Origin of the sequence: Sellimonas catena (genome assembly GCF_027924685.1) — a bacterium.
GTDB lineage: Bacteria > Bacillota > Clostridia > Lachnospirales > Lachnospiraceae > Sellimonas > Sellimonas catena.
This window is the reverse complement of the sequence record NZ_BSBO01000027.1, coordinates 1-57,671: the sequence shown is the minus strand read 5'-3', so window position 1 is coordinate 57,671 and position 57,671 is coordinate 1. Positions and strand designations below refer to the sequence as shown.

General features: G+C 45.7%; 55 protein-coding genes, 1 pseudogene and 1 riboswitch (1 of these 57 running past the window's edge). Of the genes and pseudogenes, 5 read left to right on the top strand and 51 right to left on the bottom strand.

Going from position 1 to position 57,671, the window contains the following annotated elements:
• From Selli1_RS12865 to Selli1_RS12765, 21 genes are all read right to left on the bottom strand, one after another.
• On the bottom strand, nucleotides 1–190 hold the beginning of the coding sequence (locus Selli1_RS12865; RefSeq protein ID WP_281873185.1) for an ABC transporter ATP-binding protein. Its footprint begins 602 nt before the window's first position; only the first 190 of its 792 coding nucleotides appear in the window; the start codon lies at nucleotides 188–190; its stop codon lies beyond the left edge, outside the window.
• Nucleotides 180–1,217: a FecCD family ABC transporter permease gene (locus Selli1_RS12860; RefSeq protein ID WP_281873182.1), complete on the bottom strand. Its 1,038-nt coding sequence runs from the start codon at nucleotides 1,215–1,217 to the stop codon at nucleotides 180–182. The genes Selli1_RS12865 and Selli1_RS12860 overlap by 11 nt, the downstream gene beginning before the upstream one ends.
• A 12-nt stretch (nucleotides 1,218–1,229) precedes the next feature.
• On the bottom strand, nucleotides 1,230–2,282 hold the full coding sequence (isdE, locus tag Selli1_RS12855) for a heme ABC transporter substrate-binding protein IsdE (protein WP_281873179.1): 1,053 nt from the start codon (nucleotides 2,280–2,282) through the stop codon (nucleotides 1,230–1,232).
• Entirely contained in the window at nucleotides 2,263–3,303 is a 1,041-nt protein-coding gene (locus Selli1_RS12850) for a heme-binding Shp domain-containing protein (RefSeq protein ID WP_281873176.1), read from the bottom strand. The genes isdE and Selli1_RS12850 overlap by 20 nt, the downstream gene beginning before the upstream one ends.
• Complete coding sequence (locus Selli1_RS12845; protein WP_281873173.1) at nucleotides 3,304–5,556, bottom strand: FMN-binding protein; 2,253 nt, start codon at nucleotides 5,554–5,556, stop codon at nucleotides 3,304–3,306.
• A gap of 94 nt (nucleotides 5,557–5,650) precedes the next feature.
• Nucleotides 5,651–6,601, bottom strand: a complete 951-nt coding sequence (locus Selli1_RS12840) for a hypothetical protein (RefSeq protein WP_281873170.1) — start codon at nucleotides 6,599–6,601, stop codon at nucleotides 5,651–5,653.
• Nucleotides 6,602–6,688: 87 nt separating this feature from the next.
• Nucleotides 6,689–7,162, bottom strand: coding sequence for a hypothetical protein (locus tag Selli1_RS12835; RefSeq protein ID WP_281873167.1), 474 nt, complete (start codon nucleotides 7,160–7,162; stop codon nucleotides 6,689–6,691).
• Nucleotides 7,163–7,333: 171 nt separating this feature from the next.
• Nucleotides 7,334–8,170 (bottom strand): class B sortase, encoded by an 837-nt coding sequence (gene srtB / locus Selli1_RS12830; protein WP_281873165.1) that lies wholly within the window; start codon nucleotides 8,168–8,170, stop codon nucleotides 7,334–7,336.
• Complete coding sequence (locus Selli1_RS12825; protein ID WP_281873163.1) at nucleotides 8,139–8,600, bottom strand: Fur family transcriptional regulator; 462 nt, start codon at nucleotides 8,598–8,600, stop codon at nucleotides 8,139–8,141. The genes srtB and Selli1_RS12825 overlap by 32 nt, the downstream gene beginning before the upstream one ends.
• A 251-nt stretch (nucleotides 8,601–8,851) precedes the next feature.
• Nucleotides 8,852–10,939, bottom strand: coding sequence for a heavy metal translocating P-type ATPase (locus Selli1_RS12820; RefSeq protein WP_281873162.1), 2,088 nt, complete (start codon nucleotides 10,937–10,939; stop codon nucleotides 8,852–8,854).
• Nucleotides 10,940–10,945: 6 nt separating this feature from the next.
• Nucleotides 10,946–11,245, bottom strand: a complete 300-nt coding sequence (locus Selli1_RS12815; RefSeq protein ID WP_087169497.1) for a DUF6110 family protein — start codon at nucleotides 11,243–11,245, stop codon at nucleotides 10,946–10,948.
• Nucleotides 11,246–11,583: 338 nt separating this feature from the next.
• Nucleotides 11,584–12,288 carry a carboxymuconolactone decarboxylase family protein gene (locus Selli1_RS12810; protein ID WP_281873161.1) on the bottom strand — a complete coding sequence of 235 codons (705 nt, stop codon included), beginning with the start codon at nucleotides 12,286–12,288 and terminating at the stop codon, nucleotides 11,584–11,586.
• Nucleotides 12,289–12,403: 115 nt separating this feature from the next.
• Nucleotides 12,404–12,727, bottom strand: a complete 324-nt coding sequence (locus Selli1_RS12805) for an SDR family oxidoreductase (protein WP_191434859.1) — start codon at nucleotides 12,725–12,727, stop codon at nucleotides 12,404–12,406.
• 95 nt (nucleotides 12,728–12,822) lie between these two features.
• A complete protein-coding gene (locus tag Selli1_RS12800) occupies nucleotides 12,823–13,815 on the bottom strand; it encodes a Fic family protein (protein ID WP_087254406.1) in 993 nt (330 codons plus the stop codon).
• Nucleotides 13,816–13,960: 145 nt separating this feature from the next.
• Nucleotides 13,961–14,719 carry an ABC transporter ATP-binding protein gene (locus Selli1_RS12795; protein ID WP_281873160.1) on the bottom strand — a complete coding sequence of 253 codons (759 nt, stop codon included), beginning with the start codon at nucleotides 14,717–14,719 and terminating at the stop codon, nucleotides 13,961–13,963.
• Complete coding sequence (locus Selli1_RS12790) at nucleotides 14,716–15,765, bottom strand: FecCD family ABC transporter permease (protein WP_281873159.1); 1,050 nt, start codon at nucleotides 15,763–15,765, stop codon at nucleotides 14,716–14,718. Before Selli1_RS12790 ends, Selli1_RS12795 begins: the two co-directional genes overlap by 4 nt.
• A 25-nt stretch (nucleotides 15,766–15,790) precedes the next feature.
• Nucleotides 15,791–16,894 (bottom strand): ABC transporter substrate-binding protein, encoded by a 1,104-nt coding sequence (locus Selli1_RS12785; protein ID WP_281873158.1) that lies wholly within the window; start codon nucleotides 16,892–16,894, stop codon nucleotides 15,791–15,793.
• 200 nt (nucleotides 16,895–17,094) lie between these two features.
• Nucleotides 17,095–17,295: riboswitch (cobalamin riboswitch) on the bottom strand.
• A 238-nt stretch (nucleotides 17,296–17,533) separates the two neighbouring features.
• A complete protein-coding gene (locus Selli1_RS12780) occupies nucleotides 17,534–18,601 on the bottom strand; it encodes an FAD:protein FMN transferase (protein WP_281873157.1) in 1,068 nt (355 codons plus the stop codon).
• Nucleotides 18,602–18,647: 46 nt separating this feature from the next.
• On the bottom strand, nucleotides 18,648–22,220 hold the full coding sequence (locus tag Selli1_RS12775) for an ABC transporter ATP-binding protein/permease (RefSeq protein WP_281873156.1): 3,573 nt from the start codon (nucleotides 22,218–22,220) through the stop codon (nucleotides 18,648–18,650).
• Between the two features lie 24 nt (nucleotides 22,221–22,244).
• Nucleotides 22,245–23,234, bottom strand: coding sequence for a 3'-5' exonuclease (locus Selli1_RS12770; protein ID WP_162610214.1), 990 nt, complete (start codon nucleotides 23,232–23,234; stop codon nucleotides 22,245–22,247).
• Between the two features lie 73 nt (nucleotides 23,235–23,307).
• Nucleotides 23,308–24,663, bottom strand: a complete 1,356-nt coding sequence (locus Selli1_RS12765) for a S1C family serine protease (protein ID WP_281844967.1) — start codon at nucleotides 24,661–24,663, stop codon at nucleotides 23,308–23,310.
• 218 nt (nucleotides 24,664–24,881) lie between these two features.
• Here Selli1_RS12765 and Selli1_RS12760 point away from each other — a divergent pair, with 218 nt between their 5' ends.
• On the top strand, nucleotides 24,882–26,930 hold the full coding sequence (locus Selli1_RS12760; protein ID WP_281844968.1) for a penicillin-binding transpeptidase domain-containing protein: 2,049 nt from the start codon (nucleotides 24,882–24,884) through the stop codon (nucleotides 26,928–26,930).
• Between the two features lie 111 nt (nucleotides 26,931–27,041).
• On the opposite strand, the gene Selli1_RS12755 is transcribed toward Selli1_RS12760, so the two are convergent.
• The 6 genes and pseudogenes from Selli1_RS12755 to Selli1_RS12730 form a co-directional block, all read right to left on the bottom strand.
• Nucleotides 27,042–27,839 (bottom strand): PD-(D/E)XK nuclease domain-containing protein, encoded by a 798-nt coding sequence (locus tag Selli1_RS12755; protein WP_281873155.1) that lies wholly within the window; start codon nucleotides 27,837–27,839, stop codon nucleotides 27,042–27,044.
• Between the two features lie 121 nt (nucleotides 27,840–27,960).
• Nucleotides 27,961–28,383: an IS200/IS605 family transposase gene (gene tnpA / locus Selli1_RS12750; protein WP_204864827.1), complete on the bottom strand. Its 423-nt coding sequence runs from the start codon at nucleotides 28,381–28,383 to the stop codon at nucleotides 27,961–27,963.
• A 140-nt stretch (nucleotides 28,384–28,523) separates the two neighbouring features.
• Nucleotides 28,524–29,453: pseudogene (locus tag Selli1_RS12745) on the bottom strand (AAA family ATPase); the annotation flags it as partial.
• A 31-nt stretch (nucleotides 29,454–29,484) separates the two neighbouring features.
• Nucleotides 29,485–31,179, bottom strand: coding sequence for an AAA family ATPase (locus Selli1_RS12740; protein ID WP_281873154.1), 1,695 nt, complete (start codon nucleotides 31,177–31,179; stop codon nucleotides 29,485–29,487).
• Nucleotides 31,180–31,340: 161 nt separating this feature from the next.
• Nucleotides 31,341–31,910, bottom strand: coding sequence for a VanZ family protein (locus tag Selli1_RS12735; protein ID WP_330677582.1), 570 nt, complete (start codon nucleotides 31,908–31,910; stop codon nucleotides 31,341–31,343).
• On the bottom strand, nucleotides 31,907–32,299 hold the full coding sequence (locus Selli1_RS12730; protein ID WP_281844971.1) for a site-specific integrase: 393 nt from the start codon (nucleotides 32,297–32,299) through the stop codon (nucleotides 31,907–31,909). The genes Selli1_RS12735 and Selli1_RS12730 overlap by 4 nt, the downstream gene beginning before the upstream one ends.
• Before the next feature lie 210 nt (nucleotides 32,300–32,509).
• On the opposite strand from Selli1_RS12730, the gene Selli1_RS12725 reads away from it, so the two are divergent.
• Nucleotides 32,510–33,784, top strand: coding sequence for a DUF1576 domain-containing protein (locus tag Selli1_RS12725; RefSeq protein ID WP_330677581.1), 1,275 nt, complete (start codon nucleotides 32,510–32,512; stop codon nucleotides 33,782–33,784).
• A gap of 12 nt (nucleotides 33,785–33,796) precedes the next feature.
• On the opposite strand, the gene Selli1_RS12720 is transcribed toward Selli1_RS12725, so the two are convergent.
• A complete protein-coding gene (locus Selli1_RS12720; RefSeq protein WP_281844972.1) occupies nucleotides 33,797–34,357 on the bottom strand; it encodes a CDP-alcohol phosphatidyltransferase family protein in 561 nt (186 codons plus the stop codon).
• Nucleotides 34,358–34,441: 84 nt separating this feature from the next.
• On the opposite strand from Selli1_RS12720, the gene Selli1_RS12715 reads away from it, so the two are divergent.
• Entirely contained in the window at nucleotides 34,442–35,107 is a 666-nt protein-coding gene (locus tag Selli1_RS12715) for a YkgJ family cysteine cluster protein (RefSeq protein ID WP_281873153.1), read from the top strand.
• A 24-nt stretch (nucleotides 35,108–35,131) separates the two neighbouring features.
• Here the strand turns inward: Selli1_RS12715 and dtd are convergent, their stop codons facing one another.
• A complete protein-coding gene (gene dtd / locus Selli1_RS12710; RefSeq protein ID WP_118637346.1) occupies nucleotides 35,132–35,578 on the bottom strand; it encodes a D-aminoacyl-tRNA deacylase in 447 nt (148 codons plus the stop codon).
• Nucleotides 35,579–35,709: 131 nt separating this feature from the next.
• Between dtd and Selli1_RS12705 the strand changes: the two genes are divergently transcribed.
• A complete protein-coding gene (locus tag Selli1_RS12705; protein WP_087169366.1) occupies nucleotides 35,710–36,459 on the top strand; it encodes a tRNA 2-thiocytidine biosynthesis TtcA family protein in 750 nt (249 codons plus the stop codon).
• Here Selli1_RS12705 and Selli1_RS12700 read toward each other — a convergent pair.
• From Selli1_RS12700 to mnmL, 8 genes are all read right to left on the bottom strand, one after another.
• Nucleotides 36,456–37,100, bottom strand: coding sequence for a cytidylate kinase-like family protein (locus tag Selli1_RS12700; protein WP_087169365.1), 645 nt, complete (start codon nucleotides 37,098–37,100; stop codon nucleotides 36,456–36,458). The genes Selli1_RS12705 and Selli1_RS12700 overlap by 4 nt on opposite strands.
• Nucleotides 37,101–37,194: 94 nt before the next feature.
• The gene (locus Selli1_RS12695; protein WP_087252086.1) at nucleotides 37,195–38,118 is read right to left on the bottom strand and encodes an RluA family pseudouridine synthase; all 924 of its coding nucleotides are present in this window, start codon (nucleotides 38,116–38,118) and stop codon (nucleotides 37,195–37,197) included.
• Nucleotides 38,108–38,638, bottom strand: coding sequence for a signal peptidase II (lspA, locus tag Selli1_RS12690; protein WP_087169364.1), 531 nt, complete (start codon nucleotides 38,636–38,638; stop codon nucleotides 38,108–38,110). Before lspA ends, Selli1_RS12695 begins: the two co-directional genes overlap by 11 nt.
• Before the next feature lie 22 nt (nucleotides 38,639–38,660).
• Complete coding sequence (locus Selli1_RS12685; RefSeq protein ID WP_087169363.1) at nucleotides 38,661–39,416, bottom strand: YlmH/Sll1252 family protein; 756 nt, start codon at nucleotides 39,414–39,416, stop codon at nucleotides 38,661–38,663.
• A 17-nt stretch (nucleotides 39,417–39,433) separates the two neighbouring features.
• Nucleotides 39,434–39,988 (bottom strand): cell division protein SepF, encoded by a 555-nt coding sequence (locus tag Selli1_RS12680; RefSeq protein ID WP_087251932.1) that lies wholly within the window; start codon nucleotides 39,986–39,988, stop codon nucleotides 39,434–39,436.
• A 14-nt stretch (nucleotides 39,989–40,002) separates the two neighbouring features.
• Entirely contained in the window at nucleotides 40,003–40,734 is a 732-nt protein-coding gene (locus tag Selli1_RS12675; protein WP_087252087.1) for a YggS family pyridoxal phosphate-dependent enzyme, read from the bottom strand.
• Between the two features lie 25 nt (nucleotides 40,735–40,759).
• The gene (locus tag Selli1_RS12670; protein WP_281844976.1) at nucleotides 40,760–42,145 is read right to left on the bottom strand and encodes a biotin/lipoyl attachment domain-containing protein; all 1,386 of its coding nucleotides are present in this window, start codon (nucleotides 42,143–42,145) and stop codon (nucleotides 40,760–40,762) included.
• A 12-nt stretch (nucleotides 42,146–42,157) separates the two neighbouring features.
• Nucleotides 42,158–43,102, bottom strand: a complete 945-nt coding sequence (mnmL, locus tag Selli1_RS12665) for a tRNA modification radical SAM protein MnmL/YtqA (protein ID WP_087252088.1) — start codon at nucleotides 43,100–43,102, stop codon at nucleotides 42,158–42,160.
• Nucleotides 43,103–43,186: 84 nt separating this feature from the next.
• On the opposite strand from mnmL, the gene Selli1_RS12660 reads away from it, so the two are divergent.
• Nucleotides 43,187–43,393 carry a DUF378 domain-containing protein gene (locus Selli1_RS12660; protein WP_087169360.1) on the top strand — a complete coding sequence of 69 codons (207 nt, stop codon included), beginning with the start codon at nucleotides 43,187–43,189 and terminating at the stop codon, nucleotides 43,391–43,393.
• Here the strand turns inward: Selli1_RS12660 and Selli1_RS12655 are convergent.
• The 14 genes from Selli1_RS12655 to Selli1_RS12590 all read right to left on the bottom strand — a co-directional run bounded on the left by Selli1_RS12655 (nucleotide 43,390) and on the right by Selli1_RS12590 (nucleotide 57,430).
• Nucleotides 43,390–44,481, bottom strand: coding sequence for a D-alanyl-D-alanine carboxypeptidase family protein (locus tag Selli1_RS12655; protein WP_281844977.1), 1,092 nt, complete (start codon nucleotides 44,479–44,481; stop codon nucleotides 43,390–43,392). The two genes, Selli1_RS12660 and Selli1_RS12655, sit on opposite strands and share 4 nt — an antisense overlap.
• A gap of 39 nt (nucleotides 44,482–44,520) precedes the next feature.
• On the bottom strand, nucleotides 44,521–44,916 hold the full coding sequence (locus tag Selli1_RS12650; protein ID WP_087169359.1) for a methylglyoxal synthase: 396 nt from the start codon (nucleotides 44,914–44,916) through the stop codon (nucleotides 44,521–44,523).
• Nucleotides 44,917–44,928: 12 nt separating this feature from the next.
• Nucleotides 44,929–46,053, bottom strand: a complete 1,125-nt coding sequence (locus tag Selli1_RS12645; protein ID WP_087169358.1) for an FtsW/RodA/SpoVE family cell cycle protein — start codon at nucleotides 46,051–46,053, stop codon at nucleotides 44,929–44,931.
• Nucleotides 46,050–46,280 (bottom strand): cell division topological specificity factor MinE, encoded by a 231-nt coding sequence (locus Selli1_RS12640; protein ID WP_087169357.1) that lies wholly within the window; start codon nucleotides 46,278–46,280, stop codon nucleotides 46,050–46,052. Before Selli1_RS12640 ends, Selli1_RS12645 begins: the two co-directional genes overlap by 4 nt.
• A gap of 14 nt (nucleotides 46,281–46,294) precedes the next feature.
• A complete protein-coding gene (minD, locus tag Selli1_RS12635; protein WP_281844978.1) occupies nucleotides 46,295–47,086 on the bottom strand; it encodes a septum site-determining protein MinD in 792 nt (263 codons plus the stop codon).
• 100 nt (nucleotides 47,087–47,186) lie between these two features.
• A complete protein-coding gene (locus Selli1_RS12630) occupies nucleotides 47,187–50,054 on the bottom strand; it encodes a penicillin-binding transpeptidase domain-containing protein (RefSeq protein WP_281844988.1) in 2,868 nt (955 codons plus the stop codon).
• 1 nt (nucleotide 50,055) lies between these two features.
• Entirely contained in the window at nucleotides 50,056–50,583 is a 528-nt protein-coding gene (gene mreD / locus Selli1_RS12625) for a rod shape-determining protein MreD (RefSeq protein ID WP_281844979.1), read from the bottom strand.
• 14 nt (nucleotides 50,584–50,597) lie between these two features.
• The gene (gene mreC / locus Selli1_RS12620; RefSeq protein WP_087169354.1) at nucleotides 50,598–51,485 is read right to left on the bottom strand and encodes a rod shape-determining protein MreC; all 888 of its coding nucleotides are present in this window, start codon (nucleotides 51,483–51,485) and stop codon (nucleotides 50,598–50,600) included.
• Nucleotide 51,486: 1 nt separating this feature from the next.
• The gene (locus Selli1_RS12615; RefSeq protein ID WP_281844980.1) at nucleotides 51,487–52,512 is read right to left on the bottom strand and encodes a rod shape-determining protein; all 1,026 of its coding nucleotides are present in this window, start codon (nucleotides 52,510–52,512) and stop codon (nucleotides 51,487–51,489) included.
• Nucleotides 52,513–52,536: 24 nt separating this feature from the next.
• Complete coding sequence (gene radC, locus Selli1_RS12610; protein ID WP_087169352.1) at nucleotides 52,537–53,226, bottom strand: RadC family protein; 690 nt, start codon at nucleotides 53,224–53,226, stop codon at nucleotides 52,537–52,539.
• 35 nt (nucleotides 53,227–53,261) lie between these two features.
• Complete coding sequence (locus Selli1_RS12605) at nucleotides 53,262–53,522, bottom strand: DUF4321 domain-containing protein (protein ID WP_281844981.1); 261 nt, start codon at nucleotides 53,520–53,522, stop codon at nucleotides 53,262–53,264.
• 273 nt (nucleotides 53,523–53,795) lie between these two features.
• A complete protein-coding gene (locus Selli1_RS12600) occupies nucleotides 53,796–55,397 on the bottom strand; it encodes an ABC transporter ATP-binding protein (RefSeq protein ID WP_281873152.1) in 1,602 nt (533 codons plus the stop codon).
• Entirely contained in the window at nucleotides 55,394–56,998 is a 1,605-nt protein-coding gene (locus Selli1_RS12595; protein ID WP_087167530.1) for an ABC transporter ATP-binding protein, read from the bottom strand. Before Selli1_RS12595 ends, Selli1_RS12600 begins: the two co-directional genes overlap by 4 nt.
• Before the next feature lie 3 nt (nucleotides 56,999–57,001).
• Nucleotides 57,002–57,430, bottom strand: a complete 429-nt coding sequence (locus Selli1_RS12590; RefSeq protein WP_087167529.1) for a hypothetical protein — start codon at nucleotides 57,428–57,430, stop codon at nucleotides 57,002–57,004.
• Nucleotides 57,431–57,671 lie beyond the last annotated feature (241 nt).

The window sequence follows — 57,671 nt, the reverse complement described above, 5'->3', positions numbered from 1 at the left end:
GCGGATAAAGATTCTTGGTCATCAGATTGAACAGGGTTGATTTTCCGCACCCGTTCGCTCCCATGATGGTTGTGATCTTCCCTTCTTCTATGGTAAAAGACGTGCCCTTTAAGACTTTGTTTTTCCCGTAGGAAAAAAACAGATCACGCACTTCCAAGGCCGGTTTCCTCTGTTTTGTATCAGGCTGCATATTTCTTTGACCTCCTTAACAAAATGATAAAGAACGGACCGCCGATCACGCTCATTATAATGGACGCCGACACTTCGTAAGGTGCTGCCACGGTCCGGCCGATGGTATCCGCAAGCAGAAAGGTAAATGCACCTGCCAGCATGGAAAATGGTACCAGTGCCCGGTGGTCGCTCCCGACAAGCAGCCGCCCGATATGAGGTACGATAAGCCCCAGGAAGCTGACAGCTCCCACGACCGCTGTAGAGATACTAGCCAGAAGCACCGCAACCAGAGAAACCAGAATCCGAATCAGATTTACGTTGACACCAAGACTTCTGGCTGTCTTGTCTTCCAGAGACATCAGGTTGCACATCTTTGTAAACAAAAGTGAAAGGACAAGCCCTGTAATTACATAGGGGAGAAGGGTCTGTACATCTTCCCATGTTTTCTGAGTGATATTCCCTTCCACAATGGATGCCACACCGGAGGAAGTTCCTCCGCTCATTGCATTCAGGGCATCTGAAAGACCGGTGAACATGGCGCTTACCGCAACACCGGTCAGGATGATGCGAAGCGGGCTTAATCCTCCTTTCCACGACAGACTGTATACCAGAAAAAAGGCCAGTACCCCGCCTACGAACGCGAAAAGCGGGGTAAAGAAATAAAGGACCGGCAAGAAGGCCGTGATCAGTACCGCGACAAAACCGGCTCCTCCGGAAATCCCGATAATTCCAGGGTCTGCCAGCGGATTTTTCAGCACTGCCTGGAAAAGGACGCCCGAGACCGCTACTGCCGCCCCTGCAAACAGGGAGATCACGATCCTCGGGAAACGCAGGTCATAAATAGCCGCCACATCATCGATCCTTTTGATGAACAGTCCCCTGAACAACTCTGAAGGAGAAACCTTCAGGCTTCCGATATTGACGGACACAACGATCAGCAGCACGAGCAGGACTCCTGTGACGATAAAGGAGGCTGCCGCCCGGGCTGTTTTTCGTTTTTTCCGGCTTTGGTCCTGCCTGCCGGATTCTTCTCTGTCTTCACTCATAGCTCATCCTCCTTACTTTTCCTGTTTCTCATCCTCTTCATTCTCCGGATAAAGCATCGGCTGGAGTTCCTCCAGTGCTTCCGGATAATTGAAGTTCGCGCTCATACCAAAATATTCATAGGTCAGATCGTATACCCGTCCGTTCTTCACAGCGTCAAAATGCTGCCAGATATCATCAGTGGCAAATTCTTCGTTGAACATCTCCACGATCTGATCCGGGAGCGCATGTGCCGCACGCAGAATCACATCCGGCTCTTTCGTCTTCATATCCTCGGTATTCACCGTAAGGAATTCCTGGTCCGTCCCGGCGTAGACGTTCTCACCCCCTGCCAGTTCCACCAGACTTCCCACATAGGAATTTTCCGTGGCAATGATATAGCTTCCCGGAAGACCCATCAGGATCAGAACTTTCGGAGCATCCTTTCCTTCGTTCTTATTTTTGTAATCCTCATAAAACGCCGTAAACTCGTCCACCATGGTCTGTGCCTGCTCTTCTCTTCCAAAAATTTCGCCCAGTTCCTGAATAGAGCGGTACATCCCCTGAACACTTCTGAGATTTAAAAATGCCCAGTCCGTATTGATGGCTTCGTATTTCGGCTGCAGATCCGACTGAAGGGTGGCAGGACTCAAAATCCAGTCCGGGTCTAAGGAAGCCACAATCTCCATATCAGGAGCCATAGCGGTTCCAACTTCTTTCACTTCGTCATACCGCTTCGGAAGTTCCGAAACAGAGCTTGAACATACGCCGGTCAGGTCGAGCTCCAGCCGGTCACAGATCTCTGCCGTAGAAGGAGATGTGGCAATAATCTTCGGTTTTTCCCCCATTCCCTTTACTTTGGCTTTTGCTGCTTCTACAGCGGCCTTTTCTTCCGGATCTGTGATTTCAAGCATGGTACTGACACTCCCGCTCTGCGTGGAAGCACTGTTGCCCTCAGTAGTTTTATCCGTGTTTCCAGCGCTTTGATCCACACATCCTGTAAACAGGCTACAGGAAAGAACCGCAACGGCTGCAAGTACGGAAATTCTGCTTTTTCCTTTGATCTGGCTATACTTCATCGTCATCATAACCTCCACCCCAGCGTTTCCAGTTCTTTCGGAAGAAAAAGATAATCACTGCCGCTGTACCCATCAGAATCAGACCGGAAACTGTGACTGCCGCTCCGACGGCAAAAGGGCCTCCTACACCGGAACCCGCCGTCTTTTCCGCCTCTTCGGATGCATCCGTTGCTGTGGAAAGACTTAATCCCTGTGCCTCGTCAAGTTCCGTATCCGTAGACGTGGACGGCTGAGCCGCTTCATCTATGGAACTGGACAGTGCCGGTGTCTCCGTACTTCCTTCTCCGGATTCTGTGTCCGTATTTCCGGAGGACGTCAAACCGGAACTGCCTGAAAGTGAGGAACCTGACAGATTGGAACCGCCCCCTGTAATTCCACTTCCGGTATTTGTGCTTCCGGTATCTCCTGTTCCACTTTCCGTACCTGCACTGCCGGAGCTGTCCGCTGTCGATGTTTCTCCGTTTCCGGATGCATCTGTCACCATGGTCGCATTCATATTTGTATTGTTTCCGGCAGCGTAATCACTCGGATACAGGTAAAAGACTACATCTCGTCCCATAGGCGCCACGTACATAGAACAGCGGACTACACAGTTCTCGCCCGGCACCTGTATGCAGATGTCTGCCGTTGTACCATTGTCGTCCGTTCCGTTTCCGGTTACTCCAACTGCCGGTGTTGCCCAGCCGCTGTCGCCTACATTCTGCACCCAGAAACTGTGTCCGGAAGTCTGATCCATCAGGCTGAACCGGACTGTCAGATAGTATTCTCCGCTGTCCGTCAGTTCCAGAATTCCCGTTGTGTACACCACTCCGTCTACCATGCCCTGACCGGTGGCGTAAGATGCCTCGCCGCCGGAATCTTCTATTTCACCGGTAACCGGATGGGCGTAGCATGGATGAACCGTACAGGTATAAACGTTCCCGGATGCCGCCTGTACCGGGAATGCTGTTGTCCACACTCCTGCAAAAACAAAGAGTACAGCGGCCAGAAACCCGATTCCTTTATTTTTAACTTTTTTTCTTATCTTCATCTATTTTTCCCGCCTCTGTTCCCTGTCTTGTTTTCTTTTCCGCCTGCCGGAACGAACAGTTGTCAGTACACCCGCACCCAGACAGATGCATCCTGCAGCCAGTACTGCGATCCACAGACCCGAGTTTGAAGAAGTATCATCTGTCTTTACACCGGATGCAGACTTCAGACTGCTTCCTCCAAGAGAACTTCCGCCAAGGGAACCGCTTTTCAGCGAATTGCCGCCAAGGGAACTGCCCCCAAGGCTGCTTCCACCCGGAAGTGTACTGTTCCCAAGACCACTTCCACCTGTCAATCCTCCCTGGCCGGAACCGTCATCCTTGTCTCCCGTATTATCGTTATTGCTTCCCGGTTCATCGTCATCTGAAAACGACGGATCATCTTCCTCCGCAGCTTTCAAAGTCGCCCAGTCAAGAGCCAGATAGACTGACTGGTCACCCAGACCTTCAGATATCGATTCCATCACCGGCACATAAACTTTGAGAGGGACAAATCCATCATCCAGAGCTTCCGGAATCAGTTTGAACGTAACAAGATCCGGATAGTCCGTACCGTATTCATCACGGATCCGGTCACCGTTTTCATCTGTCTGATAAGAGTCTACCACTGCATCTTCCAGTTCTCCCTGCGGATATCCGTACTGATCTTTCGTATATCCGGTAAGAAAATACTGAAGCCCGCCAAGATACCCGAGTTTCCCGCTGATATTCATCCCTTTCATATCCAATGTGACTGAATAGACGCCATCTTTTACAGTCAGCCTGATCGTATGGTTGATGGCATTATCTGCCATGGAAAGTGTGGACTGGTCCACCTTTACCATCCTGCCCGTCACTGCGTAAGTGCCGTCTTCCAGGTTGTGAATATCCAGTTCTGTGTCTCCCGGATCCTCCGGATCTTTCGAGTCATCCGGTTTCTCTTCCTCATCTGTATTCTCTGTTTTATCGCCATAGGTAATGGTAAAGGTTGCGGTTCCCGTATAATTTCCCGGAGATGCCGCCGCAACATCTTTTCCTTTGATAGTAATATTACCGTTCAGTACAATACCCGTCTCTGTACCGGCCGCTTTTGCCGCTCCGGTACCCGAAGCTGTCTGTGAGCCAAAGTCATTTCCAAAAGGAAGCGTTTTCTGTCCGCTGTAAAGATTTCCGCCCGCCGGTGCACTTACCGTGACCGTCTCGCCCGGTTCAACATCAGATACACGAATCTCATAGGGCTGTACATTATCGACAGTTGTCTCCAGTTTTCCCATGGAAAGGGATTCCGGGATCATGATCATGCCGTCCGGCTTCGATGCCTGATTGGAAACATTGGCAGTAATTTCCATAGACTGCTGTCCGGTTTCTCCGCTGCCGTGTCTTGTCAGTGTATTCCAGTACATGGTAACGATAGTTTTTACGCTGAACCTTCCGTTTTCAAAGTGTATGCCGTTGATTTCGCCGTTTAAGGCGCTCATAGCCGGTACATAAATCTTAGTGTTGTTATAATAATACCGGCTCAGCCCGGTAAGCGGAAATGTGACGTCCGTCACCACTTCATAACCTCCCCGCTGTTCCGTTGTATAAGTTACGTTCTCCATGGAAAGTTCCCCGGCCGGGTTGTTGTCTTTGTAATAGCCGTTAAACCCGAGGATATACATCGGTTCTTGTTCCGTTCCGGAAACCATCGTGTAAGAAAGACTCATCTGTCCGTTTTCACTGACCGTCAGAAGAGCTTTTGCCGTTTCAGTCTGAACAAGGCTGTGATCTACCACATCGCTTCGTACCGCAACGGTCACGTCATAGATACCCGGATCCGGTATTTTCTCCGGAACATCCTCCGCAGATTCCTCAGCAAGGTTCAGACCCAGTGCATCTGCGACTGCCTCCTTAATTCCATTGGAGGAATAGGTCGCACTTGCCACAGCATCCAGATCCCGGATTCCTTCTGCATCGTCATCCGCCAGCCCGGGAAACTTCCCGGCAATGCCGTCAATGGCGCTCTGAAGTTTGCCCTTGTTTACCTCCGCATATGTTCCGCCGAAATTGTCGCCGGCAATCGTTACATCCGTAATTTTTCCGTCTGTAACGGTTACTTCTGCACTAATATCGTATTCGCCAAACTGGTCGATATGATAAGTCCCGCTTTTGATATATGACCCGTTCTTCTCCCCGGATGCTGCCTGCGCCGCTCCTGCCGGAGTTAAGGCTGTCATGGCAAGCAGGCCTGCCAGAGCAAGTGTGGTCCATCTCTTCCTGTTTCTATTTCTTCTCATTCTTTCCTCCGTCCGAAACTATCCGCTTTTGAAAAGCAGAGAGATCCACACAAGATATCGTGCGGGGATCTCTGCATCGTTCGGCTGACATATACTAGTTCGCCGCGTATGAAATCATAAAGGTTGTTGTTCCTGTGTAGTTTCCGGCTGCCGCTTTCGCCACATCTTCACCGCTAACTGTAAGCGTTCCGTTCAGTTTTTGGCCTGTTGCATCTTCTGTTACACTCTGGCTGCCAAAACTGTTCGCAAATGCAAGTGTATTATCACCGTTTGTCAGGCTGCCGGCTGCCGGAGCAGAAATCGTCAGTTCACCGTTCAGATTTGCAGCATCAACTTCTACTGAATACCCTGTTACATTATCTTTCTCTGTACTCAGAGTTCCCATGCTTGCAGATTCCGGAACAGTTACCGTATATTCTGGTTCGGAAACCACTTCCTGTACATCTGCGGTAATCTGCATATTCTGCTGATTCTGTGTGTCCCCTCCCGGTTCCTGGCTTCCGCCTGCCGCCTGCAGATCAGTTACCTTTACAAAGAAATTCTGTGTTGAATTCATAACCACATTCACATAGGCGCTGGCCGCTACTGTACCGGCCTCCAGATCATCCAGCACATCCCGCGGAAGCTCCACAGTAAGCACCTGGGTCGGCAGAACGTCTCCGGCATTGACGCCAAACAGTGCTGCAGTTGTATCAAATTCTTTTTCCGGTTTTGTAGCAATGTCCGATTCTGCCGTATATTCTGTTCCGTCTACCGTAAATTTCACATCTTTTACAGTTCCATCTGTACCCTGATCCGGGAATGCCGGGATCGGGTAAGCCACATAGAATGTAAGCTCGGCAGAATCCGCCGTCAGTTCTACATCTGCCTCATGTACAAAAATCGGATCACACATGCTGTTGTTTCCTGTTCCGTTCGCATTCAGGAAATGGATTTCTCCTGTATAGCTGCCGTCCGCCGGCTCCGCTGCGAATGCGGTTCCGCACAGCATCGTAGATATCATCGCCGTTGCAACGGCACCGGATAAAATTTTTCTGAATCCCATAATTGATTCTCCTCTCTGTTTATGTTTTTTGTTTATGCTAAAGTGCTTTGCACTGTAACATCATCAGTATCTTTTTTCACGCAGTTCTTATGTGACTACAAGCGTGCAGTTGACTTCCGCCCCGTTCCTTGGAGTCATCTCTTCGTCTGCAGTAAATGTTTCATACTTCACCGTCAAGGGATATTCCCCCGTCTCCATCTCCTTTTCCAGCGTGATCTCATAGAGACTCTGTCCCGGTTTGATTATTTTTGACGTGTAGATAGTCTCCTCTGCCTCAGGCAGATAAAAGGAAATCCGGAAATAGACCTGATTCTCTTCCGGGTTATTCAGCTCAACGGACACATCTTTTGTTCCGGAAGGAATTTCTATTGATTTGTATCCCGGAATCCGGATCCCCTCTCCCACGGAAGGAGTTGTAGATTCACTCTCCGGCTTTTCCTGATCTTCCTCAAACGCCACATCATAATTGGTCACTTCTTTTGGCCTGGTATAGAACCAGATGCCTGCGGCCGCAATTATCACCAGAAGGATCAGGATCCCGATTTTTTTCTTACTCTTCATATCATCTTTCTCCATAGTTAATTCAGTTAGTTATTGCTAACTCTTGTTTTAAAAAGAATCTCACATAAACAAAGAATGAAGTATGTGAGATTCATACACCGGAATTAGTTTCAACTAACTGTCGTGATAATATCATACCATTTCTATTTCTGTCAATCCGTGCTAATGATACTAATTCTCATTTATTCTATTTTCTGTTTCTTCTGTTTTCCGGGAATCCACGCACACCGCATGAACCGCGAACCGTCTGCTATATCCGCTGTCAGTGCATGTGGAAAGCGTCATTACTTTATGACTGCTGTCCGGATGAATTCCTGTGTCGATCAGAGAATTACAGACCATACTGTCAATCAGCTTCTGATATTTCTCCCCCGGTTCATATCCGATCTTATAGACATCCCCGCCGTTTTCCGCTTCGTGGCAGGCAAAGATCTGATACCGGTATACTGCCCCTTCTGTGTACAGGGTAAAATACGGATTTTCTTCCCAGAATTCTTTTTTCCGGTATTTTTTCAGGCCGCCGAACATGCTCCCGTCATTCATGTTATGCCCGTATATGACTGTATAATAATCCGCGAAATCCGGCCGGTTCAGTCCCTCCAGAAAGATGCTCCCGGCGATGTGGGATTTGCCATACAGATCCCGTCTCAAATATTTCTCATTATCTCCCGAGTAGAAAACCGGATAATCGATTCCTGTATTTTCCGGATCATCCGACCGGATCCATGCCACGATATCCGGATTTTCTTCTCTTAATTCGTCAAACCGGATCATCACATCCGTGAGCCACCAGTCTTTTTCCTTTTCCCCGCCGTCCCCTTTCCGGATCTTTGTATAGCTTTCTCTCAGGTTTTCATAGGTCCGGGATGAATTATGTTTATCAAGATAATCCGGGAGAATGTTCCCGAGAGAAAGACTGATCAGCACAAGGGATACCGGGATCAAAAGTTTTGACAAACTGAAATGTTTTCCCTCTTTACAGTCCTGCTTTTTTCTTTTCATTTTCATTTATGCCGCTCTCTCTTTTCGGCATCTCCTGACTATGATAAATAATCTTTGATATTTTCTTTCCCTTGCCAAGATAACCACATTTTCTGACTCCATCCCGGACAATCTGATCCAGCTTTTCTTTTGGCATCCGGAACACAGTACTGTCCTCCAGAATAATCTCGCATCCCTCTTCATCTGTAAGATCTTCTGCACATTCCACTTTGTACATATTTTTTCTGTTGATCGCCCCGATCTCTTCCAACGCATTGATCATACGGTAGACAGTCGCTACTCCGATCCTGTTGTCTTCCCGCGAAGCCTTATAAAAGATTTCCTTGCAGCTTGCACAGTCATTTTCCAGAATAATGTCAATCAGTATCTTCCTCTGTCTTGTAATACGGCATCCGTTTTCTTTCAGTCTCTCAATAATTTCATCTTTTCTGTTCAAGATACTATCCCGCTTTCTGCCCGTAAAACGTCGGAACTTGCACTAATATGTTAGCCATATCTACTCCTCCATGCACTTCTGATTATCATTATTCTGTCATATTTTTCTTTCCGTAAATTAGTATAGACTAACTCCATTGAAAAATCAACAATAATTCATGGTGTTTTATATTTGACATGGTATAAAAGAATACTGTTAACAGAAAAAGGGAAATTCCGCACACAACGTGAATCTCCCTTTTTGAATGATTTTTATTTCTTTTCATCAGTCAGCAGATTTCTCATGCTCCTGAGACTGATCAGTAAAGTCGATGTGTTATGAAAAAGAGCTGATGACGTTGGCTGAATCATGCCTGCAACGCCAAGAAGGATCAGTCCTGCATTGATACCGATGATCTGATGATAGTTTTTTACGACCCGGTCCATCATTCTGTTTGCAAGATGTTTCAGTGTAACCAGTTCCCGAAGGTCTTCCGCCGCAATGGTAATATCGGCAATTTCCCTTGCAAGTTCTGCACCATCGCTGATAGCAACACCTACATCCGCCGCTGACAGGGCCGGAGAGTCATTGATTCCGTCCCCGATCATGATCACCTTATGCCCCAGCGTCTTCTCTTTCTCCACAAACCCCGCTTTTTCTTCCGGGAGCACTTCCGCATAATATTCGTCTACGCCGACCCTCCGGGCGACTGATGCTGCGGTCTTCTCACTGTCGCCGGTCATCATAACGGTTTTCTTTATTCCCGCCGCTCTCAATGCCCGGATCATATCCTCAGCCTCTTTTCTCAGCGGATCTTCAATACATATCACTGCCGTCAGTTCCTGTTCAATGGCAAGATACAGATGGGAATATTCGTCCGGCAGTGATTCGAATCTGTCCCGGTATTCCGGACGGACTTGACATGCTTCATCGTCAAATACAAAATGACTGCTACCGATTACCACTTTTTTCCCGTTAATATGGGAAGAGATCCCATGGGCAACAATATATTCTACTTTGGAGTGCATTTCCTCGTGGGCAAGCTTCCGTTTCTTTGCGGCATCCACCACGGCTTTTGCCATGGAATGAGGGAAATGCTCCTCCAGACACGCCGCAATCCGCAGGCATTCCTCTTCCGGCACATCACCAAACGGGACCACTTCTTTCACCGTTGGTTTCGCCTTTGTGAGCGTGCCGGTTTTATCAAAGACCACCGTGTCAGCTTCCGCGGCCGCCTCAAGGAATTTTCCGCCTTTCACGGTGATCCCGTATCCGCCTGCCTCCCGGATTGCTGAAAGTACGGTGAGAGGCATGGCCAGTTTCAGTGCACAGGAAAAATCCACCATGAGCACGGATAAGGCTTTGGTTACATTCCGGGTCAAAAGCCATACCCCCGCGGTTCCAAGCAGGGTATACGGTACGAGCCTGTCGGCAAGATGTTCTGCTCTGCTCTCCATAGAAGATTTCAGCTTTTCAGAATCTTCGATCATTGCCACGATCTTTTCAAATCTGGTGGAACCTGATACCGCTTTTACCAGAACATCAAGTTCCCCTTCCTCAACTACTGTACCCGCATAGACGGACTGTCCCTGTACTCTGCGTACCGGCATGGCCTCTCCCGTAAGAGAAACCTGGTTTACCATCCCTTCCCCGCCGGATACTTCCCCGTCAAAAGGAATGACATTTCCCATATGTACGGTCACTATGTCACCTTTCCGGATCTTGTCGGCCTTTACAAGAATTTCCTGTCCGTCGCGTTTCAGCCAGACTTTCTTAATACTCAAAGACATGCTCCGCGCCAGATCGCCAACTGATTTCTTATGGGTCCACTCTTCCAAAAGCTCTCCGACTCCGAGAAGAAACATCACAGATCCTGCAGTATTAAAGTCCCGGCGCAGGACAGAGACGCCGATTGCCGCTGCATCCAGAAGTGGGACTTCTATCTTTCTTTTTCGGATGCAGTGCAGCCCGGCTGCAAGATATTTTAAAGACCTGGCCGTCACAACCACCGCCCGGAGCGGTCCCGGAACCAGAAGCCGGCATCCGTAGTGCAGCAGCATTTTTGCAATCAGCTTTTCTTTATATGACGCATTCAAGGATCTCCCGGAATTCCGGATCATGTTTTCCGGTACGTTTACCTTTTCGTACCGGAATTCCTTCAACATCCGGATCAGTTCACCACGGTCTCCTGTATAGCAGATGACAGCGTCTGAGGTGCGTTCATACACTTTGACATCTGTTATATTTTTCTGCCTGTCCAGATACCAGAAAAGAGTATCCGCCTCCTCACATGTCATTTTTTTCTGAACGATGTGAATCCGGAGGCGGCCCTTGATCTCATGCTTGATAATATATTTCATGAGCGGTTACATCTTTCCATTGTCAGAAGAGGCCGCACCGTCTTCTTCCGCCTCCTGGACTGCCGCTTCTTCCACTGCGGCTCTTTCCTCATTGATCTGCTGTGCTTCTGCAAGAATATCCTCTGCGTTTTCCTGAACATTCGTTACCGTTTTCATCACGCAGTCCTTTGCGCGCAATGCAGCCGCTGTACACGTTGTATATACTTTCTTTGCATCTTTACTGGATAAAATCTTTACCCCTGCCGTCCCGAAAAGGACTCCTCCTGCGAATAATCCGATTTTCTTCATCAATGAATCACTAAACATATGTTTTACCTCCTGCTATAAATTTTTTTGATGTTTGAATTACTTATGCTTGTATCCGGTATAGAATACCATTATGAAACAGAACACGGCAGCCCATGCCCAGAATCTATGCTGCTTCATGCGCCATCACTTCCTTTTTTACTGAATTATCATATGGATACTATATCAGCATATCAACACATTTTCAGGCTAGTCAAACCTAACTGTCCTTGTTGATAAATCTTCTCAATATCGCATATAATCATCGATGTTCCCTTAAGTTCTATAACAAAACGGACCGAGGAGATCTGCTCTCTTCGGTCCGTTTGCCATATCTTAATCTATTGGGTTCCTGACGATTACGCCATCTGCGTCGCTGCGTTTTCGATACAGCGGTTTGCATTCAGGCTTTTCGGATATCCGATGTACGGAAGAATCTGAGAGACAACCCGTACAAGAAATTCTTTGTCATTTCCCAGATTCATATTTCCGATGGCATGGGATGTCAGCTGCGGCTCACAGCCTCCCTGTGCCGCCAGAAAGCAGAAGGTAATCAGCTCTCTCTGCTTGAGATCCAGTCCTTTTCTTGTATAAATATCTCCAAAACAGTTGGATGCAAGCCAACGGTTAATATGTCCGGCTTTCCATGCTTCCAGCATCTGCGATCCGAAGATTTCAGCCTGGGCGGCAGCTCCTTTTTCCAGACGGTCTTCCATCGTAGTCGTTCCACGGTTCTCCTCCGGATTCGGGATTCCGTTTGCTTCAAACACTTCATTGGTTGCTGCAAAGAATGGAAACACTCTTCCAAAACCAAGATAATCTACTGCCTGATAAACGACTTCTTTTACCATCGCCGGAGTCAGGGCGCTTTCGACTGCCTTTGGCAGATAATACCGGTATGCGTCAACGGACTGGCTTCCGATCAGCGCAGCAAGGACTGCAAGATATCTGGTGGTCTCATCCAGTGTCTGTCCCGGTTCGTTTACAACTTCGTTATATGCAAATGCTTCCCACCGTTCCATAAATTCTGAATCTGTCTTGTGAAAATTCATTGTTTCTGTCATCGTTTCTGCCTCCTGTTTCTATGTGAATTTCAGGCTCTCCACCTCTTCTTACAGTATAAAACCCCGGTTTTACAAGATCAAATACTTAATCTGAATAGGTATATATAACCAGAAACTATGCTTCCGGCTTCAGCGGCCCGTAAAAATACGATGCGGTCGCGCCTCCGTCAATGAGTATATCCGCTCCAGTGATGAAGGTCCCCTTTTCACTCATCAGCAGTTCCGCCACATTGGCCACCTCATCGGCAGTTCCCGGGCGGCCTGCCGGACATTTAGCGAACATATTTTTATAGAAATCTCCACGTGGACCGTTAAACTCATCTATTGCCAACGCGTCACGATAATGCCGGGAGAAATGGAATTGATACGTGTCTTTGATCTTTTCCGGCTGAAGGATATCCAGCTTCAAAAGTTCCTCTGTCGGTATACAGGCAAGCATTTTACTTCTAATGTCTGTTTTCTTACATATGACCAGATTATGATTGTTTCAAAAGCGCCCGGTTCATATTGAACCGGGCTTGGTATCTAAATATATCATATCTTTACATATCTTTGGTTCCTGCTGTTAGGTTTATCTGGAATTGTCATACGGATAAGATTCATGTCTACTGCCGGCCGTAAATAATTTCTTCGAAAACCTTCCTTAGATTTCAACCCCAGTTTTTCCATAAGTGAATTGCTTGTATAAGGAATATCATATTCCATAACATCAAGCAGTTTCTTAATGTATTCCGAAAGCTGCCCATTATCTTCACTGATCTGAATGGAAATGTCATCCAGAATTTTATCAATTTGTGACAACATAAATTCAATGAAAATTGTTGATGCACCATCCAGATGGCATTTAGCAATCGCGTCATAGTATTCTTCTTGAAATTTTTCGATCTGACTCTCAATTGGAATAAATTCAAATATCGGCTTCCACTTGGAAAGGATCGCAGTATGCCATAATCTTGCCATTCTACCATTGCCATCAGAGAACGGATGGATAAAGACAAATTCATAATGAAATACGCTGCTTAAAATAAGAGGATGAACACTATTTTGTGCTTCTTTCATCCAATCAAAAAGTTCATCCATTAACTGGGGAACAAATCGTGAAGGTGGTGCCATAAAAATGCACTGATCGCCATTAAAAACACCTTCTTCACCTCGACGGAAGTCACCGGATTCTTCTACAACATATTTGGTCATTATGCCATGAAATTTTTTCAAATCTCTTATGTTGTATGGATTGATCTCGGAAATTTTTTCATATGCGGCATAGGCATTTTTTACTTCCTGAATTTCCTTTTGTTCACCAAGCACTGTCTTTCCGTTGATTACATCTCTAACCTGCCCCAAAGAAAGAGAATTCGCTTCAATCTTCAATGAAGAATGAATGGACTTGATACGATTGTTTCTTCTCAAATGTGGTTTGGATTCTAAATTACTGGTTGCCGAAATTCGTCCAATCTTTTCTGAAATCGAAGATACATATGATAATATTTCATTTGTTATTGTAAAAGGCGGTTTATACACTCCCATGACAGTACCTCCATGTACTTGCGTATTATCTTGCGTACTTTCTTCCTCTATTATACAGCAAGTCAAAAATTTTTCAACACCTATATGAGTTCATCCACTGAAAAAGGGATTGCACACCAGTACCCTGTGTCCAATCCCTTTTCTCTTATTCCACAAATAAAATATGCATCTGTCCTTTTTTATCTTTGACGACTTCTGCCTCCACATCATAGATTTCCCGGATAAACTCCGGTGTCAGAAGTGACTCCGGTGTCCCTTCTCCTGCGATCCTGCCGTCTTTGAGGGCGTAAATCCGGTCGCAGAACATGGCCGCAATATTCAGGTCGTGGACGGCCGAAATCACCGTCACATTCAGATTCTTTACAATCCGCATCAATTGAAGCTGGTGGGTAATGTCCAGATGGTTGGTAGGTTCATCCAGAATCAGGCAGGGCGTCTGCTGGGCCAAAGCTCTTGCAAGAATAACCCGCTGCTGTTCCCCTCCGGAAAGCGTGGAGAAACTTCTGTCCGCAAATTCCGACATGCCGACAGCCTGCAATGCTTCTTTTACAATGGCATGGTCTCCGGCATTGTCCCGTTCCAGTGCCTTTTTGTGGGGAGACCGCCCCATCATGACGATTTCCTGTACGGTGAAATCAAAATTATAATGGTTATGCTGAGCTACCACTGCCAGTTTTCTGGCGGAATCTTTGACGCGGATCGTACTCAGCTCTTCTCCGTCCAGATAGACAGCACCCTGATCCGGTTTCAAAGTCCGGTAAATGCACTTGAGAAGCGTTGATTTTCCACTTCCGTTCGGCCCGATCAGTCCGATAAATTCCTTCTCCTTACTCTGGATGCTGATTCCCTTTAAAATCTCCTTTGCTCCGTAGAAAAGGTGGAGATCTTCCGTATTGATTTTCACGCTTCCCCACCTCCAAATCCATAGGATTTCCTTATCATCAGATAAATAAAGCACGGGGCGCCGATCAGAGAGACTAAAATTCCGATCGGCAGTTCCGCATAGTCCAGAATGACCCTGCAGGCCACATCCGCCCAGATCAGAAAGACCGCTCCGGTCAGTGCGCTGACAGGGACGAGCCTTTTATGATCTGTTCCAAGGCACATCCGCACTGCATGGGGAATAATCAGCCCGACAAATCCGATCATTCCTGCCGCACAGACTGCCGTTCCTACCATCAGGGAGGAAAGAATCAGATACACGATCCGCACCCGGTGGAGGTCGGTCCCAAGTGTCACCGCTGTCTCATCGCCCAAAAGCATCAGATTCAGCTTCCGGGATTGAGTCCAGAAAATCAGTGTTGCGACTATCATGACCGGAAGAACAACCGGCACATTGTCCCAGTCAGCCGTGGCAAGACTTCCCATGCTCCAGTAGGAAATCTGAGTCGTTGCTTCCCGGTTCTGGGAAATATAAATCAGGAAGTTCGCAAACGCGGAGCAGACGGTACTGACCGCCATTCCGGCCAGAATCAGTTTCCCCGCGCTCGTGCGTCCTCCGATGCCGGAAATAAAAAGCACACCAAAGGACGCTGCCAGAGCCCCGAAAAAGGCCATAATCCCCATACCCTGATCTCCAAATACGGCCCCGATCCCAAGTAGAATGGATGCCGCTGCTCCCAGATATGCCCCGGAGGAGACGCCAAGGACATACGGGTCCGCCAGAGGATTTTTGACAACTGCCTGCATGACAACGCCGCACACGGAAAGCCCCGTCCCCACTGCTGCCGCCATCAGCACTCTCGGCAGACGGATCTGCCAGACTACATCATGGACAGCTCCCTGGCCGTAGGCAGACATGCTCTCTGTATGAAAGACCTCATATCCGATCACACGGTACACATCCTGAAAGGACAGATCCGCATTTCCAAACAGTACCGCCGTAAAAAGTGACAGTATAAGAGCCGCAGACAGCCCAAGAATCAGAATTCCATATGTCTTTGTTTTCATCGCTCCTCTTTTCATCATGCTCCCTCTATTCGTTCAGATCCAGATCCGGATACAGGCCTCTGGCGATAGTCTCAATCCCGTCCTGCGTCCTTGTCGCACTTGCGTACATCTCACTTAACATAATCGGAACAACCCGGTCATTTTTCACGGCGCTCATGCTCTGAAAGGCTTCATCTTCCAGAATCTTATCCAGATTTTCCTGCTTCACCGTTTCCGGATCATCCCCGGTATATGGCATGTAGACGACAAAAATCACATCCGGATCTGCCGCTAAAATGTCTTCCTTTCCAACCGTGGATGCGTCCGGATTTGCAAGGCTGGCACCAAGCTGGGTCACCATGTCCCCCGCAATGCTTGCCGCGCCATAATTGGTAAAGGTATCATTCATGCTCTCCACCACCATGACAGACGGCTTTTCTTCCTGTTCTTCGGCCAGCGTTTTTACGTGTTCTACGGTCTCTTTCATTTGATTTACGATCTCTTCTGCACGGTCCTGCACATCAAAAATCTTTCCAATGTTCAGGATATCGTTATATTCATTTTCCAGAGAATCTTCTTTCACCGCGGTATTCGTATTGATATAGACATTTGTTCCTTTTTGAATCCATTCATCCGGGCTTCCAAGGTTATCCTCATCAAAAAGGGATACCCAGGAAAAAATCATATCCGGTTCCAGCATCGTCATTGTCTCTTTGGACGGTGTAAACTCGTCCAGATAGTCTGTTTTGGAAAATGCGGCTTTCTGATCATCCGGCACCTCATTATCAAGCCCTGCCGTCGCTACAATCCGGTCCTCCAGTCCAAGAGCAAGCAGCGTCTCCACCGATCCCTGGTAAACCGCTGCCACCTTTTCCGGCGCCTTCTCATAAGTCATCGTATACTCGGCGCCATCCCGGCCATAAGTCGTGATTGTCAGCGGATATTCGGTTTTTTTCGTACTCTCTGTGGTGTCCTTGCTGTCAGACGAACCGTCATCTGCAGCCTGATTGTCCTCTTTCACCTGATCAGAGCTGATTCTGCCCGCATCCCCGCTGTTGTTTCCGTCACTGCCTCCACAGGCGGAAAGTCCCACCGCCATTGTGGCTGTCAGAAGACACGCCAGTACCTTTTTCACCATGTTCTGTTTCATGTTCTCTCCTTCTTTCTTTCGGTATATTTTCCTTTCCTGTTACAGGATCTTTGGCTTACCCGTCAGATCCATATTCCTACTTACCGGAAGATTCGTTTTGCAGAACAAAAAAACCTGCTTTTTATAAGCAGGCATGACAAAAACATATGGACAGGCAAAGACCGCCGCCCATATTTTCAGATGTCTGCTTTACACGGAAGCTTCATCTTCTCTATCAAGCAGGTTTCCTGGCTTGCCTCTCCTTGCCTGTCCCGGCCTTCTCACGGCATTGCCGCAATGACATAAATTGGGACAGACTCCTTGCTTACAGTGACCGGATCGCCGGAGATTTCCACTCCGTTCCCTTTTAAAATTCATCCTCTTTGACAAAGGAATTCTTCACTTGATAAAGTTATTCAATTCTAACAGGAAATATTACAGTTCCCAATTTAGCATACTTTGGCGTCAATTGCAACCGCAGTTCCCACCGGACATTCTCCCTATGCTTTTTTCTAAAAGCCAGTGCAGAATCTCAGCAAACTCTTCCATGTAATAGTTGCTCCGGTCTTTCTTCCAGAACATGCAATAATTACGCAGAAACGGCTTCCCATCCTTATAAATCGGAATCCGGAGAAAGACGCGTCTTTTCCGCTCCCTCCTCTATCTTCTGATAATATGTTTCTCCATATTGCTGAAGCTGTCAGTCAAGGTAAAATTGTTCTCAATGCCTTCTGTCAGATAGATTTCTCCATCTTCTGTCATCAGAATCATGTCAAATCCCTCATGAGATTTCCAGTATTCCTGCGCACCTTCCAGTCCTTTTACGAACATGGAGGTGGAAAGGGCATCTCCCGTCTTTCCTTCCTCGGTCACAATCGTCACAGAAGCCAGTCCGTTATCCACCGGATATCCGGTCTTCGGATCAAGGATATGTCCGTATCGTTTTCCGTCCTCTCCGGTAAAATACCTCTCATAATTTCCGGAGGTCACCACGGCACAGTCTGACACTTCCAGTACACCGACTTCTCCGTCCCCGTAAGGACTCCGTATAGCAAGCCGCCAGTCATTTCCATCCGGTCTGGATCCCACGGTCTGAACATTGCCGCCGATATTTAGAAGGGCAGACGTTACCCCGCTTTCTTTTACAATCTCTGCTGTCAGATCACCGGCATAGCCTTTTCCTACCGCTCCCAAATCCAGTTCCATACCTTCCGGCAGGTGTATTTTCTGCCCGTTCAGCTCCACTTTTTCGTAGCCGACCCGGCTAAGAAGCGACTGAATCTCCTCATTTCCCGGAATCCGGTTTTCGTCAGTTGTAAACCCCCATGCAGTCAGCACCGGATAAATCGTAGGTTCCAACGCCCCATCGGTCTCTTTTGCCATTTCCAGGGCAAAGCTGACAACACCTGCTGTATCCTCACTGAGCGTCACCACATTTCCATTACTGTGATTGACCGCGTAAATTTCGCTGTTTTCATCCGTGACGGACCACTCGGACTCCAGTGTATGAATCTCTTTCTCCGCCTTTTCCAGCGCTTCGCCGGCATTGTCCCCGTAAGCGGTAAAGGTCATATAGGTATCCATGGCGAAAAACTCTTTTCTGGATTCCTCCTGACTATTGCCGCCTGTATTCTGTGCTCCCTGACATGCCGTCAAAGCAAGACTGCACAGAAGCACAAACGCTGCTGTCCCTGTACGGTAGTTATTTTCTGTCTTATATCTTCTCATGTCTGAACCGCCTTTTACATTGCTTTTAATGAGATTTTATATATTATTATTCGGTACGAAGTGCTGTCACCGGATCACTCTTTGCAGCTTTTCTGGAAGGAATCAATCCGCCAAGCAGCGTAAGTACGACACTTAACGCGATCAGAATCAGTGCCGGCACTACAGGGAGCACGGCGCTTACCTCATTCGTATCTGCAAGGTGATGGATCAGGGCATTTCCCGGTATGAGAATCAGAAGGGAAAGCCCGATTCCAATCAGTCCGGCACAAAGTCCGATGATAAAGGTTTCCGCATTGAATACCTGGGAAATATTTGCCTTTGAGGCTCCGATGGCCCGCAGGATTCCAATTTCCTTTTTCCTCTCCAGCACGCTGATGTAGGTAATGACACCGATCATGATGGAAGAAACCACCAGAGAAATGGCCACAAAGGCGATCAGTACATAGCTGATAATATCGATAATATCCGTAACCGAAGACATAAGAGTACCAACCATATCTGTGTAGGTGATCACCTGCTCGTCTTTTCCCTGTGCCTCCATCTGACTATTATAGCCGTCCAGAATCTTTACGACTTCTTCTTTGCCCTCAAAATCCTTTGGATAAATGGCAATACCTGTCGGGACATCAAAATCCACATATCCCAGATTTCTTAAATTACTGTCATAGGAAGTCTCTCCCGTAGACTGCATGGACATCATCAGCTCGGAGAGCTCCTCCTCACTCATGTTCATTTCAAACGCATTGGCAAAGGCGTCTGCATCGATGGTCATGGCATCTCCCATGGCCTCCTGAAGGCTCGTTCCCACCCGGCTCATTGCTCTTTGCATCACCGTCTCCATTCCGGCGCTTATCCGGCTTACCACCTGGCTCATGGCAGAACTGATCTGGGTTTCCAGCGCGTCTGAAATAGCTCCTGTATAGGCGCCCATAACCTCTTTCATATAGCTCTCAAGGGCCGTACCAACCTGCGACTGCAGGCTCTCCATATCAACTATCTCCGAAATTCCGGAGGAAAGCGCTTCTTTCCCCGCATCTGTATTCAGGTAGCTGACAAAATAGTCATCCATCTTTGTCAGATCCGGCAGCTGATTCTTTTCTGCGTAATCCAGATATCCGGCTACCATCTCCCGGGCAATCTTCTGAAGCTGCTCTGTAGTGATGGAAATATCCTGTACAGAATCAAAGATCCTGCTGCCCCAACTGTTGATGATCTCTGCCGCAGCCGGTGTCTGAAGGTATTCCAGAAGATATTCATCAAACCTCTCCGAATCCGTATATCCATGCTCCGACGCATACTCCATAAAACCGCTTAAAACTTCATGGAAGAGGTTCTGAATCTGTTCAACCGATGCGGTGACGCCGCCGTTTGATTCAATGATCTCCAGAATATTTTCTTTGAGAATCTTCTGTGCGTCCGTACTTTTCAAATATCCTGCAAAGTCTTCGCTCAGCCCCGAATAATCTGCCTCCGGATGCTCTTTTGCGTAGTCCTGATAGCCGGAAATCAGATTTCCCGCCAGTTTTGTCATCCCTTCCGCCGAAACAGTCAGGTTCAGATTCCCCATCAGATCATTCAGATTCAGACTGCCTGCATCCGGAAGCTCGATCTGGATTCCGGAAAGATCCACCATTCCGGAAAGGTCCAGAGTGTTTCCATCCATCTGGAACAGGTCGGAAAAATCCACTGTCCCGGAAAGGCTGCCTGAGAGCGCATCGCTGTTGAACTGAAAAGCATTTTCCAGTGCATTCGTATTGACGGTAAATAACGAGTTCATATCCAGCCCGTTCTGGCTTTCTGTCTCACCGAACGCCTCCCCGGTAAAGACATTGACGTCTGGATTCGCAATCTGCTGTTTTACGATCTCACTGTCTTCCGCCTCTTCTGCCACATGCCGGGTCAAAGAAGACGGGTAGCCGATTCCGGAAGAAAGTGCCACTGCATTGGCATCTTCTGCAGGCTGGACAACACCTACTACCTTGAGATCTTCCCCGTTTTTCACGAGATCTTTCATATAGGTTTCATTGCCGGATTTGTCTGTCCAGACACCATACTGACTGTCGTACGTATAATAGTCCGCACTGTTGACCAGTTTAAAGGTAATACCGAGAAAATCTTCATAGGAATAGCTTCCCATATTTTCCGGTGTTTCGATATCTTCTTCATTGATAAACTGCCGGATCATCTCATCCAGTTCCACAGCATCCCGAAGTCCGAGTGTATAAAGCATAAAGTCACTGACGTTCCCGTTTGCCGTCAGGACGACCACACACTCATTATAATTCTCCGGCCATCGACCGGCCTTTACATCGTACTGCTCTTTATAGAGATTTTCATTTTCCGGCATTTCATAAAACATGTCCGTACTCATCATGGAGGACATCATACTGTTGGACCCGGAGGCTGATCCGAATCCAAGTGCATCAAATGAGCGGTCCGGATTCACCTGCCGGATGGAATCTCCATCTTCACGGTAAATCTGTGGAGATACAGAATAAGAGTATTCCACCGCATTGGTATAGTCTTTGATATCACTCTCACCGCTCTCCAGATACTTTTTTAAGGATTCCAGATCATTGGAATCCATGGTAGAAAACATATTGCTGACCATCTGGATCACATCCACATCGCCGGCCTCTTTCTCTTCCCCGCCTCCGTCTCCGAGCATGGCGGTCATATCAATCCCCGTGCTCTGGATTTCGAGCGGATACTCCGAAAGTGTATCCTCTTCCACTGACTGAATATACTGATTGACACCTGTAGAAAGCGCAAGAATCAATGCAATTCCGATAATTCCGATTGATCCCGCAAAGGAGGTCAGAAGCGTCCGCGCCTTTTTTGTCCTCAGATTATTAAAACTAAGGGATAATGCAGTCAGAAGTGACATGGATGATTTTCCCATGTTCTGATGCTCCGGCTGCTTCATTGCAGTTTCATCCACCTCATATGGATTGGAATCCGACCGGATCCTGCCATCTTTCAGATTAACGATCCGGGTCGCGTACTCCTCTGCCAGCTCCGGGTTATGGGTGACCATGACAACCAGCCGGTCCTTGGCCACTTCCCTTAAAAGATCCATTACCTGGACACTCGTCGCGCTGTCCAGCGCCCCCGTCGGCTCATCCGCCAGCAGGATATCCGGGTCATTGACAAGGGCACGCGCAATCGCAACCCTTTGCATCTGTCCTCCGGAAAGCTGGTTCGGTTTTTTATGTACCTGTTCTCCAAGTCCGACCTCTTCCAGCGCCTTCTGAGCCCTCTCGCGCCTTTCAGCTTTCCCGACTCCGGAAATCGTAAGTGCAAGCTCTACATTTGCCAGAATCGTCTGATGTGGAATCAGATTGTAGCTTTGAAAAACGAATCCGATCGTATGGTTTCTGTAGGAATCCCAGTCTCTGTCCTTATACTTATTTGTCGATATTCCGTTGATAATCAGGTCTCCGCTGTCATAACGGTCCAGCCCTCCGACAATATTCAGAAGTGTCGTTTTTCCGGAGCCGCTCGGTCCGAGGATCGCGACAAATTCATTGTCTCTTAAATTCAGACTAACATCATCAAGTGCTTTCTGCACCAGTTTCCCCGTCCGGTACTCCTTTCGTATGTGTTTGATCTGAAGCATATACGTTCTCCTTTTTTGTCATTCTTAAATCCAGTGAAAATACTCTCTCTGATAGCGTGCTTTCTCCCCCGTCATCAGAAGAATGTCATCGCAAAGCGCCAGAACCTTTCCTTTCTCCCGAAGCGAGTCCGTCTTTACCGTACTCATCAGCTCCTCGATCAATGCATAGGCTGCCTGTTTTTTCTCCTCCGGATATCCGGTCATCGGCTCTTCAAATTTTCGGCTTTTCTGATAGACCTCACGTATCAAAAGCTCCTCCCTGGCCATGGAAAGCCTGTCCTGCGGAATCTCACCCTTTATCACTGCGCGATAGCATAAATAAAGAAGCCTCGCATCGTTCAGCGCATTATGAAGTGCTCCATCCACCGAGACATTCAGGATTCTTCCCATCTTTTCCAGGGAAAGACTCCCGTCCTTTCCAAATAAAGTAAAAAATAACTGAAGCGAAATATCCCTCATTCCTTCACCGATCCGGTACAGCTCCTCTTCCTCTTCATTCAGAAGCAGATTATCCAGAAAGACCGGCTTATCCGCGCTTCCAAAGACAAAGGTCTGCCGGATGTTCCATTTACGATACAGATCCAGCACTTCACGAAAAACCCGGCCGAATCCAGGCGCGTGGTCGACTTCCACCTGCCTGAGTCCTGTCAGCTCCATGCAGTATGGATTCAGCACAGTATTAAATTTAGGGCGTACAAGAGAATAGTATGATTCTTTTTCCTTCATACTTTTCCTCTCAACGATCAATATCCCGACGGAAATGATTTCCGTCGGGTATTTATTCTGATCCCCTGTATTATATTCCAGATCCAGAAACGCGATATAATTTCCAAGTCTCTCCTTCTGCCAGCCCTGCAGGCCCTGCATGGAAATCCGCCTGATTGACCGGATCTGTCCTTTATATTTTCGTTTAACCGCCGGTATGGACTGCTGCCCTTTTACGAGCTTGACACTTTCATCTTTCAGTGTAATCTCATACCACTTGTTGTCATGTTCTTTCCGGTATCTGTTCATCGTTTCACTCCTGTCATGATGTACAACCATATTATATGGTCTGTATCCGGAAAAATCAAGTAGTATGCCGGACCTACTGATTTGACTGGCTGGAAATCAGTGTCACTGTAATATCCTGGGAGGTGTATTCCCCGTCTGATCCTGCGGACTGTACAGTCAGCGTAACATCTTCACCTGCACGGTAGTAGCCCAGTTCATTCTGAAGATCGCTGGTATCTGAGATGGTTGTTCCATTCAACGCGGTAATAATATATCCACGCTTCAGGTCGGAATCTGTATTATCCTGTGTAAGACCTGTAATATAAACGCCCTGTGGCATTCCGTAACGTTCTGCCGTTGTCTCATCGATATCCATTACCTGAACTCCGAGACTTCCCTGTTCCTCTTCACTGACTCTTGTCTTTGTCTGCTGGTTCATCAGATTCTGAATAATATCAGAAACTTCGGAAACCGGAATGGCATATCCCATACCCTCTACAGACGAATCACTGATCTTCGCACAGTTGATGCCGATGACCTCACCTTTTGTATTCAGAAGCGCGCCGCCGCTGTTACCAGGGTTGATCGCTGCGTTTGTCTGAATCAGAGTTCCGTCATATCCGCTGATCTCTCTGTCCTTGGCACTTACAATTCCGTTCGTTACGGACTGTCCGTATCCAAGTGCGTTACCGATTGCAATGACTTCCTCTCCAACCTGCAGTGCATCAGAATCGCCAAGAGTTGCTGTCTTGATTGCTGACTTTGTATCACTGCTGATGCTGTCAAGCGGAACAGCTACAACCGCAAGGTCTTTATCGGAATCGGAACCCTTGATATTGGCTTCCAGGCTGGTGTTGTCATTAAATGTTACCGTCAGGGTATTTGCATTCTCTACTACATGAGCATTCGTCACAATCAGAAGCTCTGTATCATTCTCTCCGATGATAATACCGGAACCTACACTCGTGGATTCCTGCTGGGATGTACCGCCGAAGAAGTTCTGTACTTCTTCCACTGACATATTCTGGATCGATACAACAAACGGCATGCTCGCTTTGACCAGATCCGTCAGATCTGTATCGGTTGTCCCTGAGGAGACCTGTGTCAGACTTGCTGTATCCGCCCGCGCAATCTGATTGGAAGAGCTGCCGCTTCCGCCCACCAGATAATTGACTCCATAAAATGCTCCTCCTGCTATGCCGCCAAAGAGAACGGCCAGTCCTGTAACTGCCGCGACCGTCTTGACGCCTTTTCTCTTCTTTGGGGACTTCTTGTGCGGATCCTGCTCCGGAGTCTGCTGTCCATATGGATAAAAAGAATCCTGCTGGTAATTCTGCTGATAATCGTTCCGGTAATTCTGATATCCTTCGTATCCCTGTGACTGATCATTTGTCATATTGTCTTTGTTCTCTTCAGTATTTTTATGGAAATTGAAAAACTGTTTTTTCATAATTATGCACTTCCTTTTTTTATCCTTGTTTCCTTTTTACATCTATTACTATAATGTCTCATTGTGGTGATCATGTGATGAAATTTTGAAAAAAGTATGTCCTGTCACTTTTTCTTATTTTTTCCTAAAGTTGCTGAAAAGCAAATAGAAATCCGATATAATGAAATAAGAATATGATACTTTTGCATTCTATATTTATAAGGAGGGAATTGCATTTTATGAGTCGAAAAAGAAGACGTTCTTCTTCCCGGAAGAAATCCATGGTTCTTCCCGTGATCCTGATTGTGGCAGTCATTGTCATAATCGCAGCAGGAGTATTTCTTTTCTTCCGTCTGCGCGGTACAGGAGAGAATCCTTCCGATATTCTGAAGAATTATTTTTCCTATATCACTTCACAGGATTATGAAAAGATGTACAATCTTGTAGATGCCGGGGATGTCTCCAAAGATGATTTCATTTCAAGGAACCAGAACATTTACGAAGGAATCGGCTGTTCCGATGTCAAAGTAGAGATCAAATCCGAAGAAAAGGACAGTGTTTCCTATTCGGTTACTTTGACAACGCTCGCAGGCGAAATTTCTTATGATAATACCGCTCGCTTTACAACTGACAGTGAAAAAGAAACCGTCCTTGTCTGGGATGACAGCGTGATCTTTCCAGAGCTGACTTCGACGGATAAAGTCAGAATCTACACCGATGAGGCCGCACGAGGCCAGATCCTTGACAGAAACAATGTCGTACTTGCAGGTACCGGCACCGCCTATTCCGTCGGTCTTGTTCCTGGAGAGATGAATGAAGATCATTCTGCGGACGTTGAGACACTGGCAGAACTTCTCGGGATGACCAGTGACGCCATCGAATCCGAACTCTCACAGGGCTGGGTGACAGATGACTCTTTCGTGCCGCTGACAACCATCTCCGCTTCCGACGCCGACCTGCGAAGACAGCTGCTTGAAGTTTCCGGCGTGATGCTCTCTACTGTAGAAGTCAGAAACTACCCTTACGGAGAAGCCGCCGCACATCTGATCGGATACGTGTCCAGCGTCACTGCCGAAGATCTGGAAGAACATCCGGACGAAGGATACTCTTCTGACAGCGTCATCGGAAAAAGCGGGCTGGAATCTCTGTACGAGGACGAACTCCGCGGACAAAGCGGTTATACCATAGTCATCGAAGATGAAAACGGGGAACAGAAGTCTGTTCTCGCCTATCAGGAAAAGACAGATGGTGAGGATATCCGGCTGACCATTGATATTACACTGCAGCAGTCTCTGTACGAACAGTTCCAGGAAGATGAAGGATGCTCCGTCGCTATGAACCCGTACACCGGCGAGGTGCTTGCCCTTGTAAGTACACCATCCTACGACACAAACCAGTTCATTCTCGGTCTTACTACCGATCAGTGGGATACGCTGAACAATGACGAAAGCCAGCCTCTTTACAACCGCTTCCGTCAGACCTTCGCTCCGGGCTCCACGTTGAAGCCGTTTACAGCAGCCATCGGTCTGGCAGAAGGAACAATCGATCCGAATCAGGATTATGGAAGCAATGGCACAAGCTGGCAGAAAGACTCCAGCTGGGGCAGCTACTATGTCACTACTCTGCAGGACTATTCACCGGGTACTCTGGAAAATGCACTGATTTACTCAGATAACATTTTCTTTGCAAAAGCGGCTCTGAATCTCGGAGCAGACAAGTTTACCGCCGGTCTGGACAAATTCGGTTTCAATCAGGTTGTTCCGTTTGAGATCAAGATGTCCCAGTCCCAGTACGACAACGACGGCTCCATCACCGAGGAGATTCAGCTTGCCGACAGCGGTTACGGACAGGGACAGGTACTGGCCAATCCGCTTCATCTGGCTGTCATGTATACGGCCTTTTCCAATAACGGAAGCATGATTCAGCCTTACCTGATTTACAAAGACAATCCGTCCGCTACCGTTTGGATTGAAAACGCGATCTCTCAGGAGAATACATCCATTCTCACAGAAGATCTGAAATCCGTAGTCAACAACCGGGCCGGCTCCGGCTATGCGGCACACCGCAACGATACGGAACTAGCAGGAAAAACCGGAACTGCGGAGCTCAAATCCGAGCAGGGAACTACCGGTCAGGAAATCGGCTGGTTCAGCGTCTTCACCACCGACCCGAACGCAACCAAACCAGTACTGCTTGTCAGCATGGTGGAACATGTAGAAGATAAAGGCGGAAGTACGTATGTTGTAGAGAAGGACGATGCTGTGTTGGATGAGTATCTGGGATCATGATGGATGAAGCGGGGAAATGATGATTTTGAAATTTCAGGGGAAGGTGTGACTCATGCGAGTCAAACCTTCCCCTGTTTAGAACCGTCTATTTCCTGACGGCCCCTTGTCTTATTATTCTACTTTTTCTTTTACTACAGTAACCTGACAACGCTTTTTATAACAGGCAATGCCGTACTTCAGAATCGAGTGGCAGCCCTCTTCCCGTAATTCTTCCGCATATCTGTTTTTATCGATTTGAGCAATGGCTTCCCGGCAGACGACTTCAAACTGACTTTCCTCTGCATATTTGACTTCTATAATTATGCCAAGTTCCTTTTCTTCATCGTAAATCCAGATATCGCTGTATCCATTTCCGGATTCCTTATTGGATTTCAAAATCCAGCCATCTTTATACCCCAGTATTCCAAGAAGGATGCCGTGGTAAAAGTTTTCTTTCAATGTCTTTTGTACAAACGTATCCCGAGTGCTGATGGATTTCTTTAAATAAGAACTAAAGAGCTTCTCTACTTCGGCAGCATTCCCCTGCTCCAATGCATTGCAGAAAGATTCCAGAAGTTTCCCGTCCTTTGAAACTTCTTTCTTAAACATCGCCATAATCTGTCTGATGAAGATACTTCTAATCTCCAGATTTGGAATTACCAGCTTATATCGATCACCATCTGCAGGCTCTTGTCTGGTCAGATACCCGGTCATAAAAAGCATACTCCATAAGTGATTCACAGAATCATAAATCTCATGATACGTCAAATCCTCATGAATTTCTTTCTCTACTTCCTTCCCATCAATCAGCGCTTCCATTTCACCTTTCATCACTCCATTTCCCATCTTTTCAATGAAGTGACGTACCACGTCATTTCCGCTCGTATTGATCCAGTAATTTTTTGGCGCAGCGTCTTTATCATCTATCAAAGTTAGCAACCCCCATTTCAAATGGGGGTTTAATTTTAACCCCTCCAGGGTATAGTACTGGTATCCGCTAAAGCGGGTTCGCAGACACCTTGCTACTGGCAGCCTCCCATGGAAGGCTCTTTTATTTCATTCCATCTTCCAGTTTATCGTTTTCCTCTTGTTCCTTTATATATTGGCGTATTGTTTCTTCATTTACATTGCCGATTGTAGCAACGTAATATCCTCTTGCCCAGAAATGTCGATCTGCATATTTAGGTCTGAGTTCCGGATGTCTGTCGAAAAACATTAATGCACTCTTTCCCTTTAAATATGCTACAACTTCGGAAACACATAATTTTGGTGGAATTGCTACATACATATGCACATGGTCTTTGCACACTTTCCCTTCTATGAGACTAATTCCTTTCATTTCACATAATTTGGGAATGATTTCCACTAAATCTTTTTTATTTGCTCCATACATTATTTTTCTTCTGTATTTTGGAATAAACACAATATGGTAGGTGCAATTCCATCTCGTATGTTGTATACTTGTATTGTCCATTTGGATACCTCCTATGTCTGACGTTATGGCTGCGAACCCACAACATTATAACATAGGAGGTTTTTCCTATGGTACCTTATGTAACGCTACGGCTTCGCCTATTCCCCCATCTCAGATGGGGGTTTGCGAATTATTCAATCATCACAATAACTGATGACGTCCCACGGGCAGTAGACATCCAACGTTCCAAAATGATAGCCATCATACCACTCCCGGACAGTCTGAACTTTCGCTTCCTGTCCATAATATGCCAGCATTTCCTTTACTTCACTGTCCGTAAACCCAAAATATTCATCAAACCGAACGTCTGTAATAGAATAAATCTTGAAATTATTTAGTCCAGTAAAAATACTCTCCTTTGCCACGCGCAGGCAACCTGTCAGCACTGCAAAATAGAGGCTGGAGTTCGTTTTCAAAACCTGCTGAAGCAGATTTCTCATCAAAAACACCATTTCATTATAATATCCCTGCTCGTTGGCTTTTGACAGCGGAACATCATACTCATCAATCAGAAGGATCACTTTTTTCTCATAGTGTTTCTCCAAAAGTGAAGAAAGGGTCTTTAAACTTCCCATCAATACTGAATCCGACATTGCGAAACTGCCCCTCTGTTCATGGTCTGTACAGACTAGCTGTTCATACTGCCGACGTTCCACTTCATTCAGTTTTGGACTGGATTTAAGAAGTTCATAAAACCGAAGTGCTTCATTTCCAATCACAGAACATAAAAGTGTACGTGCAACATCATAGTCGGATCCTTCCACATCCTTCAGACTGATAGAAATCACAGGAAACTTTCCCATATACTCTTCACAGATCTCTTTCTCCTCCGAAATCTTCAAACCATCAAACAGCGCCCGATTACCGCCGATTTCAAAAAAAGCTTTTAACATGCTCATATTCAGCGACTTTCCAAAACGTCTTGGACGCGTAAACAGATTCACTTCGCCCCATCTTTGAATCAAATCCCGAATCATTACCGTTTTATCTACATAATAAAAATCCTGTGTACGGATCTTTTCAAAACTTTCGATTCCTACCGGCAGTTTTTTCTTATTCACATTACTCATCTGCTGACCAGCCTTTCTCCCAGCATTACAATCAGGCCTTTACAACCATACATTCCTTTTTGTAAAATGCCATTCCATACTTAATGATCTTCTTCATTCCCCGACGCCGGAGACCTTCTGCATAGTTTCTGTCTTCAATCTGCTTTAATGCTTCCGCACAAGCCCCGTCTAAATTACCATCATTTGCATATTTTATTTCGATCACAATCCCCGTCCGCTCCCGAGTGCTGATAGAAATATCACTGTATCCTGTCCCGGTCTCATCATTGGACTGAACCCTCCAGCTTCCCTGGCTTTGCAACAGTCCCAATACCATTCCATGATAAAAGTTCTCTTTCCTATTCATTCGCACTGCTGTATCACGCACGCTGATCGAATCCCATAAATAATCATGGAGCATGTCCTGAATTGTGGATACATCTTCAGCCGGGAATGCCGCGCAGAATCGATGAATCCTCGCAGAATCCGCAAGGGTTGTTTCCTGAAACCATTCCTTTACCAGATCAATAAACAATTCCCTTACTTCCCGGTTCGGAAGCGCCAGTTTCACCTGCTTTCCATTCAGGCGTTCTTTCAGGGTCAGATATCCAGTGGAATACAGAACACTCCAGACATTATCAATCGAGTCCTCCACATCCCGGCAAGTCAGTTCCTGCCGGAGTGTTTTCGCAATCGTACCCCCGCCAATCAACTGCTCTATTTCATCCCGTGTGGTCTGATCCGATCTTACCAGTAAACGGCGGACAAGATCATTCCCACTTGTGTTCGCCCAATAATTCTCAGGTTCGGCTTCCGGATCCGCCAGCAAAACATCACAATAATTAATCACATCCCACGGGCAGTATACATCCACTTTGCCGAAACGATATCCGTCGTACCATTCCCGTATCACATCTTTATACGATGTCAAGCCATAAAAGCGCAAGATTTCATCTACATCTGCATCCGTAAAACCAAAGTATTCATCATACCGGACATCGGATATCGTATGTATTTTCAGGTTGTTCAGTCCGGTAAAAATACTTTCTTTGGAGATTCTGAGACACCCTGTAAGCACCGCAAAATACAGACTGTCATTCGTCTTCAGCGCATTGCCAAGCAGATTACGGATGAGATTTACCATCTCATCATAATATCCGGACTGAAACGCTTTATCCAGTGGAACATCATACTCATCGATCAGCAGAATGACATTCTGACCGTAATGTTGCTTCAACAACCTGGAAAGTGTATTCAAACTGTCGATCAATGTAGCATTTGACATAGCATAACTCGCTTCACTTTGACTGTCTACATTAATGAGCCGTTCATACGAAATTCTATCTTTCTCATCCAAAAACGGACTTTCAAGTAAAAAACGAAAACCTTTGGCTTCATTTCCAATTACTGTCTTTAGTGCTGCCAACGCTGTTTGAAAATTCAAGCCGTCCACACTTTTCAGGCTGATAGAAATCACCGGGAACTTCCCCATATATTTTTCGCATAGTTCCCTTTCCTCTGCGATCTTCAGTCCTTCAAATAAAGTTGGATCATTTCCAATCTCAAAAAAAGATTTCAACATACTGATATTCAAAGATTTACCAAAACGTCTGGGACGGGTAAATAAATTCACTTCGCCCCAATTTTGCAAAAGTTCTTTAATGAACATTGTCTTATCAATATAATAAAAATCATTACTTCTGATTTTTTCAAATCCATCGATGCCGATAGGAAGTTTCTTTCTCATCCTCCCCATTCTCCTTTCCGATGCCAGTGACATAAACAATAGGATGTCCTCTTTTCTGTCTGGAAAGGGCAGCTGCCCAGCCAGATTTTAAAAGGACATCATTCACCTGTTATGCTTTACTTTATCATGAAGATGGAAAGCGGTCAAGGTTGGGAGTATCCTTATCTTACCTTCCACGCTTCCTTGACCTTCATTGCTGTCACATAGATCATACCGCCAAAAATTCCTCCCAGCGTATTGTAAAACAGATCGGAAAGCTGGAAGGTCCCCAGGCAGAGAAGCAGCTGTAGAAATTCAATTCCAAGGGAGGTCCCAAAACCGATTCCCAGAGCGGATGCCAGCATCCATGTCACTTTTCTGGTTTTCCATAGTTTATGAGAGAACGTCCAGAACAGAAGCAGGATGTACGGAATAAAAAGAAAGACATTCTCAACTGCCTCTGTGCTCAGCTTACCATCATCTCCGTTCAGTCCCCATCCTCCCATCACATTGGATAACGGGTTGCTCCAGATACTTCTGTTCAACAGCGTCCGGAAGAGCATCAGCGCCACATAAAAAGCAAACAGGAACATCTTTCGGAATTCGGATGACTTCCGAAACATTTCCAGCCAGATCTTCACCGCCCGTTTCCAGCTGGTCGCCTTAGCGAACAGATAGAAAAACATAAAAAATATGGCAAGAAGAACTGCAAAGCCAAAAGGCTCATATATGGCTTTGAGAATGTTGGTCAAAATTGTTTGAAGTGCCGCAGGTTCGGCCGGTTCCTTGCTGCCATCAGCAGACGTCTGTACTCCTGCTCGGAGAGTTCTCTTTCTTCATCGATAAATGCCTGTCTCTGAATCTTCAGGAGCTTTACCGTGCAGGTTTGACAGCCTGTAAATTCCAGATAGGAATTGACCGCAGAGAGCTTCGCGTTTACGGTCTTTGGCTGGTAGGATTGAATCAGCCTCTCCCGGTATTCGAGGATTTTCTGTTTTGAGACTTTTGCGCCGCCAAGAAAAGCGGATAAAATCTGAAGCTCTCTCATATACTTCTCAACGGTAGCCCGGCTTTTTTCTTCCTGGATCAGGAAGATTTCATACTCTTTCAATGACTTTTGCGTAATACGTTTCCCTTCCATAAGTATTCCTTCCTTTTGTGTTTTCTCTTTAGTATCTTCAGCTCTGCCTTCCACTAATCCTGCCTTTGTAAATTTTGCTGTATATAAAAAAAGACTGAATCTATCTCTGTTTTGGTTCAGTCTTTTTGCATTTTTTTTATTTTTCTTTACCATATGGCTGATTTTCGATATAATAAAGTTAATAATTACATCGAAGAAAGGATGCTCTACATGAAAAAAACGCTTTCGCGCCGCCAGAGTTATCTTCTGCTGGCAGTTTTTCCCGCCTATTTTATCATTGTGGGACTATTTATGCAGCCACCTTCGGAAATTCTTTCCGGTCTGTATTCGATTATCCGTGAGCCCGACTTTCTGATTACAGACTATTTTGTGATTGGAGGCATTGGGGCTGCTTTTCTGAATGCCGGCCTGATTACGCTGCTTTTACTTCTTGTTCTTTATCTTCTGCATATGGAAATCGACGGTCATACCATCACCTCCTGCTGCCTGATCTTTGGCTTTTCTTTGTTTGGAAAAAATGTCGTCAACATCTGGACGATTCTCCTGGGTGTCTATTTGTATGCTCACTATCACAAGACTTCCATCCGGAATTATCTTTATGTCGGTCTGTACGGAACGAGCCTTTCCCCGATTATTACCCAGGTTATGCAGTTCGAAGGATTATCATTGCCTGTCCGGATCTTTTTAAGCTTTGCTATCGGTATCAGCATTGGTTTTGTTCTGCCTCCATTGTCTACCCATGTTCACTATGCTCATCAAGGTTACTCTTTGTATAACGTCGGTTTTTCTTCCGGTATCATTGCGACAGTCATCATCTCTTTATTCAAATCCTTTGGAATTGAAGCAGAATCCCGGCTGATCTGGCATACAGGAAGTAATCTGGAGTTTTCCATCATTTTGGGGGCACTGTTCCTGATCATGATTTTATCTGCCTTTCTTTTGGACCGGAAGCAGCTGTTTGCTTCCTATAAAAAGATCCTTAAATGCAGCGGAATCTCAGGAACTGATTATCTGAAACAGGAAGGGAAAGCGCCTGTTCTTCTCAATATGGGAATCAACGGATTTTTCGCCATGTTTCTTGTGCTGATTTTGGGCGGAGATCTCAATGGTCCGACCATCGGCGGTATTTTCACGATCGTCGGATTTTCCGCCACCGGGAAGCACCTCTTTAATATTGCCCCGATCATGATCGGCGTTATTTTGGCCAGCGTAACAAAAGAGTGGAATATCAACGATCCGTCACCGATGCTTGCTCTTCTGTTTTCTACGACTCTTGCCCCGATCGCCGGGGAATTCGGGATTGTAGCCGGTCTCCTTGCCGGATTTCTTCAGTCTTCTGTAGCATTAAATGTTGGAATTCTTTATGATAGTATGAATTTGTATAATAATGGATTTGCCGGAGGAATTGTAGCAATTTTCATGGTTCCGGTGATCCGTTCCATCCGCTCCAGAAGAGCGCGCGCAAAAGGCGACCTCTCTCTTTAGAGGCCGCCTTGCTTACCATTCCTTATGCATTTTTTGAAATTCCGGTATGTATAGGATGAGCGTCAGAAACATGATCACCATCTCAGCGAGAATAAAGAAATCCGCTGTCTTTTTGGGAATTCCCGGAAATACCACCAGTGCCAGAAGCAGTAAAAACAAGGTGGCTGTACATACTTTTCCAAACCATTTTGCCCCGTTTAGCTTCTGCCCGTGTTTCAGATTCCATGCTCCCATCACAGCCATAAATCCCTCCTTTATGATCATCAGAAGGATCAGGTAACGCATCAGGGGGTAACGGAATGCGAGACAGACAGCCACTGCCGCATGGGTCAGTTTATCCGCCACAGGATCCAGAAATTTCCCGAATTCGGTGATCATATTGAAATGTCTTGCGACTTTCCCGTCCAGGAAATCGGTGATGGTGGAGATCAGAAGAATCGCCGCCGCCTGATATTCCTCCTGAATGGAATCTGCACGTAAGTATACAATACAAAATACCGGGATCAGAAGAATCCGGAAATATCCCATGCAATTTGGTATTGATAACAGTTCTTTTTTTGAAAAATGCTTCATGTTCCCTCCATTCTGGTTTGACAGGCCCCCTCTTCTTTGTTTAAAATAGTGATAAAACAACGACAGGCAACAAGGAGGCATTTTATGCTGCGAAATATTGATCTAAATGAAATCTCTGACGGGAACCTCTATACTTCCAATGATCTGGTACGTGCCGACTGCGGCGGATGCCGCGGATGCTCGGACTGCTGTCAGGGAATGGGAGATTCCATCATCCTTGACCCTTATGACATGGACCAGCTGTACCGTGGTACCGGCCTGAAGCCGGAGGAGCTTCTCCTTCGCGCTGTTGATCTTTCCGTTGTGGACGGCATCATTCTCCCGCATCTGAAGATGACCGGAAAACGGGACTGCTGCCCGTTTCTGTCCGGGGAGGGCCGATGCCGGATTCACGCATTCCGTCCCGGCTTCTGCCGGCTCTTTCCTCTTGGAAGACTGTATGAGGATGGTTCTTTTTCCTACTTTCTTCAGACGAAAGAGTGTAAAAAGACCCACCGTTCCAAAATCCGGATCAAAAAGTGGCTTGACATCCCGGATCTGCCTCGCTATGAAGACTATGTGTGCAGCTGGCACTACCTTCTGATGGATCTGCAGGCTCATATCGAGCGGGCAGGAGATGAATCCTATCAGAAACAGGTATCCATGTATGTGCTCCAGAACTTCTACCTGACCCCGTACCCGGAAGAAGGCTTTTATGAAGCGTTCCAGGAGCGGTACGAGACTTGTAAGAAGCTCTTTCACCTGGCATAAGACCAGCTTATGCCTTCAGGTCTTTTACAGTTCTCTGGAATCCAGAACGATCGTAAACGGTCCGTCATTGATGAGGGAGACTTTCATATCTGCACCGAATCTCCCTCTTTCTACGACCGGTACCTGAGCCTTGCAGGACTCAATGATATATTCGTACAGCTCCTCTGCCGCTTTTGGATCTCCGGACTCGATAAAGCTTGGCCGGTTTCCTTTCTTGCAGTTGGCATACAGGGTGAACTGGGAAATCAAAAGCAGACTTCCTCCCACATCCGCCAGGGACAGGTTCGTCTTGCCATTTTCATCTTCAAAGATCCGCATTCCGATCAGCTTTTTTACCATCTTGTCCGCGGTCTCTTTTGTGTCTTCCTTTCCGACACCGATCAGGACCATAAATCCCTTTCCAATACTTCCGATGGTTTCTCCATCAACGGTTACCGAGCTCTCAAGAACTCTTTGAATTACAAATTTCATCTTTTTCACTCCTTATTTTCTCCTATCTATCTTACCGTTTTTTTGTCTGTTCTGCAAGAAATACCTTGTATTTCCGCAATAAATAAGATATATTGATACAGTATGATGAAATTTGGAAATGAGGATGAGACATGAAATTACAGCAACTGCTCAGCTTTACACGGAAAGCTGTGGACGAATACCAGATGATCGAAGCAGGAGACAAGATTGCTGTCGGAATTTCCGGAGGCAAGGACAGTCTGACACTTCTCTACGCGCTCGCCGGTCTGCGGCGTTTTTATCCGAAGCCGTTTGACCTGATTGCCATCACGGTGGACCTTGGCTATGAGAAGTTTCATACAGAGAAGATTGAGGCACTCTGCCAAGAGCTGGATGTGCCATACCATGTAGTAAAAACGGATATTGCAAGGATTCTGTTTGAGGAACGCAAGGAAAGCAATCCATGTTCGCTCTGCGCCAAGATGCGCAAAGGCGCGCTCAATGAAGCAGTGAAGAAACTGGGCTGCAACAAGGTTGCCTATGCCCATCATAAGGATGATATTGTCGAGACGATGATTCTTTCTCTGATTTTTGAGGGCCGGTTCCACTCTTTCTCTCCGAAATCCTATCTGGACCGTATGGATCTGACTGTTATCCGTCCAATGATGTATGTCAATGAAGCGGATGTCATCGGATTTCAGAGAAAATATGAGCTTCCTGTCGAAAAGAGCCGCTGTCCGGTGGACGGGCTGACAAAACGGCAGTATGCCAAAGATCTGATTCACCAGCTGGAGCTTGACCATCCGGGTGCAAAGCAGCGCATGTTTACCGCAATTATAAATGGAAATATTGAAGGCTGGCCGGTACGGCTGACAAGAGAGGAAGTAAAAAGCAGTTCTTAAAGAACTGCTTTTTTCGTTGCTTCTTTGATTTTTACGATCTCTATGATCGCATCAACACATCCGTCGATGCCAAGCTTTCCGCTGTCAAGGCAGACATCATAGCTCTGAACCGCCGACCATTTCTTGTTAGTGTAATAGTTATAGTAGCTGCCGCGCTTTTTGTCCGTCTTGATAATCATTTCCTTCGCTTTCGCCTCTGTCATGTCATACATCCGGCTGATTCGTTTGGCCCTCTTTACTGTGTCCGCATGGATAAAGACAGACAGGACATTCCGGTAATCCTCCAGCGCATAGTCCGCACATCTTCCGATCAAAATGCAAGGTCCTTCTTCGGCAAGCTTTTTAATCGCGTCAAACTGTGCGAGGAATATCTTATGGTTGATCGGCATGTCAGAGTAGCTCCCTGATTTATATCCGAGTGAATAGGTATCCATTACGAGAGAATAGAGAAAACTGCTTGTCGGCTTCTCATCGTGTGCCTTTAAAAGTTCCTCTGCAATTCCACTGTCTTTGGATGCACGATCCAGCATTTCTTTATCATAAAATGGGATCTCCAGCTTCTCGGAAAGGCGCTCGCCGATCTCGTGTCCACCGCTGCCAAACTCTCTCCCGATTGTAATAATTGTATTTGTTTTTGACATATACATCACGCTCCTTTAACCAGTCAGCTGTCAAGCTATCGATAGGACTATTATATATCAAATTGAGCAAAATGTATATAACTTTACCAAAAATTTAACTTTTTCTTCTTAGTTTTTGCAATAAATCAACAAAATATTGTGGAAGAGGGGCATCGAATTCCATGTATTCTCCCGTTGCCGGATGATAAATTCCCAGAATCTTCGCATGCAGCACCTGCCCTTTCAGCCCTGGAAAAGGAGGTCTGGAGGACGGTCCGTACACTTCATCCCCGAGAAGCGGATGATGAAGCGATGCCATATGGACACGAATCTGGTGGGTACGCCCCGTCTCGAGACGGCAGCGGATGTAGGTGAAATTTCCAAAACGCTCCAACACCTCATAATGGGTCACAGCCTGTTTTCCATTTTTATGGTTGATGCTCATCTTTTTCCGGTCTGTCGGGTGACGCCCGATCGGCGCGTCCACGGTTCCGGTGTCTTCTTTGATATTCCCGTATACAATCGCATGGTATTCCCTGCGGATCGTATGCTCTTTCAGCTGCTCCGCAAGAATCCGGTGGGCCTCATCATTTTTGCATACCAGAAGGGAGCCTGTCGTATCCATATCGATCCGGTGTACAATTCCCGGACGCATCACGCCATTGATCCCCGAAAGGCTGTCTTTGCAATGATACATCAGTGCATTGACAAGCGTCCCGCTGTAATGCCCCGCCGCCGGGTGGACAACCATCCCTTTCGGTTTGTTGACGACCAGAATATCCTGATCCTCATAAAGAATATCAAGCGGGATGTCTTCCGGAAGGATATCCGGCTCCTTCGCTTCCGGGATCTCCACCGAGATTTCATCGCCTGCCCCCAGTTTATAGTTTGCCTTTACAGGCTTTCCGTTTACACTCACATGGCCCTCTTTGATCAGCTTCTGAATATAAGAGCGTGATACTTCCTCCAATCTGCACGAAAGGAATTTGTCGATCCGTTCTCCGACAAATTCCTCCGCCTGCAACACTTTATTTTCCATCTGTGCCTGTTCCTTTCTTTCTTCCAAGAAACTCCAGCTCCTCCTCCTTGTACCGGAAAAAGATCAGGATAAGCAGTACCGCAAATGATACCGTCACATAAATATCTGCCACGTTAAATACCGGAAAGTCAATCAGACGGAAATAGAAGAAGTCTACCACATATCCAAGACGAATCCGGTCAATCAGATTCCCGGCCGCGCCTGCCACAATGAAAATTCCGCAAAGTCTCAGCGGCAGATACCGGCCGGTCTTCGGAATCCGCACGTAACAGTAAAGAATAAAAGCAAAAATCAGAATGGCAACGCACACGAAAAAGATCTGCCGGTTCTGCAGAAGACCAAACGCGGCACCTCTGTTTTCCAGATAGTTCAGTTCAAACACGTTGTCAATCAGGACAAAGGCAGGACCGTCCTTCAGATGCGTGACTGCCAGATATTTGGTATACTGGTCAATCAGTACCGCCACGATGACAAGAATCACTGCCATGACATAATTTTTCAGTCCATTTTTCTTATTCATATCTCTCTCCTGTGATCATCAATCAAGTATATTTTCGGACTTCAACATAGGATCTTCCCTTCCGCGTCTCGGAAAGCACGCCCTCGTAACGGAATTTCCCCATTCCCCGCACCGAGATAATGTCTCCTTCCTTCAGGCGGTACCCGTTGCTCACAATCAGCCTGCCGTTTACAAACACCTTTTTCCCTTCAATCAGTCCGGAAAGTCTGCTTCTCGAGGAAGAAAATGCAAGTGCCAGAAGACTGTCCAGTCTTACAGACGCAACTGTCCCCCGTATTTCTTCAAAGGACGGCTCGTACTGAAACTCCTGCTGTGCCTCAATCTGTGCCATTACAGATGTGTGACGGATTCTGGTCAGATTTTCCGCAAGAAAGTCCGCCATGTTTTCCGATACAAATACAACCGCCTCCCGGTCTTCCACGAGAATGTCACCGATCTTGCATCTTTCAATTCCAAGATTCAGAATTGCTCCAAGATAGTCCCGGTGAGACAGTTCCTCCGAAAACTTCGGATTCAGCGGGCGGATACGAAGGATGGAAAACGGATAAAAAAACTCATAACAAAGAGCATCAGGTAGAAAAGCAACCATCTGACGCTCCGCTGCCGCATAGCCGCCAAAAGTCTCGTATCCGGAGTACAGCTCCTCCTTTGACAGCGTATGCAGAATATTCAGTTCATTCAGATTCAGAAAGTCACTGAACATCACAATCCCGCGCTGGTAGGCAGTGCGGGATAGGTCAATCAGTCTTTTCTGAAATATTAATTCTTCTCTTTCCATTCTCTGAAACCGGTTTCTTAGTATCTTTTGCTGATAGAAGACACATCAAAAGATGTGTTCAGAAGATCCTGAAGATCTCCGGAAATACCTACGTTTGTAGGAGTCAGCAGGAAGATGAAACTGGAAATCTTCTGAAGGTTTCCGTCAATGGCAAATGTCGCGCCTGATGTAAAATCAATGATACGCTGCGCAATCTCAAGATCAAGGCCTTCCAGATTCAGAATTACAGTACGTCCGCTCAAAAGTGTCTCTGTAATCTCTCTTGCGTCATCCACAGAGCTCGGCTTGATCACACATACTTCCATGCCTGTAGCCTGCGGTCTGCGGCCTGAACGTCTCATAGGTGTCACTTTGCTGTTCTGAGAAGATGTCTGTCTGGATTCGTAGTCTTCCTCTTCTTCTGCAGAGAAATTTTCTGTCTCTTCATTCGTCTTATCTCTTCCAAACAGTTTTCTTTTCGGTTTCTCTTCGTAGTCCTCTAAGTCATCTTCATCAAAGAAATCATCGTTCTCATAATCGTCGTCGTCATCACTTAATTTCATGATATTCAAAAACTTGTCTAATACACCCATTTTTTACACTCCTATCATCTTGTGTTCTTATCTAAAGCATAATTTCTTTTACCAAAGATTCCTGTACCGACACGGACCATTGTGGCACCTTCTTCAATCGCTACTTCATAATCATTGGTCATACCCATAGAAAGTACGCCCATATGGATATTATCAATGTTTTTGTCTGCAATGTCAACAGATAATTTCCGAAGCGCAGAAAAAAATTGTCGATTTTTCTCCGGGTCATCTGTATTCGGCGCAATCGTCATCAGGCCCTCTACAGTAACATTTTTGAACTCCGGAACTTTATCGATAAACCCCATGACATCTTCCGGCATGAGACCGAATTTTGTGTCCTCTTTTGCCATATTGACCTCCAGAAGGACCTTCGCTGTGACCTGCTTTTTCGCCGCTTCCCGGTCAATGGTCTCCAGCAGTCTGAGGGAATCCACCGAATGAATCAACTCGGCTTTGTCAACGATATATTTGACTTTATTTCTCTGCAGATGTCCGATCATGTGCCACCGGATATCGGACGGAAGTTCTTCGTATTTTTCCGTCAGTTCCTGTACTTTGTTTTCCCCGAACACACGGATTCCCGCATCGTATGCCTCCCGGATCATGGCAGCCGGTTTCGTTTTGCTGACCGCGATCAGTGTAACATCTTCTCTTTTACGTCCGCTTCTTTTGCAGGCATTTTGTATTTTTTCCTCTACAATCCCGAGATTTTCTGTAACAACTCCAGGCTCATAACATGTTTCCATCTCTTCTACTTCCTTTCTGCTTTTGCTATACAAGAATCTCATCATCCTGTACCGATTCCGCGTTCAGGACAATTCTGTCATAGTTGGACAGCTGATTGCTGCTTCCGTTTCCGGTAATATAGTAGTCCTCATTTTCAGCCGCGATATCAATGGAGGTAAAGACAGCATAACCGCTTCCGGCTTCATAGACCCCTGCCTGGCTGACTGTCTCAGACAGCGTTCTTGTATTATTGGAATCCTGCATCTGGATCACTGTGCCCTTTGGCAGATTTTCCGCTTCGATGCATGCCATATTTTTTTCTGTATCTGTATAGTAGACATCCGCCGCCCGGAAACTTGTTTCCCCGTCATTATAGACAAGCACGCCCTGCTCATCTGTCTCGCCGTTGCTCACAATATATTCTGTCGGAACCTCATAGCAGTCCTTTTCCACAACCGCGGATTTTGGAATTTTGAGTCCCTGTGCGTTTTCAATGAGAATCTCAATGTCCAGATAACGGTCGGATGCGTAGCGGATCATCGAACTGTCCAGTGTCAGGTATGCGTAATAGGTGTCCTTGTCCTTTTTTTCCATCTGAAGGCCCGCAATCATTTCTTCATCATCTTTTAGAAAACGGATGTTGACACTGCTGCGGTCCAGCAGAGACTCTGCCGTATCCGCATCCATTCTTACAACCAGATACCATTCTTCTCCTGTCACAATCTTGTACATGCTGTCCCCTTCACTGACTTTCCGGTTCTCATGCACCTCCGTCCTGGTATAGCTGCTTTTATCAAAATTCTTGTCTGTGACCTGGTCGGTTGTCATGCCCTCATAACCGTCTACCTCATAGACAAGAATTCCATCCGTCTCACTTGTACAGTTCTGATAGCTTCCTTCTTCCTGCTCTTCAAGAGCCGCCGTCATTCTGGAAGTTCTGGTCTGGTCTGTTTTCCGGTCAAGCAGATTCTGTATCGTACTTTTCAAGGAGTACGTCTCGGAAAAAGATGCCTCCCTGTAGTTGTTCGCAAATGTGCGGACCGAAGACAGAAGCTGTCTCTGCTCATCCTCTGTAAGCTGTGTTTCTCCTGTCTCTTCCTCCCTGTTGCTTAAATCCAGTTTCTTATCGGAAACAGCACAGACACTCTGACCTGCTGAAATCTTGGATTCCTCGGGCTGACAGAAATTCAGATAGCCGCTTTTCGGCGCCTCCACGGTCTGCTCTGTCCGGACTGCAAATCCTGTATAGGATACATTCTTAATAATCGATCCCTGCCCTACTTCGTAGTATGTCGTCGGCCGGTTGGTAACCGAAACCACCAACTCTACAATCACATAGATCAGGATAACGGCAAACAGAATGACTCCGATATTGATATTCCATTTTCTGCGGTATGACCTGATATCCGTAGTTTTCTTTCTGACTGCCAAATCATCTTCCTCCTAATTCCATTTCTTAAGCCTTGGTCCATTCCGGTAACAATAGAGATCCCCCTGCCGTACATTCCGCTTCTTCATCTCATCCAGCAGCATGTCTTTCAGCTTCCACCAGCTTGTATTCCAGTTGCAGAACACGGCATCCTTCTCCGGAATTCTGCTGAAAAACCGTTCGATCACCATATCCGGATCCAGCAGCCGGATAAACAGAATCAGGCGCTCCAGATACTCTTCCAGGGTGCAGATCTGAAACTCCCCGTTTTCATACTGCCCTGCAAGCTCTGTCCCTTTTGCCAGATAGAGAGAATGAATCTTGACGATATCATTACCAAGCACCGACAGAATTTTCGCTGTTTCCGCCGCATCCTCCCCGGTATCCCACGGAAGATTTAAAATCACATGGGTACAGATATCAAACGGATACTGTCTGATCCGCTGTACCGCATCGATATATTCCGCAAGGCCGTGTCCCCGTCTGACTTTTGCAAGGGAATGGTAGTTGACTGTCTGAAGTCCCAGTTCGATCGTGACCGCAATTCCCGTCTCCTGCATCCACTCATGCAAAAAAGCCAGGTAACGGCTGCTGATACAGTCCGGCCTGGTGGAAATCGATACTTCAACGATATCTTTCACCTTTTCCGCTTCCCTGATATAGGAGCAGAACGTCTCAAACGGAAAGTATGTATTTGTATAATTCTGAAAATATGCAATAAACTTCTCTGCGTGATATCGTCTTTGAATATATTCTTTTGTCTTTTCGAGCTGCACCGCAACCGGCACAGCCCCTTCCATGGCCTCAAACCCGGTGCCTTTTTCCGAACAGAACGTGCAGCCGCTGCCGCCCTCTCTGTTCGGGCATGTCCCGGGAAGATTGACCGGAAGTTTATATACTTTTGCGTGATACTTGTCTTTCAGATACTGACTGTATGATCTGTATAACTGCTCTTCCATCGTCACTGTCCTTTTCTTCTCCTGTATATTCTTCTGTTTTCCGGTAATAATAAGGAAAGAATTCATAAAGGAGGATTATCATATATGAAATGGTTTGATAACATTGCACTGACACTGGTAATCGTAGGCGCCCTGAACTGGCTGCTGATCGGCGTATTCCGCTTTGATCTGGTCGCCTGGCTCTTCGGAAACCTGTCCATGCTGTCCCGTATCATCTATGCGCTGGTAGGTCTCTGCGGCCTATATCTGATCAGCCTGTTTGGACGGATACGTGGCTTTTCCGAAGATTAATTCTGCGTGCCTTCCAGAAGCGCATTCATATTCTGATAAAGGATATCTCTCGATCCGGCACCCATCACGATGGAGATGTATGGATGATCTGCCGAATTCCGGTCCAGAAGGATCAGGCAGTATCCTGCTTCTCCGGTCGTGCCGGTCTTGCCGCCCACTACAGTAACTCCGTCCGGAGCATTTACAATGCCTCTCGCATAATAGTTGGTCGGCTTCCACTCTTCTGTGCGGACACTTCCGTCCGCTTCTTTGATGGAAGCAGTATAGCTTTCCGCCTCGATGACTTTCATGAATTCCTCATTTTGAATACAGGTATTGAAAATCAGATACAGATCGTATGCTGTTGTATAATGATTATCATCATGCAGTCCGTGCGGATTGGTGAAATGCGTGTTAACCGCCATCAGCTCCTTCGCGCGGGCATTCATTTCTTCCACAAAAGCTTCTTCCGACCCGGAAATATGTTCTGCGATCGCTGTCGCAGCATCGTTTCCTGAAGAAAGCAGCAGTCCGTAAAGCAGATCGCCAAGCGTCAGCTGGTCTCCTTCCTGAAGTCCGCACAAAGACGCGTCCACCGGAAAACTGGATGCTGCCGCATTCTCTCCGACTGTCACGACATCAGAAAGATTCCCTTTTTCCAGCGCAAGAAGTGCTGTGAGAATCTTCGTCGTGCTGGCCGGATACAGCCGGTCATGGATCTGATTGGAATAGAGCACATTTGCTCCGTTTAAGTCAAACAGTCCGGCAGCATGCACATTTGTCGTGCCGCTGTACTGAATCTCATCTGTATTTTCGGAAGCCACACACAGATTGGTTGCAGCAAGCCCATCTGTAGAAAATACCGAACCGCTGTAATTCTCCTTTTCATAGGATACCATCTCTGCGTTCTTCTGCGCATGCTGCATGGAGACCGCATACACTCCGCCGCCCGCCGCCGCAATCAGCACCAGACAGATCCCTGCTGCGATCTGTCTCCTATGGTTCTTTTTCTGATTCTTCTTATTCCCGTGTCTGCGGCTGCGTTTCTGTCTGTTTTTCTCAATCCGTTCTCTTCTTTTTTGTGCTTCCTCTTCCCTGTAACTACTCATACATGAACCCCTTCATAGCATTTATACTGCTGTGTTATACTACTTATACATTTCTCTCCAGTCGAGATCTCCTCTGTCGATGGCCAGAATGATAAGCTCCGCCGTTGCAAGATTGGTCGCGACCGGAATGTTGTATGTGTCGCACAGACGGATCACATCATTGACATCCGGCTCATGCGGCTTCGGATTCGACGGATCCCGCAGGAAAATCAGGGCGTCGATCCCATTCTGCGCGATCTGGGATCCCAGCTGCTGCTTCCCGCCAAGAGGTCCTGCCAGATATTTGTGTACATTCAGATTTGTAACTTCCTCGATCAGACGTCCTGTCGTTCCGGTTGCATACAGTTCATTTCTGCTTAGAATCCCTCTATAAGCAATACAGAAATTCTGCATCAGTGTCTTTTTTGAGTCGTGTGCAATGAGCCCAATATTCATGTTTCTCACTCCTTACTTATATTTTTTCTGCTGTAATCCAACATTTAATACCAGACCTATACCGATAAACATGCTGACAAGGGATGACATTCCGTAGCTGACAAACGGCAGCGGAATACCGGTATTCGGGAAGAGCCCTGTCGCCACACTGATATTAATGAAGCTCTGTATCCCGATCTGCGCGGCTACCCCGCAGCATATGATCCGGCCTCCTGTATCCGGTGCACGCATCCCTATTCTCATACATTGTATTACAATTAATAATAGCAGACCAATCACGATACAGCAACCCACAAAACCTAATTCTTCTCCTACAATCGCAAAGATAAAGTCGGTCTGCGGCTCCAGAATAAAGTTACCGTTCTTTACGGATGTTGTCGTATTATTGTTCAGGCCCTTTCCGGTCAGCCGGCCGGAACCGATGGCCATAATGGAGTTATTCTGCTGATACGCCTCATCACTGCTGTATTTTTCGGGCTGCAGCCACGCAAGAATACGTGTCTCCTGATACCCCTGCAGAATATCGATATCCGAGTGGACAATGAGGCTCAAAAGGATCACTGCCGCCGGAACCGTAATCAGAAGAAATATTCCGATAAATTTGTAGCCCAGGCCTCCCACATACATCATAACGCAGAATACCAGAACAATCGAAATCGTCGTTGAAAGGTCCGGCTGCTTGTAGATCAGAAAGCATGGTGCCGCCATCAGAAGTACTGCCTTTATGATCGTAACCGGCTTTGTAATCTCATCTTCATGATTCATAATATATTTCGCAAAGAACAGAACAAGCAGGATCTTTGCAAGTTCGGACGGCTGAAACGTCGTAAATCCGAAATCAATCCATCTTGTTGCCCCGTTTACGTCTTTTCCAAAGAATCGTACGGCCAGAAGCATCGCGATCGTCAGACCGTAAAGGATCCACTGCAGATTCAAAATCCATACATAATCAATCATGGATACAACGGCCAGTGCGATCAATCCGATGACCAGTCCGATGATCTGTCTTCCCTGAACAGACTGCTTAGCACTTCCGATTACCATGATGCCCAGACATGTCAGGGCAAGCACGGAAATCAGCAGCGAAAATTTAAAATCTTTTAAACGGTATGGTTTCGTAAATTTCAGTATCTTCAAAGCTTTTCTCCTGTCAGTGTAATGGTAATCCGGGAACGGGTGACTGAAACATCAAAGGTTTCCGGAGTTGTATCAATGTATTTTGATACCGTCAGAAACAGTTCTTTCTGGAACAGTTCACATACATTTGGGTTACAATCCATTCTGTCGGATACGAGAACCGTTCTGAGGCGGTCTTTTGCGATCCCGACAGACGCTTTTTTTTCCATTCCTTCAAATAATCCCATTTTCTGCCTCCTGCTTAATTCTTTTTGAACAGATGTGTGAGCCGGGAGAACAGTCCTCCCTTCTCATCCATATCCATGAGAGGAACTTCCTCCCCCGTAAGTCTTCGGCAGATATTCATATAGGCCTTCCCTGACGGGGAATCATCACCCGCAACAGGTTCACCCTGATTTGTCGCGATCACGACCTGTTCGTCATCCGGAATGGCGCCAAGCAGATGGATCGGAAGAATCTCGGTCACATCTTCCACGGACATCATGTCTCCGCGCTTTACCATATCAATCCGGATCCGGTTGATCACCAGTTCGAGGTTCCGGATCTGCTTTGCCTCCAGAAGACCAATAATCCGGTCCGCATCCCGGATCGCGGAAACCTCCGGCGTTGTCACAACAACTGCACGGCCAGCTCCTGCCACGGCATTTTCAAAGCCCTGCTCGATTCCTGCCGGACAGTCCAGAAGCACATAATCATACTCCTCTCTCAGATCCGCGGTCAGCTTTTTCATCTGCTCCGGAGAGATGGCGGATTTATCCTTTGTCTGGGCAGACGGGAGCAGATAAAGCCCCTCATATCGTTTGTCGTGAATGGCTGCCTGCTTCAGTCTGCATTTCCCTTCGATCACGTCAACCAGATTGTAGACGATCCGGTTTTCCAGCCCCATTACAACATCCAGATTCCTAAGTCCCAGATCCGTGTCGATGACCAGCACTTTTTTCCCAAGCTTTGCAAGGCCGGCCCCTATATTCGCGGTCGTCGTCGTCTTCCCGACACCGCCTTTTCCTGATGTAATAACAATAACTTCACCCATGTTCCTTCCTCCTAAGACCAAACTTGATGGAAAGACAACAGACAGGAGAAATCCGCCCCTGCCATGCCGCCTTCTTTCTTTCGTAATTTCCGGTACATCATCAGTCTCCTGAAACAACCGTTCCAAGGGATGCTGCATGTCCCGTCACGATTTCATCTTCTTCATCCAGCCCGTAATAGTAGCGGATAATATCACGCCCTATTTCAGAAGGATACGTAGAATTATAACCATTTGCGATACGGATCGCAAACGCAACGTTGGTGTCCTGTCCTGATGTAAATCCAACGAACAGGCCGTGGTTCGGATGCGTCGTACTCTGCTGTGCGGTACCTGTCTTTCCGTACAGTTCAAAGTCTCCGAGACTATTGAATGTGGAAGTATTGGTAACCATTCTGCGCATTCCATTGTGAACTGCTGTCCATGTGGAATTCGCAATTCCTTCCACCTCATTTCTGACACTTGGCTCATAATCTTTCACAAGATTTCCGTTGACATCCGTTGTTTTATCAAATAATGACAGATTATAGACGGTCCCCTCATTGGCAACTGCGCTGATATAACGTGCAAGCCCTGATGTTGTATAGTTGTTGGTTCCCTGTCCAATAGAAGAACGTACTACGTCACTGTCGGAAATCTGCGGCTGCGACTCCGTGATTTCCAGCCCGGTTGTGTCTCCAAGGCCGAATTCCTCCGCATATTTCTGCAGACGCTCAATTCCGTATGCATCATTGTATTCTCCGCCCGTTGTTCCAAGACGGTAGCCTACTTCGTAGAAGAAATCGTTACAGGAGTGCTGAATCGCGCTTACCACATTTAAGCTTCCATGAGAGCCCGGATAGATCCAGCATCGTGCGATCGGAGAAATCTTATCAAAAATTCCGGTACAGGAAATCGTAGTGCCTGTGCTGATTACTTCCTCGGTCAGACCTGCAATGGAAACAAGCGGTTTATATGTGGAACCAGGCGCCGTCCGTTCCTGTGTTGCTTTGTTGTAAAGCGGACTCGACGTCATGGAGTTCAGCTGTGCATAATAGTCGGAATCCATCGTATTTGCCAGACGATTGTTGTCATAACCCGGATAGGAAACCATGGCAAGCACCTGTCCGTTGCTCGGATCCGTAATCACGATGGATCCGGTACACGGCTCCAGTCCCAGTTCGCCGGGCGTAATCTCCAGACTTTCAATCTTGCTCCGGATAAAGTTATAAGCAGCTGTTGAACCGGAACTTCTCAGCCGGTTGTACTGGGTTTCATCATATTTCAGAATATTCTGCTCATACAGGATACAGCAGACCTGGTTTCCTGAAATATCCCCGGATTTGATCATATATTCATAGATGATTTTTTCAAAATCACCGTCATCTCCAAGCACTTCTCCCACATACTGCACAATTGCCTGATAAATCTCGGAAGCGCTTGAATAGCTTGCATCCCCTTCCAGATAATCGGTCAGTTTTGAGGTGTCGATCCAGTTCTGTGAAATCGCATAATTCAGATATTCATTAACTCCGATCGTCTCCTCTTCTTTCCATGCAAGATAGGTCTCATCGCTTGTATCGATTCTGTCCTCAACAAGGATTCCGGAATCATCTGTCAGAAGTGTGTCCACCACATAGTCCATGTAGGCTTTCATCCGGTCAGACAGATCCTGGTAGGCCGTCCCGTTTGCATTCTGCATTTCGGAAAGCACGGAACTGATCGCGTCTTCCTCTCTCCTGGAATAGGTCTCCAGAACCTCTTTTTCTGCAGTGCCCGCATCACTTTGGGTAAACTGGCTTGTATCAATGATCTCGTTCTTGAAAAATGCATTATAAACATCTCCCACCGGAATGACGATGGAGTCTGCATCGGTTACTTTGCTTGTATCATAGTCAAGACGGTTGACCATCTTGGAAAGCAGAATCGCCGCAAGCTTCTCTTCGAGAATATTGTAGGCGGCAATCTGAAGATCCGCGTCAATTGACAGGTATACATCATTTCCTGCCTTTGCCTCTGTCACCTTCTCGGAATCGATGACCTTTCCGACATTGTTGACGTAGATTTTCGTCTCTCCTTTTTCTCCCTGAAGGGTGCTGTCCATTGCTTTTTCAATCCCGGCCTTTCCGACAATATCTGTCAGAGAGTAGGATTCCTGCTCTTCCTCGGAAAGTGCATTGTACTCATCCTGGGAAATCTGTCCGGTATAGCCGATAATCGATGCAAAATATTTACTGTTGTTATACTGGCGGATGGAGCTCTCTTCGATGCTGACTCCTGTCAGCTCCTCCTGATTTTCCATTATTTCCGCCACTGTTGTATCACTGACATTTGTTGCAATTGTCGTTGCAATATATTTCCGGTACTTGTTCAGGCTGATCGCATACCGGATATTGACAAGCTTCAGAATATCCGATTTCTCGTAATCGTCCTCATTGATTCCGTATCCGTACGTCTCATCGGTGCACAGATAGTGGATAATATCTGCCGCTGTATAGTTTTTCTGTTTCTCGGACAGCTTGTCTATTGTAGCATACCCAAAAATGTCGGCAATAAACCGAAGACGCGCCGTGCCTTCCGTAGAAAACTCATACTCACCGCTATCATTGAGGACAATACCGAAGCTGTTGATGATGGAGTCCCCGTTTTTCTCGATAATATCGATTACTCTGCGGACTGTCGCGTTCAGCTCCTTGTTTTTCTGCTTAGTCGTATCGTAATCCCCGTTATCTTCGATCGTTACCGAATAGGCAAGAACATTGTCCGCCAGAACTGTTCCGTTCCGGTCGAGAATCCGTCCTCTTGTGCCCTGTACTTCTCTTGTTTTCTGAATCTGGAGTTTGTAGTCGTTCAGATAGCTCTCGCCTCTTACAATCTGAAGATAGAACACTCTCTGCACCAGAATCGCGAACATCACGCAGAAGACAATACTCGCGATAAACATTCTGGACTTTACAAGCTTGATGACTGTTTCCTTTATGCGTTCCAAAATATTAAACAAACCTGCTTGCACTCCTTTTTTCTTCTTCTACAAGTTTACGGTTAATTCTTAAAATAATCTGATATACAATCAAGGTGATAATGACTGTATAGAGCATCTCCGGAATGATGACATGCCCGAGATAGTAAAGAAAATGGAAATCACTCTGGAGCATGAACTGGAAAAAGTAGACCAGTATTCCATATACCAGCTCACTTCCCCCGATCAGAAGAAGCGGCAGTTTGATATTTTCATCATAGTAGAGCTTCTGGAAAAATCCATTGGCATATCCGATCACTGTGTATAATAAAATATAAAATCCAATATACTGTCCGAAGCTGATATCAAGCAGAAATCCGCTCAGCACTCCAACGAACATCCCCTCTTTCTTCCCCTGCATGAATCCAAAGGCTGCCGTCAGAATGATCAGAAGATTCGGCTTGATCGAAGCAAGCTCAAGATAGCTGAATATCGTTGTCTCCAGGAGGAAAAACACGATCACAAGAGCTGCCTCAATGACTTTGCGTTTTACAGCCAGCATGAGTTGTCTCCTTTCTATTCACCCGATGAATCGCTTTCCGTCTGATTTCCATTGTCGATCAGATCCTGTTTTGTCGTCGTAATGACAAGAACTTCCTGCAGCTTTTTGAAATCTACCGCAGGGATGATATATCCGGAACGGGTCAGATTGTTTGAATCCACGTTGACCTCGCTGACATATCCTATCAGAAGCCCCTGCAGATATTTACTGCTGATATTGGACGTTACAATCTGTTCTCCAACTGCAACTTCATTTTCATTATTTGCCAGCTGCTCAAACTGTACAACACCGTTGTTGATCAGCTTCAAATCTCCGCTGACAATACACTGGTCAAAGGTTGTCATGACCATGGCCGATATATTGACCTCATCGATAATCGAACGCACAGTAGAAGAATGCGCATTGACCTCTGTCACAATTCCGACAAGTCCGTTTCCGCTCAGGACATTCATATCTTCACGGATTCCGTCCTCGCTTCCTTTGTCGATCGTAAAGGAAGTAAACCAGTTGCTTCCGTCATTCGCGATCACTCTCGCTCCTACTTTCGGGTAGTCGGATGTATTCTGATCCATCTTGTATAAATCATAAAACCGCTCCAGCTCCACTGCTTTTTGCTGCAGCTGGTTGTTTTCCGCTTTCAGATTTTCATTCTGTTCTTTCAGTGTTTCATTTTCTTTCTGTACACTTTTCAGTGTGGCAAAATTATCCGCCACATCGTTGACCCATGTCCCGATCACATTGATCCCTTTCTGCATCGGGACCACCGTATAATCTGCGATCGCCCGGAGCGGGCCGCTTTTGACATCTGCAAAAAAGGTCGCCGCCATGCACACAACGCAGGCAGCCACGATGATCAACAGCCAGTATTTACTTTCCAAACCTTTTTGATTTCTTGTCTTCATCTTATCTCATCCACCTATAATTTTCGTCTTTCATGGAATATGCCAGATCCTTCAGATCGTCCGACAATAGAATATCACGCACTCCCCGGATTGCACTTAAATGGGGCTCTTTAACCGTATAAAACGGAATCCCCGTTTTTTCCTCCATATATCTGTCCAGACCTTTTGTACAGGCAATGCCTCCCGTCAGACAGATTCCCCGCTTTCTGATCGCCGCAAGCACATCCGGCGGAGCCTGTTCCAGCATCAGCGACACTGCTTCCCCGCAAGGCTTAAGGAACTCTTTCACAGCGGTTCTGACAATATAGTCCGGGATCTCCTTGATTCCGGGTCTTGACCGGACCAGGTCTCTCCCTGCAGCCATTACCGCGTGTCCCTGTTCTTCTCCAAACACGCTGCTCTGAATCCGCACAGCCTCTGCTGTCAGCCTGCCAATCACAAAATCCAGATGCCTCCTGACGAGAGTAATGATGGCTCTGTCTATGGAAGCCCCTCCGGTCTTTAACAGACGGTTCAGGACAATCCCGCCTCTGGACAGAACAGAAATATCCGTTGTCTCGCCTCCGATATTGACGATGGCCGCTCCGGTCTCCTGTTTGATATCAATCCCGGCTCCAATCGCATCTGCGACGCCCCGCTCCACGATGCGGACCTCTTTTGCCCTGGCCGAAGAATAGATCAGCAGATCAAAAAACGCTTTCTTTTCCATCTCTGTCACATCTGTCGGAACCGCAATCACATATTCTGTCCCTCTGGAGAAGAATCCCTCCTCTGTCTTCACTTCACTTTCCAACAGGTACTGCATCTCTCCGATTCTGGAAATCACACCTTCCTTCATCGGAAACTCGATTGTAATTTCCCCCGGCGCCTTTTCATACATTTCATAGGCACGGTCGCCTGTTGCAAAAATCTCTGTCTCATTCCGGACGGCTACCGCATTTTTTACGGTCCGGATCCGGTTTTCCTTTTTATCATAAATCTTTAACTGATACGTACCAAGATCCAGGCCATAAATACTCCTAGCCATCTTCGTCCCAGTCCCTTCTATTATTTATATCCACCCTTTTTCAGCAAGGCTCACATACGACCGGTCACCGATAATGATGTGGTCGATCAGCGTGATTCCGATCAGTTCTCCCGCTTTCGCGATCTTTTTCGTCACAAGTATATCCTCCCTGCTCGGCTCCGGATCGCCGCTCGGATGATTATGCAAAAGTATAATCATCACCGCATCTTTCTGTAATGCTTCTATAAACAACTCTCTGGGAGAAATCACAGACATATTGACTGTCCCCTTGGAAATTCTTGTCTCACCCAGAAGCTTTGACTTTGTATTTAACATCAGCAGTTTCAGTTCTTCCTGTTTGAGGTGACGCATATCTTCCATATAATAGGAAGCGATCGTCTCCGGCCTGTCAAAACAGAGCGGCTCTTTTGCTTTCTCTTTCGCAATTCTTCTTGCAATCTCACAGAGGCAGAGAATCTGTACCGCCTTGACCTCCCCGATTCCCGGAATTTTCATCAATGCCTCTTTCGAGTAGGAAGGAAGCCTCGTAAGCCCGCCCTCTTTTCCGTCCGGGTAAAGCACTGCTTTTGCTGTCTCCAGCACATTGCCTCCTTTCGTACCGCTTCTTAAAAGTACGGCCAGAAGCTCAATATCGGTCAAGCTTTTTGCACCAAAACGTCCACATTTTTCATATGGACGTTCCTCTTTCAGTAACTCTTTCATTTTTTGATTCATACTCTTTTGTAAACTCTGATGATCGATTCAGTAGATTATAAGAAGCGATAAATAATGATAGAAAGAATCATGCCAACAATGCTGGCGATAGAAATATTCACACTCAGTCCCAAAGTGAGAACCAGAATTCCAAGATCCAGTACAACCGGCTGCTGCAGGCCAAATGTCTGACCGTACGAAAGCCATCCAAGTCCGGGAATATCCTGTGCGAGCATCCCTATAAATCCGCCCAACACAATGCCTGCCAGAAGCATCAGGAGAAGTCCCCATCCATTTTTGCTTCCTGCTCCTTTCATCTGTAACCCTCCAAACTCTAGTGTTTTACAAACCGCTTTTATTCTAACACACTTCAAAAAAAGTGTATAGACTTTTTGTGCATTAAATTTTCCTTAAGAATCGACAACGTATTTACAGAGCTTGCAGGCACTCTTGTCGTCAATGTGTCGTCAATAAAACCCTTAGTAAAACGCAGCCAGTTGTCGAACATCAGCCTCTTAAATAAAAAAGGCACCGCCAGTTTGCGATGTCTTCTTTGTATGCAGGAAAATCCACTCTTCTTTTTCTGAAAATTACTCATAAGAAAGACTGTAAATCTTATCATATAAAGAAATATTCTCTTCTTTCAAATGATGGGTAATCAAAATCAATGTAAGTGTCGGGCAGGCCAATAAGGCTTCCTCTACAAGTGCAGCGTTTTCTTTATCTAACGCAGAGGTCCCTTCATCTACGAATAAAATGGTTCTATTATGAATCAGCGCCCTTGCTATGGCAATCCGCTGTTTCTGTCCCCCGGATAAGTTCTTTCCGTTCTCTCCAACTTTCGTATCCAACCCATCCGGTAGTGCCTTCAAATCATTCTGCAATGCACTCATATCCAATACTTCCTGCATTTTTTCTTCCGGGAAGTCACTTCCAAGAGTAATATTATCCCTTATAGAGCAATCAAAAAGATACACATCCTGTTCGATATATGCCATCTGTTCATAATAAGTGTCCCCATCAAAAGAAGAAATTTCTTCTCCGTCATAGTAGATTTTCCCTTGATAATTTCCTAACTGTCCGAGCATAATCTTTATCAGCGTTGTTTTTCCGCTTCCACTCTTTCCTACAAGAGCATATTTCCCATTCTTTTCAAATGTATAATTGATATTTTCAAATACTTTCTTCTTCCCATAAGAAAAAGATAAATTTTCAAGAACAATTTCTTTCTTAAGTGCCGGAAGTTTTTTGCTTATTCTATTTTCTTCGGTATTTTTATCACAATCTACTTTTGCAAAATATGGCCTTGAACCCGCAATTTGCAATTTTGCTGAAATCAACTGGCTGAATGCATTTCCTACTTGATTTGTAAGATTCAAACTTCCGAAAATTATTTCAGGCGCGATGATTCGCAGTACACAAAGCACAAATGTCAGAATATTTATTGCATTGATTCCAAAAATACTAATTACTGTTGATTTATAATTTTCTTTGCCCTTGTTCTTTGCAAAATCACATTTTTCTTCTTCAAATGCTTTGCCCGCTTCCATGATTTCTTTATAAAATTTCTGCGGATTTCCAAAGGATTTTAAGATGCAGATTCCTGCAATCTGTTCTTTTACTTTGTCCGTATACCGTTCCATTGCCAGTGATACTTTTTCTGCATATTTTTCCACTTTATCACTGAATCTTTTACTTACATACATAGAAATACCGGACACGACCAATGTCAATGCCAACAATTCCCATTTAATAAAAAGCAAAGAAATAGCTCCCATCAAAAGTCTGAATCCTGTATCCATATAACTGTAAAAAACTTGGAAGCCCTGGTTTTCAGCTTCTCTGACATCATTAGTATACCAGGATACATACTCTCCGCTATCTGTTCCCACATTCTTTTCAAATGATTCATGAAGTATCTTTTTACTAATGTCATTTCGAAGCTCCGTATTCATGGTGGAAATAAGATATGTTTGATAATTTTTCCTTATATATAAAAGCACATAGAAAAAATATGCAAGAGCTGAATTAAAAGCCACAACAAGCAGTACTTTTTTAATTTCTCCCTCTATAACCTGCTTACCTATATACATTTGCAGAAATGCAAAACTCGTCTCGATTCCATTTATAAAAATCATCAAAAAGAGTAATACGGCATTTTCTTTTTTATAGTGCAACAGATACTTTTTCATTGTGCCACCTTCTCTCCCAGACAGTATACATTTGTATATTTCTGCATGTCTTTTTCTTCCAAATGATGACTAACAAATAGCAAAGTCACATCTTTGGACTTTAAGAGAGCCGTTTCTATCTTCTTTGCGTTTATTTTATCGAGCGCCGAAGTTCCCTCATCCACAACAAGAATGTTTCGCTTATGAATCAATGCCCGTGCCACTGCCACTCTCTGTTTTTGTCCTCCTGAAAGACAATCTCCATTTTCGCCCACATCCGTATCAAGCCCTTGAGGAAATGATTTTAAATCCTCATAAAGTGCGCTGTTGCGTAATGCCTCTTCCAGTTCTTCCTTCTGAAACTCTGCACCGAGAGTGATATTTTCCCGAATTGTCGTATGAAATAGAAATACATTTTGTTCTATATATGCCATCTGTCGATAAAACGATTCTGTATCATACACAGCAGCATCCACGCCGTCAAAAAGTAATTCTCCGCTGTATGAAGTTAATTGTCCCAAAAGAATTTTTAATAATGTTGTTTTTCCACTCCCGCTTTTTCCTATGATACCATATTTCCCACCGACTTTAAATTTCAGATTCAAGTTTTCAAAAACCGGCTTCTCCGAATAGGCAAAGCTCAAATTCCGGAATTCAATTTCATTGTTAATCATCGGAAGTTCTTTTTTCTTTTCCGTTTCCTCCGCCATTCTATTGATTTTTTCAAAATATGGTCTGGCTCCATCCATGGCAACCCGCAGTTCAGAAAGTGTGAGGATAGAATTTTTTACCTGATTGATTAAGTTTCCTCCTCCAAAAAATATTTCTGCTGGAATCACACGAAGAGCGCACATTCCGAACAACACCATATTATTGACAAAACTCGCAACGGAATTAATCCCTCTAATTTTCAGCGTTGCTTTTCCCTGGGTTTTCACATATATATATCTTTGTTTTTCCAGCTCTTTTGATTCTCCTTCAATCTGACGTTGAAATCGATCTTGGTATCCGAAATATTTAAGAACTCTGACTCCCCCTATCTGTTCTTTTACTGCTTTCGTAAATTTTTCCCATATTGCAGACACTTTTTCAGACTCTTGTTTCACATCGTTTCCAAAACGATGGGACAATACATAAACCATACCTGTTGTAATCAGTGTGCAAAGCAAAAGCTGCCAATTAATTGCTCCTAGTACAATAATGCCTAACACTAACTTAATGATTTCATCTATGGCATCATAAAAATTACGGATGCCTTTTTCTTCCGCTTCTTTTAAATCATTAATGTACCAGGATAAATACTCTCCGGAATCACCTTTTTTTAATTGTTCAACAGATTTACTTAACATCTGATGATTCAGATTCTCCCGCATGGCTTGATTGATTTTTGCGATTACTTTCGTGAGATGAACATCGTAACTCCAAAATAAGAGGTGAAGTATCAGATAGAGAATCATGATCCCAGCAGAACAAATCAAAATTCCTCGCAAATCCCCTTCCATTACAAGCTTTGCCATGTACATCGTAATGAGCGTACTACCTAAGAGAAGTAAATTTTGAAACAGTAATTCGAAAATAATAATAGAACTTTCAAATTTGTAATGTTTCATAAAAGATTTCATTCTTTATCCCTCATCTTCAAAACTTTGGTAATTATCACAGATATAATTTTCAGTCATTATTCTTTTAAATGGACACATGTTATTTAAACATGAAAATATCTTATTGCAAGAAAAACATTTGTCATATAAAATGTTTTCGCTCCACACTTCATTTTTTTTCAAATCCAAATGTAAATTACCATATCCGTCTATATATCCTACTTCATTTTGTGATTTATTTAATGCAACCGTACATTTCTCGACTTTCCCACTTGCCCGAATAGTAAATCCATTTTTATACGAAGCATAACACATTTCATTTCCCAATCCTATATTTCCAGTGTTATCACACCTGATTTTTAAATTATCAATATAATTAATATGATCTTTAATTAATTTCTTTCCTGTGATTACATGAAGTAAATCAAGACTTTTAACTCCCTCACCTCCCAAATCACATACCTGACGTACAAGTATACCAAACCGAACATCTCCTTTTTAACTTTTCGTGCAAATCGCTATTCTTCACCTGAATAATTTCCATATTTGCTCCTCCTTCCTACCTGAGGTAGTGTCAAATACTACCTTGTTTTTTTGTGTCTAAATCTTTCATAAACCTTGTTTTTAAGGGAAATCTGCAATAAAAAGAGCATTGACCTCCCTTTTCTGGTATAATGTCTATCGCCAAAAACAA

Bases quoted from the DNA above. Each gene is read 5' to 3' on its own strand.
- Selli1_RS12860 (WP_281873182.1), bottom strand. From the start codon at position 1,217: ATGAGTGAAGACAGAGAAGAATCCGGCAGGCAGGACCAAAGCCGGAAA.
- isdE (WP_281873179.1), bottom strand. From the start codon at position 2,282: ATGATGACGATGAAGTATAGCCAGATCAAAGGAAAAAGCAGAATTTCC.
- Selli1_RS12850 (WP_281873176.1), bottom strand. From the start codon at position 3,303: ATGAAGATAAGAAAAAAAGTTAAAAATAAAGGAATCGGGTTTCTGGCC.
- Selli1_RS12845 (WP_281873173.1), bottom strand. From the start codon at position 5,556: ATGAGAAGAAATAGAAACAGGAAGAGATGGACCACACTTGCTCTGGCA.
- Selli1_RS12840 (WP_281873170.1), bottom strand. From the start codon at position 6,601: ATGGGATTCAGAAAAATTTTATCCGGTGCCGTTGCAACGGCGATGATA.
- Selli1_RS12835 (WP_281873167.1), bottom strand. From the start codon at position 7,162: ATGAAGAGTAAGAAAAAAATCGGGATCCTGATCCTTCTGGTGATAATT.
- srtB (WP_281873165.1), bottom strand. From the start codon at position 8,170: ATGAAAATGAAAAGAAAAAAGCAGGACTGTAAAGAGGGAAAACATTTC.
- Selli1_RS12820 (WP_281873162.1), bottom strand. From the start codon at position 10,939: ATGAAATATATTATCAAGCATGAGATCAAGGGCCGCCTCCGGATTCAC.
- Selli1_RS12815 (WP_087169497.1), bottom strand. From the start codon at position 11,245: ATGTTTAGTGATTCATTGATGAAGAAAATCGGATTATTCGCAGGAGGA.
- Selli1_RS12810 (WP_281873161.1), bottom strand. From the start codon at position 12,288: ATGACAGAAACAATGAATTTTCACAAGACAGATTCAGAATTTATGGAA.
- Selli1_RS12805 (WP_191434859.1), bottom strand. From the start codon at position 12,727: ATGCTTGCCTGTATACCGACAGAGGAACTTTTGAAGCTGGATATCCTT.
- Selli1_RS12800 (WP_087254406.1), bottom strand. From the start codon at position 13,815: ATGGGAGTGTATAAACCGCCTTTTACAATAACAAATGAAATATTATCA.
- Selli1_RS12790 (WP_281873159.1), bottom strand. From the start codon at position 15,765: ATGAAAACAAAGACATATGGAATTCTGATTCTTGGGCTGTCTGCGGCT.
- Selli1_RS12785 (WP_281873158.1), bottom strand. From the start codon at position 16,894: ATGAAACAGAACATGGTGAAAAAGGTACTGGCGTGTCTTCTGACAGCC.
- Selli1_RS12780 (WP_281873157.1), bottom strand. From the start codon at position 18,601: ATGAGAAGATATAAGACAGAAAATAACTACCGTACAGGGACAGCAGCG.
- Selli1_RS12775 (WP_281873156.1), bottom strand. From the start codon at position 22,220: ATGCTTCAGATCAAACACATACGAAAGGAGTACCGGACGGGGAAACTG.
- Selli1_RS12770 (WP_162610214.1), bottom strand. From the start codon at position 23,234: ATGAACAGATACCGGAAAGAACATGACAACAAGTGGTATGAGATTACA.
- Selli1_RS12765 (WP_281844967.1), bottom strand. From the start codon at position 24,663: ATGAAAAAACAGTTTTTCAATTTCCATAAAAATACTGAAGAGAACAAA.
- Selli1_RS12760 (WP_281844968.1), top strand. From the start codon at position 24,882: ATGAGTCGAAAAAGAAGACGTTCTTCTTCCCGGAAGAAATCCATGGTT.
- tnpA (WP_204864827.1), bottom strand. From the start codon at position 28,383: ATGGACAATACAAGTATACAACATACGAGATGGAATTGCACCTACCAT.
- Selli1_RS12740 (WP_281873154.1), bottom strand. From the start codon at position 31,179: ATGAGAAAGAAACTTCCTATCGGCATCGATGGATTTGAAAAAATCAGA.
- Selli1_RS12730 (WP_281844971.1), bottom strand. From the start codon at position 32,299: ATGGAAGGGAAACGTATTACGCAAAAGTCATTGAAAGAGTATGAAATC.
- Selli1_RS12725 (WP_330677581.1), top strand. From the start codon at position 32,510: ATGAAAAAAACGCTTTCGCGCCGCCAGAGTTATCTTCTGCTGGCAGTT.
- Selli1_RS12720 (WP_281844972.1), bottom strand. From the start codon at position 34,357: ATGAAGCATTTTTCAAAAAAAGAACTGTTATCAATACCAAATTGCATG.
- Selli1_RS12715 (WP_281873153.1), top strand. From the start codon at position 34,442: ATGCTGCGAAATATTGATCTAAATGAAATCTCTGACGGGAACCTCTAT.
- dtd (WP_118637346.1), bottom strand. From the start codon at position 35,578: ATGAAATTTGTAATTCAAAGAGTTCTTGAGAGCTCGGTAACCGTTGAT.
- Selli1_RS12705 (WP_087169366.1), top strand. From the start codon at position 35,710: ATGAAATTACAGCAACTGCTCAGCTTTACACGGAAAGCTGTGGACGAA.
- Selli1_RS12700 (WP_087169365.1), bottom strand. From the start codon at position 37,100: ATGTCAAAAACAAATACAATTATTACAATCGGGAGAGAGTTTGGCAGC.
- Selli1_RS12695 (WP_087252086.1), bottom strand. From the start codon at position 38,118: ATGGAAAATAAAGTGTTGCAGGCGGAGGAATTTGTCGGAGAACGGATC.
- lspA (WP_087169364.1), bottom strand. From the start codon at position 38,638: ATGAATAAGAAAAATGGACTGAAAAATTATGTCATGGCAGTGATTCTT.
- Selli1_RS12685 (WP_087169363.1), bottom strand. From the start codon at position 39,416: ATGGAAAGAGAAGAATTAATATTTCAGAAAAGACTGATTGACCTATCC.
- Selli1_RS12680 (WP_087251932.1), bottom strand. From the start codon at position 39,988: ATGGGTGTATTAGACAAGTTTTTGAATATCATGAAATTAAGTGATGAC.
- Selli1_RS12675 (WP_087252087.1), bottom strand. From the start codon at position 40,734: ATGGAAACATGTTATGAGCCTGGAGTTGTTACAGAAAATCTCGGGATT.
- mnmL (WP_087252088.1), bottom strand. From the start codon at position 43,102: ATGGAAGAGCAGTTATACAGATCATACAGTCAGTATCTGAAAGACAAG.
- Selli1_RS12660 (WP_087169360.1), top strand. From the start codon at position 43,187: ATGAAATGGTTTGATAACATTGCACTGACACTGGTAATCGTAGGCGCC.
- Selli1_RS12655 (WP_281844977.1), bottom strand. From the start codon at position 44,481: ATGAGTAGTTACAGGGAAGAGGAAGCACAAAAAAGAAGAGAACGGATT.
- Selli1_RS12650 (WP_087169359.1), bottom strand. From the start codon at position 44,916: ATGAATATTGGGCTCATTGCACACGACTCAAAAAAGACACTGATGCAG.
- Selli1_RS12640 (WP_087169357.1), bottom strand. From the start codon at position 46,280: ATGGGATTATTTGAAGGAATGGAAAAAAAAGCGTCTGTCGGGATCGCA.
- minD (WP_281844978.1), bottom strand. From the start codon at position 47,086: ATGGGTGAAGTTATTGTTATTACATCAGGAAAAGGCGGTGTCGGGAAG.
- mreD (WP_281844979.1), bottom strand. From the start codon at position 50,583: ATGCTGGCTGTAAAACGCAAAGTCATTGAGGCAGCTCTTGTGATCGTG.
- mreC (WP_087169354.1), bottom strand. From the start codon at position 51,485: ATGAAGACAAGAAATCAAAAAGGTTTGGAAAGTAAATACTGGCTGTTG.
- Selli1_RS12615 (WP_281844980.1), bottom strand. From the start codon at position 52,512: ATGGCTAGGAGTATTTATGGCCTGGATCTTGGTACGTATCAGTTAAAG.
- radC (WP_087169352.1), bottom strand. From the start codon at position 53,226: ATGAATCAAAAAATGAAAGAGTTACTGAAAGAGGAACGTCCATATGAA.
- Selli1_RS12605 (WP_281844981.1), bottom strand. From the start codon at position 53,522: ATGAAAGGAGCAGGAAGCAAAAATGGATGGGGACTTCTCCTGATGCTT.
- Selli1_RS12600 (WP_281873152.1), bottom strand. From the start codon at position 55,397: ATGAAAAAGTATCTGTTGCACTATAAAAAAGAAAATGCCGTATTACTC.
- Selli1_RS12595 (WP_087167530.1), bottom strand. From the start codon at position 56,998: ATGAAATCTTTTATGAAACATTACAAATTTGAAAGTTCTATTATTATT.